This window comes from Arthrobacter sp. ISL-65 (assembly GCF_018613795.1).
In the GTDB taxonomy this organism is placed as follows: domain Bacteria; phylum Actinomycetota; class Actinomycetes; order Actinomycetales; family Micrococcaceae; genus Arthrobacter.
Genome location: NZ_JAGGPN010000015.1, coordinates 56,379 through 114,049 on the forward strand (window position 1 = coordinate 56,379; position 57,671 = coordinate 114,049).

Annotated in this window: 46 protein-coding genes and 4 tRNA genes (2 of these 50 cut by a window edge); 30 read left to right on the forward strand and 20 right to left on the reverse strand. The window is 66.2% G+C overall.

Features of this window, described 5'->3' with window-relative positions; all coding sequences use genetic code 11:
- Window positions 1-962: the 3' portion of a cysteine desulfurase family protein gene (locus J7I85_RS06250; protein WP_214848108.1), read on the forward strand. It extends 205 nt beyond the left edge of the window; 962 of the gene's 1,167 nt are visible here — the last part of the coding sequence; its start codon lies off the left edge, out of view; its stop codon occupies window positions 960-962.
- Here the strand turns inward: J7I85_RS06250 and J7I85_RS06255 are convergent.
- Complete coding sequence (locus tag J7I85_RS06255; protein ID WP_214848111.1) at window positions 955-1,833, reverse strand: fumarylacetoacetate hydrolase family protein; 879 nt, start codon at window positions 1,831-1,833, stop codon at window positions 955-957. The genes J7I85_RS06250 and J7I85_RS06255 overlap by 8 nt on opposite strands.
- Before the next feature lie 46 nt (window positions 1,834-1,879).
- Window positions 1,880-2,542 (reverse strand): DUF1684 domain-containing protein, encoded by a 663-nt coding sequence (locus J7I85_RS06260; RefSeq protein ID WP_214848114.1) that lies wholly within the window; start codon window positions 2,540-2,542, stop codon window positions 1,880-1,882.
- 84 nt (window positions 2,543-2,626) lie between these two features.
- Here J7I85_RS06260 and J7I85_RS06265 point away from each other — a divergent pair, with 84 nt between their 5' ends.
- Together J7I85_RS06265 and J7I85_RS06270 are read left to right on the forward strand one after the other, a co-directional pair.
- Window positions 2,627-3,415, forward strand: a complete 789-nt coding sequence (locus J7I85_RS06265) for a hypothetical protein (protein ID WP_214848117.1) — start codon at window positions 2,627-2,629, stop codon at window positions 3,413-3,415.
- A 73-nt stretch (window positions 3,416-3,488) separates the two neighbouring features.
- A complete protein-coding gene (locus tag J7I85_RS06270; protein ID WP_214848120.1) occupies window positions 3,489-4,295 on the forward strand; it encodes a transglutaminase family protein in 807 nt (268 codons plus the stop codon).
- Window positions 4,296-4,374: 79 nt separating this feature from the next.
- Here J7I85_RS06270 and J7I85_RS06275 read toward each other — a convergent pair whose 3' ends face one another.
- The 9 genes from J7I85_RS06275 to bcp all read right to left on the reverse strand — a co-directional run bounded on the left by J7I85_RS06275 (window position 4,375) and on the right by bcp (window position 15,576).
- Window positions 4,375-4,842 carry a MarR family winged helix-turn-helix transcriptional regulator gene (locus J7I85_RS06275; protein ID WP_214848123.1) on the reverse strand — a complete coding sequence of 156 codons (468 nt, stop codon included), beginning with the start codon at window positions 4,840-4,842 and terminating at the stop codon, window positions 4,375-4,377.
- A complete protein-coding gene (locus tag J7I85_RS06280; protein ID WP_214848125.1) occupies window positions 4,839-6,005 on the reverse strand; it encodes an LLM class flavin-dependent oxidoreductase in 1,167 nt (388 codons plus the stop codon). The genes J7I85_RS06275 and J7I85_RS06280 overlap by 4 nt, the downstream gene beginning before the upstream one ends.
- Before the next feature lie 167 nt (window positions 6,006-6,172).
- Window positions 6,173-7,126, reverse strand: a complete 954-nt coding sequence (locus J7I85_RS06285; protein ID WP_214848129.1) for an endonuclease domain-containing protein — start codon at window positions 7,124-7,126, stop codon at window positions 6,173-6,175.
- A 157-nt stretch (window positions 7,127-7,283) separates the two neighbouring features.
- Window positions 7,284-10,493 carry an efflux RND transporter permease subunit gene (locus tag J7I85_RS06290; RefSeq protein WP_214848132.1) on the reverse strand — a complete coding sequence of 1,070 codons (3,210 nt, stop codon included), beginning with the start codon at window positions 10,491-10,493 and terminating at the stop codon, window positions 7,284-7,286.
- A 67-nt stretch (window positions 10,494-10,560) separates the two neighbouring features.
- The gene (locus tag J7I85_RS06295) at window positions 10,561-12,066 is read right to left on the reverse strand and encodes a malate:quinone oxidoreductase (RefSeq protein WP_214848492.1); all 1,506 of its coding nucleotides are present in this window, start codon (window positions 12,064-12,066) and stop codon (window positions 10,561-10,563) included.
- Between the two features lie 77 nt (window positions 12,067-12,143).
- Window positions 12,144-13,817 carry an ABC transporter substrate-binding protein gene (locus J7I85_RS06300; protein ID WP_214848135.1) on the reverse strand — a complete coding sequence of 558 codons (1,674 nt, stop codon included), beginning with the start codon at window positions 13,815-13,817 and terminating at the stop codon, window positions 12,144-12,146.
- 150 nt (window positions 13,818-13,967) lie between these two features.
- Complete coding sequence (locus J7I85_RS06305; RefSeq protein WP_214848138.1) at window positions 13,968-14,639, reverse strand: fasciclin domain-containing protein; 672 nt, start codon at window positions 14,637-14,639, stop codon at window positions 13,968-13,970.
- A gap of 233 nt (window positions 14,640-14,872) precedes the next feature.
- Window positions 14,873-14,954 (reverse strand) — tRNA-Leu (locus J7I85_RS06310).
- Window positions 14,955-15,099: 145 nt separating this feature from the next.
- Window positions 15,100-15,576, reverse strand: a complete 477-nt coding sequence (gene bcp, locus J7I85_RS06315; protein WP_214848141.1) for a thioredoxin-dependent thiol peroxidase — start codon at window positions 15,574-15,576, stop codon at window positions 15,100-15,102.
- A 95-nt stretch (window positions 15,577-15,671) separates the two neighbouring features.
- On the opposite strand from bcp, the gene J7I85_RS06320 reads away from it, so the two are divergent.
- Window positions 15,672-16,148 (forward strand): MarR family winged helix-turn-helix transcriptional regulator, encoded by a 477-nt coding sequence (locus J7I85_RS06320; RefSeq protein WP_214848495.1) that lies wholly within the window; start codon window positions 15,672-15,674, stop codon window positions 16,146-16,148.
- A 27-nt stretch (window positions 16,149-16,175) separates the two neighbouring features.
- Here J7I85_RS06320 and J7I85_RS06325 read toward each other — a convergent pair whose 3' ends face one another.
- Window positions 16,176-17,174, reverse strand: a complete 999-nt coding sequence (locus tag J7I85_RS06325) for a LacI family DNA-binding transcriptional regulator (RefSeq protein WP_214848144.1) — start codon at window positions 17,172-17,174, stop codon at window positions 16,176-16,178.
- Between the two features lie 109 nt (window positions 17,175-17,283).
- Between J7I85_RS06325 and J7I85_RS06330 the strand changes: the two genes are divergently transcribed.
- From J7I85_RS06330 to J7I85_RS06355, 6 genes are all read left to right on the forward strand, one after another.
- Complete coding sequence (locus tag J7I85_RS06330) at window positions 17,284-18,420, forward strand: Gfo/Idh/MocA family oxidoreductase (RefSeq protein WP_214848147.1); 1,137 nt, start codon at window positions 17,284-17,286, stop codon at window positions 18,418-18,420.
- Window positions 18,417-19,211 (forward strand): TIM barrel protein, encoded by a 795-nt coding sequence (locus J7I85_RS06335; protein ID WP_214848150.1) that lies wholly within the window; start codon window positions 18,417-18,419, stop codon window positions 19,209-19,211. Before J7I85_RS06330 ends, J7I85_RS06335 begins: the two co-directional genes overlap by 4 nt.
- A 139-nt stretch (window positions 19,212-19,350) precedes the next feature.
- Entirely contained in the window at window positions 19,351-20,346 is a 996-nt protein-coding gene (locus J7I85_RS06340; protein WP_214848152.1) for a substrate-binding domain-containing protein, read from the forward strand.
- A 56-nt stretch (window positions 20,347-20,402) separates the two neighbouring features.
- Entirely contained in the window at window positions 20,403-21,458 is a 1,056-nt protein-coding gene (locus J7I85_RS06345) for an ABC transporter permease (protein WP_214848155.1), read from the forward strand.
- A 5-nt stretch (window positions 21,459-21,463) separates the two neighbouring features.
- A complete protein-coding gene (locus tag J7I85_RS06350; protein ID WP_214848158.1) occupies window positions 21,464-22,390 on the forward strand; it encodes an ATP-binding cassette domain-containing protein in 927 nt (308 codons plus the stop codon).
- A 7-nt stretch (window positions 22,391-22,397) separates the two neighbouring features.
- Entirely contained in the window at window positions 22,398-23,447 is a 1,050-nt protein-coding gene (locus tag J7I85_RS06355; RefSeq protein ID WP_308159404.1) for a Gfo/Idh/MocA family oxidoreductase, read from the forward strand.
- Between the two features lie 79 nt (window positions 23,448-23,526).
- Here the strand turns inward: J7I85_RS06355 and J7I85_RS06360 are convergent, their stop codons facing one another.
- Together J7I85_RS06360 and J7I85_RS06365 are read right to left on the reverse strand one after the other, a co-directional pair.
- Window positions 23,527-24,540, reverse strand: coding sequence for a Gfo/Idh/MocA family oxidoreductase (locus tag J7I85_RS06360; RefSeq protein WP_214848162.1), 1,014 nt, complete (start codon window positions 24,538-24,540; stop codon window positions 23,527-23,529).
- A 2-nt stretch (window positions 24,541-24,542) separates the two neighbouring features.
- On the reverse strand, window positions 24,543-25,727 hold the full coding sequence (locus J7I85_RS06365) for a Gfo/Idh/MocA family protein (RefSeq protein WP_214848165.1): 1,185 nt from the start codon (window positions 25,725-25,727) through the stop codon (window positions 24,543-24,545).
- A 132-nt stretch (window positions 25,728-25,859) separates the two neighbouring features.
- On the opposite strand from J7I85_RS06365, the gene J7I85_RS06370 reads away from it, so the two are divergent.
- Window positions 25,860-26,900, forward strand: a complete 1,041-nt coding sequence (locus J7I85_RS06370) for a LacI family DNA-binding transcriptional regulator (protein ID WP_308159405.1) — start codon at window positions 25,860-25,862, stop codon at window positions 26,898-26,900.
- Between the two features lie 158 nt (window positions 26,901-27,058).
- Here J7I85_RS06370 and J7I85_RS06375 read toward each other — a convergent pair.
- The 3 genes from J7I85_RS06375 to J7I85_RS06385 all read right to left on the reverse strand — a co-directional run bounded on the left by J7I85_RS06375 (window position 27,059) and on the right by J7I85_RS06385 (window position 29,532).
- Window positions 27,059-27,134, reverse strand: a tRNA-Lys gene (locus J7I85_RS06375).
- A 117-nt stretch (window positions 27,135-27,251) separates the two neighbouring features.
- Window positions 27,252-28,493 carry a sorbosone dehydrogenase family protein gene (locus J7I85_RS06380; RefSeq protein WP_214848171.1) on the reverse strand — a complete coding sequence of 414 codons (1,242 nt, stop codon included), beginning with the start codon at window positions 28,491-28,493 and terminating at the stop codon, window positions 27,252-27,254.
- Window positions 28,494-28,533: 40 nt separating this feature from the next.
- Window positions 28,534-29,532, reverse strand: a complete 999-nt coding sequence (locus J7I85_RS06385; RefSeq protein ID WP_251023996.1) for a hypothetical protein — start codon at window positions 29,530-29,532, stop codon at window positions 28,534-28,536.
- Window positions 29,533-29,757: 225 nt separating this feature from the next.
- Here J7I85_RS06385 and ilvD point away from each other — a divergent pair, with 225 nt between their 5' ends.
- The 18 genes from ilvD (at window position 29,758) to J7I85_RS06475 (ending at window position 52,980) form a co-directional block, all read left to right on the forward strand.
- Complete coding sequence (gene ilvD, locus J7I85_RS06390; protein WP_214848176.1) at window positions 29,758-31,479, forward strand: dihydroxy-acid dehydratase; 1,722 nt, start codon at window positions 29,758-29,760, stop codon at window positions 31,477-31,479.
- Between the two features lie 404 nt (window positions 31,480-31,883).
- The gene (locus J7I85_RS06395; RefSeq protein WP_214848179.1) at window positions 31,884-33,785 is read left to right on the forward strand and encodes an acetolactate synthase large subunit; all 1,902 of its coding nucleotides are present in this window, start codon (window positions 31,884-31,886) and stop codon (window positions 33,783-33,785) included.
- Window positions 33,786-33,787: 2 nt separating this feature from the next.
- Entirely contained in the window at window positions 33,788-34,300 is a 513-nt protein-coding gene (gene ilvN, locus J7I85_RS06400) for an acetolactate synthase small subunit (protein WP_050054685.1), read from the forward strand.
- A gap of 74 nt (window positions 34,301-34,374) precedes the next feature.
- A complete protein-coding gene (ilvC, locus tag J7I85_RS06405) occupies window positions 34,375-35,400 on the forward strand; it encodes a ketol-acid reductoisomerase (protein ID WP_214848190.1) in 1,026 nt (341 codons plus the stop codon).
- 117 nt (window positions 35,401-35,517) lie between these two features.
- Window positions 35,518-37,107, forward strand: coding sequence for a phosphoglycerate dehydrogenase (gene serA, locus J7I85_RS06410; RefSeq protein ID WP_214848193.1), 1,590 nt, complete (start codon window positions 35,518-35,520; stop codon window positions 37,105-37,107).
- Between the two features lie 231 nt (window positions 37,108-37,338).
- The gene (locus J7I85_RS06415; RefSeq protein ID WP_214848195.1) at window positions 37,339-40,134 is read left to right on the forward strand and encodes an ABC transporter permease; all 2,796 of its coding nucleotides are present in this window, start codon (window positions 37,339-37,341) and stop codon (window positions 40,132-40,134) included.
- Window positions 40,131-40,886: an ABC transporter ATP-binding protein gene (locus J7I85_RS06420; protein ID WP_214848198.1), complete on the forward strand. Its 756-nt coding sequence runs from the start codon at window positions 40,131-40,133 to the stop codon at window positions 40,884-40,886. The genes J7I85_RS06415 and J7I85_RS06420 overlap by 4 nt, the downstream gene beginning before the upstream one ends.
- Window positions 40,887-40,922: 36 nt before the next feature.
- Entirely contained in the window at window positions 40,923-42,482 is a 1,560-nt protein-coding gene (metG, locus tag J7I85_RS06425; protein ID WP_214848201.1) for a methionine--tRNA ligase, read from the forward strand.
- Between the two features lie 200 nt (window positions 42,483-42,682).
- A complete protein-coding gene (locus J7I85_RS06430; RefSeq protein ID WP_214848204.1) occupies window positions 42,683-43,735 on the forward strand; it encodes a 3-isopropylmalate dehydrogenase in 1,053 nt (350 codons plus the stop codon).
- A gap of 100 nt (window positions 43,736-43,835) precedes the next feature.
- The gene (locus tag J7I85_RS06435; protein ID WP_214848207.1) at window positions 43,836-44,948 is read left to right on the forward strand and encodes a branched-chain amino acid aminotransferase; all 1,113 of its coding nucleotides are present in this window, start codon (window positions 43,836-43,838) and stop codon (window positions 44,946-44,948) included.
- Between the two features lie 142 nt (window positions 44,949-45,090).
- Window positions 45,091-45,888 (forward strand): MBL fold metallo-hydrolase, encoded by a 798-nt coding sequence (locus tag J7I85_RS06440; protein ID WP_308159407.1) that lies wholly within the window; start codon window positions 45,091-45,093, stop codon window positions 45,886-45,888.
- An 18-nt stretch (window positions 45,889-45,906) separates the two neighbouring features.
- Complete coding sequence (locus tag J7I85_RS06445) at window positions 45,907-46,683, forward strand: fumarylacetoacetate hydrolase family protein (RefSeq protein ID WP_214848213.1); 777 nt, start codon at window positions 45,907-45,909, stop codon at window positions 46,681-46,683.
- A 59-nt stretch (window positions 46,684-46,742) separates the two neighbouring features.
- Window positions 46,743-48,254, forward strand: coding sequence for a glutamate--tRNA ligase (gene gltX / locus J7I85_RS06450; protein ID WP_214848216.1), 1,512 nt, complete (start codon window positions 46,743-46,745; stop codon window positions 48,252-48,254).
- A complete protein-coding gene (locus tag J7I85_RS06455; protein WP_214848219.1) occupies window positions 48,254-49,006 on the forward strand; it encodes an HAD family hydrolase in 753 nt (250 codons plus the stop codon). Before gltX ends, J7I85_RS06455 begins: the two co-directional genes overlap by 1 nt.
- A 161-nt stretch (window positions 49,007-49,167) precedes the next feature.
- Window positions 49,168-49,239: transfer RNA gene (locus tag J7I85_RS06460), tRNA-Gln, on the forward strand.
- A gap of 131 nt (window positions 49,240-49,370) precedes the next feature.
- Window positions 49,371-49,443 (forward strand) — tRNA-Glu (locus J7I85_RS06465).
- Between the two features lie 169 nt (window positions 49,444-49,612).
- Window positions 49,613-51,370, forward strand: coding sequence for a dynamin family protein (locus J7I85_RS06470; RefSeq protein WP_214848222.1), 1,758 nt, complete (start codon window positions 49,613-49,615; stop codon window positions 51,368-51,370).
- A complete protein-coding gene (locus tag J7I85_RS06475; protein ID WP_214848224.1) occupies window positions 51,367-52,980 on the forward strand; it encodes a GTPase in 1,614 nt (537 codons plus the stop codon). Before J7I85_RS06470 ends, J7I85_RS06475 begins: the two co-directional genes overlap by 4 nt.
- A 36-nt stretch (window positions 52,981-53,016) precedes the next feature.
- Here the strand turns inward: J7I85_RS06475 and J7I85_RS06480 are convergent, their stop codons facing one another.
- The 3 genes from J7I85_RS06480 to J7I85_RS06490 all read right to left on the reverse strand — a co-directional run bounded on the left by J7I85_RS06480 (window position 53,017) and on the right by J7I85_RS06490 (window position 56,155).
- Window positions 53,017-53,571 carry a DUF1697 domain-containing protein gene (locus J7I85_RS06480; RefSeq protein WP_214848227.1) on the reverse strand — a complete coding sequence of 185 codons (555 nt, stop codon included), beginning with the start codon at window positions 53,569-53,571 and terminating at the stop codon, window positions 53,017-53,019.
- Window positions 53,572-53,600: 29 nt separating this feature from the next.
- Entirely contained in the window at window positions 53,601-55,247 is a 1,647-nt protein-coding gene (locus J7I85_RS06485) for an HNH endonuclease (RefSeq protein ID WP_214848230.1), read from the reverse strand.
- Window positions 55,248-55,435: 188 nt separating this feature from the next.
- On the reverse strand, window positions 55,436-56,155 hold the full coding sequence (locus tag J7I85_RS06490) for an IclR family transcriptional regulator (RefSeq protein ID WP_043420062.1): 720 nt from the start codon (window positions 56,153-56,155) through the stop codon (window positions 55,436-55,438).
- Between the two features lie 111 nt (window positions 56,156-56,266).
- On the opposite strand from J7I85_RS06490, the gene leuC reads away from it, so the two are divergent.
- Window positions 56,267-57,671, forward strand: the 5' portion of a protein-coding gene (leuC, locus tag J7I85_RS06495) for a 3-isopropylmalate dehydratase large subunit (RefSeq protein ID WP_214848233.1). Its footprint extends 50 nt past the window's final position; the window shows 1,405 of its 1,455 coding nt (coding positions 1-1,405); its start codon is at window positions 56,267-56,269; its stop codon lies off the right edge, out of view.

The following is a 57,671-nucleotide window of genomic DNA, read 5'->3' on the forward strand; positions in this document are numbered from 1 at the left end:
GCACGGAGGCGGACAACCTCGCCGTCAAGGGGATTGCCCTGGCGCGGCAGGCCGCGGACCCGGCGCTGAACCGGGTGGTGATCAGCGCCGTCGAGCATCCTGCCGTGGAGGAGTCCGCACGGTACCTTGAACGCTTCCACGGATTCACCGTGGACGCGGTGCCTGTCGACCGGAACGGAACCGTGACCCCGGAGGCACTCGCCGCTGTGCTGCGGGATGAAACCGCGCTGGTCAGCATCATGTACGCCAACAACGAGGTGGGGACCGTCCAGCCGGTGGCCGAACTGGCGGCCCTGGCGAAGGGCCGGGGAATCCCCTTCCATACCGACGCCGTGCAGGCCGCCGGCTGGCTGCCGCTGGATGTGAGGGCGCTCGGCGTGGACGCCCTGAGCATCTCCGGGCACAAGCTCGGGGCGCCCAAGGGCAACGGGGTCCTGTTCGTCCGGGGCCGGACCCGGATCGAGCCCCTGGTGCATGGCGGCGGGCAGGAACGCGGCCGGCGCTCCGGCACGGAAAATGTTGCGGGCGCCGTGGCCCTGGCCACCGCCCTCACCCTGGCGCACGCCGACCAGCCCGCGCTCGCGGCCTGCGTCTCAGGCTTGCGCGATCATTTTATTGCCGCAGTGCTGGGCAGTGTTCCGGGTGCGCTGCTGACCGGCCATCCGTCCGAACGGCTGCCCTCCGTGGCGTCGTTCTGCTTCCCGGGCACCAGCGGCGAGTCCGTGCTCCTGGAACTCGAGCGCCAGGGCGTGGTCTGCTCCAGCGGCTCGGCGTGTGCGGCCGGATCGGACGCACCGTCACCGGTGCTGGTGGCACTTGGTATCGAAGCGGAGGTGGCGCAGACCGCCGTCAGGTTCAGCTTTGATTCGTCGGTGACCGCCGCCGACCTGGAGGCAGCAGCCGCGGCGGTGACAGCCGCCGTCGGAAGCGTCCGGAACCTGGGCGGCGTATCGGTCAGCTAGCGGCCGTGACGGGGTTGGAGAGCTCCCCGATCCCGCCCACCCGGCAAGTGACGGTGTCGCCCGGCTGGATGCCGGCGCTAGCGGCCGGGAACCCGGTGAGCACCAGGTCGCCGGGGTGCAGGGTCATGAACGACGTCAGGTAAACGAGGATCTCGTCCACCTTCCACCCCAGGTCCGCGGTGCTTGCGGTAGGCAGTTCGGTACCGTTGTGAACGACGCCGACAGGCAGGTCCGCATGGTCCAGCCCGGTGACGATCCAGGGACCAGCGGGCGTGAACGTGTCCTGGCTTTTGGCGCTCAGCCACAGTTCATCGGACTTTTGCAGCTTGCGTGCGGTGACGTCGTTGCCGATGGTGTAGCCCAGAACCGCCGTCCGCGCGTCGTCGAGGGTCAGGTTTTTCGCTGTCCGGCCGACGACGACGGCCAGTTCCGCCTCCGGCTCCACCAGTCCGATTCCGGCCGGCAGTTCAATCGCCTCGCCCGGGCCGATCACGCTGGTGGCTGCCTTGTGGAAGGCCTGTGCGGGAAGCTCCCGGCCGGCCTGCCCCGTGTTGTGGGCCATCCCGAGGACGTTGGCAGGCACGCTCGGCGCCAGGAACGTGAAGCTGTCCTCGAGGACCTCAGCCCCGGGCTCCCATCCCTTGCGGCGGCCGCTGCCGGCGTTGGCCCGCGAGCCGGGGAAGGGGGACTCCACCACTTTCCATGTCCGTCCCGCAGTGCCCGCGAAGTCCGCGGCGTCGTTGGCCACGAAGAACTGTTCGGGAAGCTGTGCTTTGTCCGAGTCTGGGGACGAGTCTGAGGACGGGGACGACGACGGGGCAGGGGCGAGGGGGCGGACGCGGGCGATCCGCCGCGGGCGAGCTGGGGTCATTCAGCCATCGTATGTGCGGGGCGGAGCGGCCCCGAACTGCGTGACGTCAGTACAGCTCGCCGACGGGGATCTCTACGGCCAGCCGGTTGGCGGGGCCGGCGAGCGGGCAGGCCCAGGCCTCGTTGTAGGCGCACGAGGGGTTGTAGGCAAAGTTGAAGTCCAGCACGTACTGGGCGTCGGATCCGGAGCCGTGGACGCCATGGAACGCGCCCTTGATGGTGTCCAGAAGGTAGCGGCCGGCACCGTAGCTTCCGCCGGGCTTCCCGGCGGTGGCGTCGCGGAACGGAACGAAGATCCCGCCACCGTAGCCCATCAGCTTCCACACGGCCAGCTGTCCCATCTCTGGAAGGTCGAATGTTCCCAGCCGGACAAACCTGACCAGCCCGTCCGTCCCTGTTTCGACGGTCATTTCCCGCCCGGCGCCCTCCTTGGTCAGAGGCACGTAGAAACGGTAGATGGGATCGTAGTCGGCGGTTTTGAGCCCGTAGAAGGACGCCTTGGCCTCGGCCGTCAGCGCCGAGGCAGCATGTGTGCCGAACATGCGGTCCCGCTCCTGGCGCCAGTAGGCGTGGGCTTCCTCGGGGCTGTCCGCGGCGATCTTGCGCACGGTGTCGTAGAGGGCGAAGGTCCGCAGCCGCCAATCGGCAATGTCGAGGGCGGACATGTTCGCCAGGGTCTGCTCCGCTTCGTCCAGCTTATGTTCGTCCATGACCTCAGCCTAGTTGCTAATTCATCGTCGAAACGCTGCCCGGCAACCCCCGGACGGGCCCGGCGTCCCGGCTAGGCTGGAGCCATGACAGGGATCACGGCCTCTGGACGTATCGGGATCGCCGCCGTCGTGCTGTTGACGGCGGGACTGATGGCCAGCTGCAGCAGCGACGGCAAAGGCGCGCCCGCCTGGACGGCGGAGCCGGGTACCAGCCCGGCGACCGGTGCGGCCTCGGGGTCCGCGAGTCCCTCCGCAAGCGCTTCGGCCGGTGCCTCTGCGACAGCCGGGACCACGGCAGCGGCGTGGAAGGTCTTCACAGACCCTGCCAAGACCGTGAGCTTCGAGCTTCCGCAGGACTGGATTGCCCAATCGGTTGAACCTGACAAGGGAACTCTTCCCGGCGCTGTGAAGATCGAGGTCAAGGACGCGGAAGGCAGCTATCTGGCCACCCTGCAGACGGGCCTGCCGGATGCAGCGGCAACCAAGTGTGCCGCCTCCGCCCGCAAATCCTACGTCGTGGTCAGCAGTGTCCCCGTCGAGTTGCCGCACAGCGGCGGGCAGGGGACCATCGACCCGCACGTGGTGTTCAGGGTGATCCAGGGCTACCGCTACTTCGGCTCCTACGGCATCACCAACCTGGTGGGCGGCGCCGATTCCAAGGCCTGCCAGCTGCAGAACGTGGTGCAGGGCCTGGCCGGCAAGGGGAACTACTCGTTCGGCGACGTGCGCTCGCTGAAGGCGTTTGCACCGGACGAAAAGGTGGCCCCGGCCAAGGCCTTCGACACGCTTGACCAGGCCGCCGGCTACGTCAACGAGGGCTCCGAATTCGCCAATGTCCAGCGGATGCTAATGTCTCTGAAGATCAAAAACTAGTCCCGCTGCGCCTCCGGCACATCCCCCGTCCGCAGCCGCGACTGGCTGACGCCGCCTCACACCCCGGAGACCCATGGAACGAACTGTTGCTGCCCGCCTAGTATTCAAAACCGTGGCCGACACCAGGGTGGCGATGGCCATCTCCGTGGCGAGGAACGCCGGCTACACGTCCTTTGAGGAGAACCTCAGCGTGACGGCGGGCGGGGAACAGGTTCCGCTGACTGAGCTCTCGGACCACCATGGCGGCAGGTTCCACTACATGGAGTTCGCCGACCCCACGGAAGTCACCGTGGATTACTCGGCGACCGTCGGGGGCCGTGCCGAACCTGAGGAGGCCGCGCTGATGGATCTGATCCGCTACGTCCGGCCCAGCCGCTACGCGGAGTCCGACCGGCTGCTCCCCACGTCGTATGCGGAGTTCGGCGGGCTCCAGGGCGAGGAGCTCCTGCACGCCGTCCGCAACTGGGTGTTTAACGAACTGCGCTACGTCAGCGGCTCCTCCCGGGGAACCGACGGTGCCGTGGAGACCCTCCTGAACCGGCGGGGCGTCTGCCGGGACTATGCGCACCTGGCCATCTCGCTGCTGCGCGCCAAGAACGTGCCAGCCCGTTTGGCGGCCGTGTATGCGCCGGGCCTTTCCCCGATGGACTTCCATGCCGTGGCCGAGGCCCACGTCAACGGGGCCTGGCACGTGATCGACCCCACCGGGCTCGCTCCCAGGGAGGCCATGCTGCGCATCACCGCGGGACGCGACTCCTCGGACACGGCCTTCCTGTCCACCGTAGGCGGAAGCCTCTCCCTCCGGGAGATCCGCGTCTTGGCCACGGTGAACGGCGAGCTGCCGGCGGAGGATCCGGACAAAGTCGTCATCATCAGCTGACCCGGGGCGGGGAGGCGGCCGACGGCGGGCCTGGCGTCCCGCCGTCGGCCGTCTGCTAGCGGGGCCACTGGCCGTCCCGCTAACGGGACGGCAGCGACGCGCGCAGCTTCTCCGTGAGGCGGAGCAGCTCCCGTTGCTCCGCCGCCGTCAGGGCCGGGGCAACGAGCTCGGCGATGTCCCGCACGTGCTCCCGGCCAATTTCCTTCTGCAGCGCCGCGCCCTCCTCCGTCAGCTTCAGCAGCACGCCCCGGCCGTCGTTCGGGGCCGGCTGGCGCTCCACCAAGCCGCGTTTCTCCAGCCGGTCCACCAGCCTGCTCAGGCTGGACTGGCTCAGGAGCACGTTGTCGTTAAGTTCGTTCAGGCGCAGCCAGCCCGACGGGCACCGCGACAGTGTGAACAGCACGTCGTACTCGTTCACCGCCAGGTCCCGGAAAGCGGGGCCCGACTGCAGCCGGCGCATCACGGCCACCTGCGCGCGGAACAGCGACTCCCAGGTTTCGGAGGCCAGTCGGACGGCGGACGTCCCCGAAGCTGCCCGGGGTGTCATCGTGACTCCGTTGGGGAGGCCGCGGCGGCAGCCGTGTCCTGGCCGATCCCTGTGCCCGGGGCAGCGCCCTCGCCTGCAGCGCCCTCAGCTGCGATCCGTGCGGCAACGCGTCCGGCGTGCGTGGGCGGAGCCGGGATGTGGGCGGGCGTGCGCTCGGCGTACTCCTTGCGCAGGACCGGCAGGACTTCCTCGCCGAAAAGGTCGAGCTGCTCCAGGACGGTCTTCAGCGGCAGGCCTGCGTGGTCGATCAGGAACAGCTGGCGCTGGTAGTCACCGAAGAACTCGCGGAAGGTGAGGGTCTTCTCGATGACTTCCTGCGGGCTGCCGACGGTCAGCGGGGTCTGGGACGTGAAGTCCTCCAGCGACGGGCCGTGGCCGTAGACGGGGGCGTTGTCGAAGTACGGCCGGAATTCCTTGACGGCGTCCTGCGAGTTCTTCCGCATGAAGAACTGCCCGCCCAGCCCCACGATGGCCTGGTCAGCCTTGCCGTGGCCGTAGTGCTCGTAGCGCTCGCGGTAGAGGCTGATCAGCTGCTGGTAGTGCTCCTTGGGCCAGAAAATGTTGTTGGCGAAGAAACCGTCGCCGTAGTAGGCCGCCACTTCCGCGATCTGCGGGCTGCGGATGGAGCCGTGCCACACAAAGGGGGACACGCCGTCGAGCGGGCGCGGGGTGGAGGTGAAGTTCTGCAGCGGCGTGCGGAACTTTCCGGACCAGTTGACGGTGTCCTCGTCCCACAGCTTGCGCAGCAGGCTGTAGTTCTCGATGGCGAGCTCGATCCCGTCCTGGATGTTCTTGCCGAACCAGGGGTAGACCGGGGCCGTGTTGCCGCGGCCCAGCACCAGGTCCACGCGGCCGCCGGCGAGGTGCTGCAGCATGGCGAAGTCCTCGGCGATCTTGACCGGATCGTTCGTAGTGATCAGCGTGGTGGCTGTGGACAGCGTGATGCGCTCGGTCTGGGCAGCGATGTACCCGAGCGTGGTGGTGGGGGAGGAGGAGAAGAACGGCCGGTTGTGGTGCTCACCGATGGCGTAGACGTCCATGCCGATTTCTTCGACCTTCTTGGCGATCGCCACTGATGCCTTGATGCGCTCGTGCTCGGTGGGGGTCCGGCCCGTGGTGGGGTCTTGGGTGATGTCGCTGACGCTGAATACGCCGATCTGCATGATGAGCCTTCCGTTCGCCGAAGTTGTTCGGGCCTGTGCTACCAGTGTACCCGATTTACATGCGTTTGCATGTACTACCCTCAACGTCCTCGGCGCTAGGTTATTCCCGCCCCTCCCAACTGAGTAGCACTTCAGGGCGTTCCCAGCGCTGGGAACGCCTTTTGCTGCTACTCAGATGGGGACCAGCCACGCGCCAGAAGCACCAAGCGAACCTTGCGGACGGCAGCCCGCGCGTCGTTCTCCATGTGGTTCTTGCCGATCCGCAGCAGGATCCAGTCCGCGGCGGCAAAATCCTCGTCGCGGCGGATGTCCCTCAGCACCTGTGCCGAATCCGAATGGCCCTCTCCGTCGTATTCCACGGCCACACGGAACTCGGGATAGGAAAGATCGGGTTGGCGCACGGCGCCGCCGCCCAACGCCACCGGCACGTTGACGTCGGCTTCGGGAAGGCCGCGGCGGGCGAGGGCAAGCCGGAGCCGTGTTTCGGGGGCAGAATCCGCGCCGACACGCGCCTGTTCAAGAGCCAGGCGGGCCTTCCGGATTCCGGGCGTTCCCTTGTGCCGGTCCAGCATGTCGGCGAGTTCGTCCCGCGTGGCATGGGCCGCGGACCTCCCCTCGAACTCGGGGCGGGGATGCCGCAGGAGATGGTCAGCCACCACCGTCAGCTCATCGACACTCATCCGCCGGGCGATGTCCAGCCAGGTCCGGGTCCTGCTGGTGACGAACACCCCATTAAGGCCCACGATCTCGTCAGGAAAGAACTGCCCGCGGTGCCCCACCACACCCCGCCGCCGGGCGATGGCAACCGCATCCGGGCGGGAAAGGTGGATGCCCGGGAGGTCAGCGCCAGGCAGGAAGCCGGGAAACTCCCACAGCAGGAATGCCGTTGCGTGCGATGCTGCCGAAAGGCCGGTGACGAGTGTGTGGGGCCTGGCCAGCTGCGCAAGCTGCTGCGTGCACTCCGGGCGGGTACCGGCGTCGTAAGGTGTCCGGATGCCCCGGCTGGGGGTCCGGAGGCCGCCGATCTTCAAGCGGTCCCGGGCAACTCCGGCGTTCAGTGCTTCATCCACGGTGAAGGGAACGTCCGACAGATGGTCCGGCAATGGGCTCGGATACTTCATGGCCCCATCGTTCCAAAAACCGGAGCCCGGAATTGGGTTATCCACAGGGTCACTTGCAGTCACCTATGTAGGTAGCAGCAGAGGGCGTTCCAAGCGCTGGGAACGCCCTGAGCTGCGACTTAGTTGGGTGGGGAGGAGAAGTGGTGACGGGTCAGGGTTATTCGGGGGAGCCGGGGGCGGCGCGGCGTCCGCTGAGCTTGGGAACCATGCCGGTGGTCCAGTCGGCGAACTCGGCATCGACGTCGTCATCGGCGGGGGAGAAGCCGGGGCGCTGCTTGAGCTGGCGCTTGAGCTCCTTTTTCTCCTTCCGCCCCTCTACCAGCCGGTACAGCACGGGGACGAGCACCAGCGTGAGCGCGGTGGAGGACACCAGGCCGCCGATCACCACGATGGCCAACGGCTGCGAAATGAACCCGCCGCCGCCCGTCATGCCCAGGGCCATGGGGGTCAGCGCGAAGACCGTGGCCAGCGCGGTCATCAGGATGGGGCGGAGCCGCTGCCGGGCGCCGTGGGTGATGGCGTCGGCAACACTCATCCCCGGATTGCCGCCACGCGGGTTCCGGTACTGGTTGATCAGGTCGATCAACACAATCGCGTTCGTCACCACGATGCCCACGAGCATCAGCATGCCGATCAGCGACGGCAGCCCCAGCGGCACCCGCGCGACGAGGAGCAGGGCAACCGCTCCGGTGGCGGCGAAAGGCACCGAAACGAGGAGGATCAGCGGCTGCACCAGCGACTTGAACGTCGCCACCATGATCACGTAGACGATGGCGATGGCGGCCAGCAGCGCGAGGCCGAGCTGCCGGAATGATTCTGCCTGCTGGGTGGTGGCGCCGCCGATCTCCGCGGTCACCCCGGCGGGAAGGTCCACGGCCTTGAGGCGCTGCTGCACCTCCGCGCTGACGGCGCCCAGGTTGGATCCCGACGGCGTGACGGACACCTTCGCTGTCCGCTGGCCGTTGCTGGAGGTGATGGAGATGGGAATGTCGACCTGTTCGACGGCGGCAATCTGGCTAAGCGGGATGGCCCCGGACGCGGTGGGGAGCGGGATGTTGCGGACGGCGCCGATGCTGGTGAAGCGTTTTCCTTCGCCGATCTGGACGGGGAAGTCGTCCGTGTCGATGCGCACGGTGCCTGCGGGGACGGGGCTGATGGTGGAGGCGAGGACGCCCGCAACCTGCTCTTCGGTCAGGCCGGCGGCAACGGCCTTGGCCCGGTCAACCTTCACCTGCACCACGGGCTGGCTGGCAGCCAGGTTGGTGGTCACCTCGCTGCTTCCGGGAACTCCGGCCATCGCCTTGACCATGGCGTCGCTGGCCTTCCCCAGATCTTCGGAGGTGGCCGCCTTCAGGGTGATGTCCACGGTGGAGGACGTTCCGAAGCCCCCCTGCTGGGAACCGACGGAGATCTTGCCGGCAGCACCTGCAGCCGCAAGCAGGCTGCGGACTGCGTCCTGCAGCCTGCCCTGGTTCGCTTTTTCGTCGGTGACCACCGTGAACGAGGAGTTGGACGCACCCGAGGACGTTAGCGCGGTGAAGCCCGCCTGCGCATTGCCGGAGGTCACTTGGACGTCCTTGATCCCGTCGATGCCAAGGAGCACGTCCTCGACCTTCCGGGCCGCGGCGCTGGTGTCTTCGAGGCTCGTGCCGGCGGGCAGTTCCTGCTTGACCGTCATGCTGTTCTCCCCGGAGCGTCCCAGCAGGTCGGTGGCGAGCAGCGGCGTCATTGCAGCGGTCCCGCCGAGGACCAGGACCGCGGCGATCAGGGTGAGCACGGGGTGCTTCTGGGTCTTGTTCAGGACGGGAACGTAGCCGCGCTGCAGGAGGCTGCGCTGTTCGGCCTCGTGTGCCTGCGCCTGGACTTCCCGGGCGGAGCGGGGGGCGTCTCCGTTGGCGGGACTCTTCAGGAACCAGTACGCGAGCACGGGAACGATGGTCAGGGACACCAGGAGCGAGGAGAGCAGCGCAATGGTAACCGTCAGGGCGAACGGACGGAACAGTTCGCCCGTCAGTTCGCCGACAAAGGCGATCGGGAGGAAGACGGCCACTGTCGTCAGCGTGGAGGCGGTGATGGCGCCGGCCACCTCACGGATGGAGGTGAGGATCGCGGTGAGCTTGGCTTCGCCGTAGCTCAGGTGCCGCTTGATGTTCTCGATCACCACGATCGAGTCATCCACGACCCGGCCGATGGCGATGGTCAGCGCGCCGAGCGTGAGGATGTTCAGCGAATACCCTGTGCCGGACAGGCCGATGAAGGTGATCAGCAGAGACAGCGGAATGGAGACGGCGGTGACCAGGGTGGAGCGGACGGACATGAGGAAGACGAGGATGACGGCCACCGCGAAACCGAGGCCCAGGAGGCCTTCCGTGGTGAGGTCCTTGATGGACTTCTCGATAAACGGTGCCTGGTCGAAGACGGGGGTGAACTTGGCATTCGAGCCAAGCTCCGCCTCGAGCTGTGGCAGTAAATCCTTCACCGCGTGCGAGATCGCCACGGTGTCGCCCTCGGGTTTCTTCGTCACGGAAATGGCCAGCGTTTCGAGACCATTCGTCCGGGTGATGGATGTGCGCGCGTCATCCTTGATGCTGACGTTGGCCACAGAACCGATGGTGGTGCCGGCTTTGGCCCCGCTGAGCGGCAGGGACTTCACCGCGGCCACCGAGTCGACCGGGCTGCCGATCTGCAGAGAGAGGCTTTGACCCTTCTCCTCAATCGTGCCTGCCGGAACAAGATCGCCGTTGTTGGTCAGGGCATTCCGGACCGACTGGATGCTGGCACCGCCGGCGGCCATGCTGGCCGCGTTCGGCTGGATCAGGATGTGCCGGTTGGCGCCGCCCGTCACGTCGGCGCCTCGGACGCCGTCGAGCTTCTGCAGCCTCGGTACCGACAGCCGCTGAAGGTCCGTATTCAGCTCGCTCAGCGGCTTGTCGGAGGAGACGGCGAGGAAGACGATGGGGAAGTCGCTGATGCTGCCGGCGATGGCCTGGGGCTGGACGTCGTCCGGCAGCGTGCGCTTCGCGTTGGAAATTGCCCGGTCGATCTGGTTCCGGGCCCGGTCCAGGTTGGAACCGTAGGTGAACACCAGGCTGATCTGCGAGACGCCGTTGCGGGAGTTGGACGACGTCGACTCCAGGCCTTCGACGCCGTTCAGCGCCGTCTCCAGCGGCCGGCTGACCTGCTTGTCCACCACCTCGGGGGACGCCCCAGGCATCGACGTGATCACCGTGATCCGCGGGAACTCAACCGAGGGGATGAGTTCCTGCTTCAGCGAGGACATGGTGATCACGCCGAACACCGAGGCGAAGATGGTGATCAGCGCGATGAGCGCGCGGTTCCCGAGGGATAGTTGGGCCAGCCGGAACATCGCATGATCTCCTGGGTCGACGGACTGTTTGCCTTCGATGGTGCCTGCCGCAACCCGCGCTGGACGGTCACCGCTGGACTGCGGGCGATGCTTCCAGCTGGAGGCTCTTGGCGGTGGCCTTCTCGAGCTCCGCCGCCAGCTCCGGGTTTTCGTTGAGCTTGACGCCGTAGCCCGGCATCATTTCCTTGAGCTTGGACTGCCAGCCCTTGAAGTTCTTGGGGAAGGACTTCTGCAGGAGCTCGATCATGATGGGCACGGCCGTGGAGGCTCCAGGTGAAGCGCCAAGGAGGGCGCCGACGGAACCGTCGCGGGCGGCAATGACCTCGGTGCCGAACTGCAGCACACCGCCCTTCTTCGGATCCTTCTTGATGATCTGCACACGCTGGCCGGCGGTGATGAGTTCCCAGTCGCCGTCCTGAGCCTCCGGGTAGTACTCGCGCAGCGCCTCCACCTTGTCACCGTGGCGCTTGGCCACCTCTTTGACCAGGTAGGCGGTCAGGTCCATGTTGTCCTTGGCTACGGCGAGCATCGGGATGATGTTGCTTGGCCGGATGGACAGTGGGAGATCGAGGTAGCTGCCGTTCTTCAGGAAGTTCGTCGAGAAGCCGGCGTACGGGCCGAACAGGAGGGAGCGCTTGCCGTTGACGTAGCGCGTGTCCAGGTGCGGCACGGACATGGGCGGCGCGCCGACGGAAGCCTGGCCGTAGACCTTGGCGTTGTGCTGGGACGCGAGGGACGGGTCCGTGCAGCGGAAGAACTGGCCGGAAACCGGGAACCCGCCGAAGCCCTTGCTTTCCGGGATGCCGGAAGCCTGCAGCAGGTGCAGCGCTCCGCCGCCCGCGCCGACGAAGACGAACTTGGCCCGGATGCTGCCGCGCTCACCGGAAGCGGGGTGCTTGAGCGAAAGGTCCCAGCCGCCGTCGGACGCCCTGCGGAGATCGGTGACGTTGTGGCCGTAGTTGATTTCGACGCCGTTGTTGGCAAGGTAGCCGGTCAGCTCCCGGGTGAGGGCACCGAAGTCGACGTCGGTGCCTTCAGCAGCGCGGGTGGCGGCCACGCGCTGCTTCGTGTCGCGGCCCTTGACGATCAGCGGCGCCCATTTGGCGATCTGCGCGAAGTCCTCGGAGTACTCCATGCTCCGGAACAGGGTGTGCTCCTTTAGCGCGTTGTAGCGGGTCTTGAGGAAGCTGGAGTTGTCGTCTCCGATGACGAAACTCATGTGCGGAACGGTGTTGATGAAACCCTTGGGTGAGCCGATCAGGGAGTTGTCCACCAGGTGGGACCAGAACTGGCGGGACAGCTGGTACTGCTCGTTGATGTGCAGTGCCTTGGCAGGATTGACCGACCCGTCCTTGGCTGCGGGGGAGTAATTAAGCTCACACAGCGCGGCGTGTCCGGTACCGGCGTTGTTCCACGGTCCTGAGCTCTCGAGGCCGGCCTCGTCGAGCCGCTCGAACAGGGAGACGGTCCAGTTGGGTTCGAGCTGCTTGATGAACGCACCCAGCGTGGCGCTCATAATGCCGCCACCAATAAGGACGACGTCGGCATGTTGGGTCTTGGAAATGAAGGTCACAATCAGTCTCCCGTAGGCGGCTCTGGCTGTCACAGAATATCCCTGTACCGCCCACTAACTGAAATTGCGCCCCTACGTCAAGGCCTCAGCTGGACCTTGGTGAAAACTTCATTTAATACCGGCGAGGCGGGATAGCTGATCACCCGGTCGGACAGGGCCAGTGCGGAGATCGGGAAAGCGATGGGGACGGCGGGCAAGGACTCCGCGATCTGGGCGTTGATGGTCTGGTACTGCTGCGTGCGTTCCTGGCCGTCCGGGAGTCCGCGGGCGCGGTCGATCTTGGAGAACACCTGCGGGTCCTGGTAGCCGAACTCGCCGTTCTTCTCGCCGAAGAGCGGGGTGAGGAAGTTGTCCGCGTCGGAATAGGAACCGTTCCAGCCGAGCAGGTGCAGGGCATGGTCGCCGGGGTTCTGCACCTTCTGCAGGTAGCCGTCCGTCCAGTCCACGGGGACGGGCTGGATGTTCAGGCCCACCGCCGTGAGTTGGCGGCTGATTTCCGCATAAATCTTTTCCGGCGTGGGCAGGTACGGCCGTGTGACGTTCATGGGGTAGTAGAACTTCAGGGCCTGGCCCTTGTAGCCGGCCTCTGCCAGGAGTTCCTTCGCCTTGCGGGGATCATAGCCCAGTGCGGGCGCGTTGTTGTTGAACCCGCTCAGCTTGGGCGGAACGAACTGCGAGGCCTGGGCGGTGTTGTCGATGAAGAAGCGCCTGATCAGCGTGTCCTTGTCGATGGCCAGCTCGATGGCCTGGCGGACCTTGAGGTCCTCCAGTACCGGAATTTCCTGGTTCATGCCGAGATACATCACCGAGAACGGGTCCCGCTGGATGATCTGCTTGCCGCGCTTGACCAGCTGGTCGAAGTTTCCCACCGTCACGGCGTCATAGCCGTCGATCCTGCCGTCCAGCAGGGCCTGCAGCCGGGTCTGCGGGTGGTTGTAGGTGACGAATTTGAGGGTGGCGATCTGTCCCCGGGTGCCCCAGTATTCCTTGTTGTCCGCGAGTGTGACTCCTGCGCTGTCCCAGGCGGAGAAGCGGAAGGGACCGGTGCCCACAGGATGGGTGGCGTAAGCGGAAAGTGCCTGGCTGCCGCGCCGCAGGCTGGGCTGATCGGCCTTCCCGGCGGCGAGAGCCTTGGGGGACGAGATGGCAAACGCGGGAAGCGTCAGGGCCTGCAGGAAGCCGGTGAAGCGTTCCGTGAGGCTGATCCGCACCCGCAGCGCCGACAGGGCGGTGCAGGATTTGAAGACGGACAGCTCCGGATGGTCGGCATGCTCCTTGAAGACCCCTTTGAAGGTGGTTCCCGGAGCCTGCTTCCGAAGGGCCTCGGAAAAGTTGAACCAGCGGTCGAAATTGGTGCAGACGGCGTCGGCGTTGAAAGGGGAACCGTCGTGAAACTTGATGCCTGGGCGAAGGGTGAAGGTGTAGGCCAGACCGTCCGACGATTCCGTCCACTGCGTTGCCAGCAGCGGCGTGGGCTCGCCCGTTGTCTGGTCGACGCCCACCAGCCCTTCCAGGATCTGCCGGGTGACCCGCTGCGATTCGACGTCGTTGGCCAGGGCGGGGTCCAGGCCCAGGGGCTGCGAGGCCGTGCCGAACGTGAAAGTCGCCGACGGGGCAGCGGCAGGTGTTGTGGTGCTTGCCGCAACGGACGACGGCGTGGGCTGGGCTTCGCTCGTGCAGGAAGTGAGCGACAGGCCCAGGAGAACGGCACCGGTCTTGAGGGCCGTACGGCGCGGGATACTGCTGGGCACTCGATTACCACCTCTGGACTGCTTGGGTGCGCGTGGGCGGCGTTTGCCCGCCACCCAGTGTAATTGACGGAACAACAAAGGCCGCGGTCCGCACTGTCGGGTGCGAACCGCGGCCTCTGCCCGGAAGAACTCCCGGAACAGGCCCAGCGACTACTTGGGCATCAGCACCGAGTCCACGAGGTAAACGGTGGCGTTCGCCGTCTGCACGCCACCGCAGATCACGTTGGCGCCGTCCACCTTAAGGGCATCCTTGGTCCCGGTCACGGTTACCGATCCGCCCTGCACGGTCTTGTGCGCGCCCACGATCTTGTCCGGGGTGATCTGGCCGGGGACCACGTGGTATGTGAGGATCTTGCTCAGGAGGGCGTCGTCCTTCTTGAGCGTCTCGATCGTTGCGGCGTCGACCTTTGCGAAGGCGTCATCCACCGGTGCGAATACGGTGAACTCGCTGCCGTTGAGGGTGTCCACGAGGTCAACCTTGGGGTTGAGCTTGCCGGAGACGGCGGCGGTGAGCGTCTTCAGCAGCGGGTTGTTCGAGGCGGCGACGGCCACGGGGTCCAGGGCCATGCCTGCGACGGAACCCTTGCCGCTGGGGACCTGCTTGGCGTAGCCAGCGCAGCCGGGCCCTGCCAGGTTGGCGGCCGGATCCATGGCCGCCGCCGACGTCTCCGACGGTGACGGCGCCATGCTGGACGCAGACGGCTCGGCGGCGGCCGACGAGCTGCTGGACGTGCCGGCGGAGCCGCCGCAAGCGGTGAGGCTCAGCAGGGCTGCGGCTGCAATGCCTGCGACGGTGAAGGTTGAGCGCTTGAAAGACTGCATTTCGATTCTCCTTAGTTGTGCCGACGAGCGGGATCGGAGGGGCTGTGGAGCCCTCCGGTGATCCTTTTCCGACTGTGGGGCACCGGCCGTGGGGCGGTGTCTCACTGGGTATTCGCCTCGCTGGCAGCAATGGATGGGTGAACCGGAAAAGATTTTCTGGCGGCCTGGTGGGCGGGCCCCTTAAACGAAAGAATCCCGGGCCGTAGCCCGGGATTCCCTACTCTTCAATTTTGTGCGCAAGGGGGGACTTGAACCCCCACGCCCGAAGGCACAGGAACCTAAATCCTGCGTGTCTGCCAATTTCACCACTCGCGCCCGGCTCCGCCTGGTGCGTTCCGTGCCGGTATAAGCAGCAGGAAAAGTACGACGGCGGATGCCAGCCTCAATTGTACCGTCACTGTGCGGTCCTTGCGGCAGGCGCCGGTTTCGCTGGACAGTCTTGTCCGGCGGGCCGTGGTTGTCAGGCGTCCGCGAGTTTCAGGTCCTTGCGCAGCTTGGCGACGTGCCCGGTGGCCCGGACGTTGTACTGGGCCACGGCGACGTTGCCGGCCGGGTCCACCACCACGGTGGAACGGATGAGGCCCTCATAGGTCCGGCCGTAGTTCTTCTTCTCGCCCCACGCGGCGTATGCCTCGGCAACGGCGTGGTCTTCGTCCGACAGGAGGGGAAAGGTAAGGCCCTCCGTGTCGGCAAAGCTCGCCAGCTTGCCCACCGGGTCAGGCGAGATCCCAAGCACTTCGTAGCCGGCAGCCTGAAGCGATGCCAGGCTGTCCCGGAAGTCGCAGGCCTGCTTGGTGCATCCGGGCGTGGCGGCGGCCGGGTAGAAATAAACTATGGTGTTCCGGCCGCGGAAGTCGCTGAGGCTGACGTCTGATCCCGTTGCATCCTTCAGTGTGAAGCCGGGGGCGGTGTCGCCCGGCGTAAGTTTTTCAGCCAACGTTGTCTCCTTGTTTTCGTGCAGGACATTTCAGCTTAGTGAGGCTTCGTGCCGGGTACTAATCAGGCTTAGTTATACTTGGTGGTATGCCTGATATGGATCGCTGGCCCACGGGGCGCCTCTTGTCCACGGCGGCCCGCCTTGTGGAGCACTCCTGGAACGAGAAGCTGGGCGCCATTGGCCTGACCCATGCCGGCGTCATCGCCATCGAGGTGCTCTACAATAGCGGCCCCATGACGCAGGCGCAGCTGGCCCAGCTCGTCCGGGTGCAGGCCCAGACCATGGGCAAGACGCTGAGCCGCCTCGAGTCGCACGGGCACATCGTGCGCCAGCGCAGCACTTCGGACCGGCGCAGCCACGTCGTATCGCTCACGGAGCGCGGCACCGAAGCTGTAATGGCTGCAGCAGACATGGAGCGGTCGGTCCTGGCCGCGGCATCCATCGACCCGGATCGGCTCCGCCAGGAACTCCAGGCGGTGGTCCGGGAGCTGGCCAAGCGTTTCGCGTCGCCTGAAACCACCGCCATTGTGGCCGGAGCTGACGCCGGGCTGACCGTCGAGGCAAATTCCTAGCTCGAGGCAAATTCCTGGCACCGGCGGCTACCCGCCGGCAGCGGGAGCCGCCGTGGTCCTGCGCGCAACCAGGTGCGGGGTCCGCACGACATGCCCGGGCGGCTGCGTTCCCTCAATTCGGGCCACAGCGCGGTCCACGGCCGCGGCGGCAAGCAGCGGAGCGTCTTGGCTGATCGAGGACAGTTGCACATAGCTGAGCCGCGCGAACATGCTGTCGTCGTAGCCCAGCACTGACACATCTGCCGGGACTTTTAGGCCCTGCGCCCGGAGGCTCTCGATCAGTCCCAGGGCTGACCTGTCGTTGAAGGCAATGACGGCTGTCGGCATGTCCGGGCCGAGGGAATTGCCGGCAGTCATCCCGTCTTCCTCCATCGCGCCGCCGGCTATGATGGCCGGCTCCAGGCCGCGGCGTTCCATCTCCGCCCGGAAGGCAGACCGGCGCGGTTCGGCGGAGACCGCGGTGCCGCCGTCGATATGGACGATCCGCCGGTGTCCCAGGGACACGAGGTGTTCCACCGCCATCCGGATGCCCTCGTAATCGTCACTGCTCACGGAGTCGGTGAGTTCGCCGACGTCGTTGCGGAGGAGGCTCACCACCGGCACCTGGCCGGCGTACCGGGCCAGTTCGTCGCTGCTGAGCGTCGGTGAGATCAGGATCAGCGCCTCGGACCCGAAATCCAGCAGGGCCTCGATGGTCCGGTCTTCCGGCCTGCCGCTGGTGACGCCGCCCAGTGCGAGTTCGTAGCCCTTGGCGCTGGCCTCGGCGTACGCGGCGTCCACAATTTCGGCGTGGAACGCATGCGCCGTGGAGAAGCTGAGGCCCAGGAGTTTGGTCCGGGTACTGCGCAGCAACCGGGCACGGCTGTCGGGCCGGTAGCCGAGTTCGCGTGCGGCGCCCAGCACTTTCTGCCTAGTGGCTTCGGCCGCGCCGGGGGCGCCGCGCATCACGATGGAAACCAAGGCCCGTGATACGCCGGCCGCTTGGGCTACGTCCATGAGGGTGGGGCGCCGTTGCTGTTCAGTCATGTGCCTCCTTGCTGCCAGCAGTCTATAGAACGATCTAGACAGCTAGCGAAAAACTGTGTCACCATCATTTCACTAGAACGATCTAGAAGCCTGAGAAGAGGATTGAAACATGACCTATGTCCAGCAACCGGCCCGCGACAACCATCCCGTCCGCTTCGGCCTGATTGGAGCCGGCTGGATCGGCGCCTTCCATGCCGAATCAGTGGCGCGTCGGATTCCCAACGCACGGCTGGATGCCATCGCTGACCCCGCCCTTCCCGCCGCCGAGGCCCTGGCCGCCAAGCTCGGCGTGGCCCGGATTACCGCTGATCCGTCGGACGTGATCAATGACCCCGACATTGACGCGGTCCTGGTGGCATCCCCGGCAAGGTTTCATTCCGGTCTTATCGCAGCTGCGGCCCGGGCCGGGAAGGACGTGTTCTGCGAAAAGCCGGGCGGCCGCACTGTCGAAGAACTGGATGAGGCGCTGGCCGCTGCAGACGCCGCCGGGGTCAGCCTCCAGTTTGGCTTCAACCGGCGCTTCGCCGCGGACTTCGCTGCCGCCAGGAAAATGATCGACGACGGCGCCGTGGGCACCCCGCAGCTGTTGCGGTCCCTCACTCGAGACCCGGGTACCGCGGCCGGAATCGCCTCCCCGGAGCGGATCGCACCCGGAACGATCTTCCTGGAAACATTGATCCATGACTTCGACACCCTGAACTGGCTGAACCCGGGCGCGGTGCCCGTGAAGGTGCATGCGGTGGCTGACGCCCTGGTGGCGCCGGAAGCGAAAGCCGCCGGGCTGCTGGACACGGCCGTGGTCACGGTGACCTACAGCAACGGGGCCATCGCGGTGGCCGAAGCCAACTTCAACGCCCTGTATGGCTACGACGTGCGGGGTGAAGTGTTCGGATCTGCCGGCATGGTGACCGCCGGCGGTCCGCAGGCATCAAGCGCCGTGAGCTACACCGCCGCGGGCATTGCCTCGGACACCGTGCGGCTGAACATTGACCTCTTCCACGACGCCTATACGGCCGAACTTGCCCGCTTCGTCGAGGGCGTTGCGGCCCGCCGGGCGGGACATGCGCCGGTTGAAACGTCGGCTCCGGGCGGCGTCGATGCCCGTAATGCGCTCGCAGTGGCGCTGGCGGCGATCCGGTCTCACGAGACCGGCCTCCCGGTGGACGTTTCGGCTGTGGCGCGTCTGCAAGCGGCTGAGCCCGAGCTGCAGCTCACGGGAGTGCATCACACGGGGTCGGGCGCATGAGCTTCCGGCTGGCAGCATGCGCCGAAATGATTTACGGCGAGTTACCACTCGTCGAGCGGGTGCAGCGCATTCATGAGCAGGGGTTCGAGGTGGAACTCTGGGACACGCGGAACCGCGACATTGCTGGACTGGCGGCAACAGGTGCCCGGTTTTCCTCTATGAGCGGCTACTTCGGCGGCAGTGTCATTGACCCCGACAGTGCGGACCGGGTGATCGAATCGGCAGAGAAACTCATCCCGACGGCGCTTGAGCTGGGTGTTGAGCGCATGGTCGTCCATCCGGCGGAACTGGGCGACGGCGGAGTTGCCGTGCGGCCCGTCCACCGCTCCACCGGCCAGATGTGGCTGACCGGCCTCCGCACCCTGGAGCGCTTGGGCAGGCTAGGGGAGCGGCACGGTGTGGTCTTTGCGCTGGAGAACCTCAACACGGTTCTGGACCATCCGGGCATCCCGTTGGCGCGGGCGAAGGACACTCAGGCGCTGGTGTCCGCAGCCGACCACCCGCACGTGAGGATGATGCTGGATCTGTACCACGCCCAAATCGGCGAAGGCAACCTGATTGAACTGGTCCGCGGCGCCCTCCCGTGGATCGGGGAAATCCAGGTGGCCGACGTTCCAGGGAGGTTCGAGCCCGGAACAGGGGAGATTAACTACAGCGCCGTCGCCACGGCGCTCGCCGACATCGGCTATGCCGGCGTCATTGGCTTGGAAGCAGGGGCCTCGGGCGGAGCTGGACTCGCCGCCGGGGACAACGCCCTGTCGGCGTTCCGGCGCGCCTTCACCGCCAACTAACCAGAAAGCAAAACTAATATCGTCCTAATGTTAGGACAAACATTGACAATAGTGATCCGAGTCACGATGATCAGAGATATCAATATCCCGGCCGGTGCGGCGCGGCACGGCCGGAACCCGAATCAAAGGAGATTATCCGGTGAAGAAATTTTCATGGCGGAGGGCGGCCCTGGTAGCCGCCGTTGTGCCGATGATGGCTCTCAGCGCTTGTTCGTCCAGCGGCGGCAGGCCGGAAGAGAACTCGAACGCCGGAGCCGGCGGGCAGGCTGCCTCGACGCCACGTATCAAGGTGGCCCTGATCACGCATGCCGCTCCCGGTGACACCTTTTGGGACATCGTCCGCAAGGGCGCTGAGGAAGCCGCGGCCAAGGACAATGTGGAGCTGCTGTACACCTCGGACCCGGAAGGCGGCCGTCAGGCGCAGCTGATCCAACAGGCCGTAGACCAGAAGGTGGACGGCATCGCAGTGACCCTGGCCAAGCCCGATGCGTTGAAGGACGCGCTGAAGAAGGCGACCGAGGCCGGCATCCCTGTGGTCAGCCTCAATGCCGGCGAGTCCGTGTCGGCCCAGCTGGGTGCGTTCACGCACTTCGGCTCAAATGAAAAACTCGCCGGCGAAGCCGCGGGAGACAAGCTCAACTCCCTCGGACTCAAGCACGCCATCTGCGTCATCCAGGAACAGGGCCACGTCGGCCTCGAAGCCCGCTGCGCAGGCGTGAAAGCGAAGGTTCCGGCCACCGAGATCCTGTACGTGCAGGGCACCGACATGACCCAGGTGTCCTCCACAGTGACAGCCAAACTGCAGGCCACTTCTGACGCCGACGTCGTTATCGGGCTGGGTGCGCCCTACACGCTGACCATCCTCAAGGCGGTGGCCACCGCCGGCAGCAAGGCAAAAGTGGCCTCCTTTGACATGAATGCCGACCTCGCCCAGAAGATTGCCGACGGCGCCGTTGAATTCACAGTTGACCAGCAGCCGTGGCTCCAGGGCTACGGCTCGGTGGACGCACTGTGGCAGGTCAAGCGCGGCGGCTTCAAGCTTGGCGGCGGCCAGCCCGTCCTGACCGGCCCCACCATCGTGGACAAGGCCGGGGCGGCCAACGCCCTCACTTTCGCCCAGCAGGGTATCCGCTAGCATTCCGCCACCCGTGCCCGGCGGGACCGCCGGGCCCGGCAGCAAGGAGTATTTCAATGACAATGACCCAGACCATTACAAAGCCTGCGGTGACTGACGAGCGGGTCGGCAAGCGGAACCCGCTGCAGAAACTGCTCGGCCGCCCTGAGGTAGGCGCCCTCGTCGGGGCGATCGTTTTGTTCGTGTTTTTCGCTTCGGTTTCCCAGACTTTTACGCAGCCGAACGCCTTCGCCACCGTCCTTTATGGCAGTTCCACCATCGGCATCATGGCCGTGGGCGTGTCGCTGCTGATGATCGGCGGCGAGTTCGATCTCTCCACAGGCGTCGCAGTCATCAGTTCCGCCCTCACGGCCTCGATGTTCAGCTGGTACTTCAGCATGAACGTCTGGGTCGGCGTAGTCCTGGCCCTCGTGGTCTCGCTCGGCATCGGGTACATCAACGGCTGGATTTTGATGAAGACCAAGCTGCCGAGCTTCATCGTCACCCTCGCAACGTTCCTGATGCTGACCGGCCTCAACCTTGGCCTGACCCGCATGATCGGCGGCGGCGTGTCCTCCCCGTCCATTTCCAGCATGGACGGTTACCAGGCGGCCCGGGCCATCTTTGCCTCCTCGGTGAACATCGCCGGGGTGGACGTCAACAACACGGTCTTCATCTGGATCGCCCTGGTTGCCGTGGCGTCCTGGGTACTGCTGCGCACCAAGGTGGGCAACTGGATCTTCGCCGTCGGCGGCGATGCTAACGCCGCCCGCGCCGTGGGTGTTCCCGTCAAAGCCACCAAGATCGGCCTTTTCATGGCCGTCGGCTTCTGCGGCTGGATCCTGGGCATGCACAACCTGTTCGCCTTTGACGCCGTGCAGTCCGGCGAAGGCGTGGGCAACGAATTCCTCTACATCATCGCCGCCGTGATCGGGGGGTGCCTGCTGACGGGAGGCTACGGATCCGCTGTGGGCGGCGCGATCGGCGCCTTCATCTTCGGCATGGCGAACAAGGGCATCGTGTACGCACAGTGGAACCCGGATTGGTTCAAGTTCTTCCTGGGCCTGATGCTGCTCCTGGCCACCATCGTGAACCTGATCGTCAAGCGCCGCGCAGACTCAAGTAAGGGCTGAACACCATGGACGCCAAACAAATCGACCAGCAGGAACTCCTCAGGGACGAGAAGGACCCGCTGACCCACACCCCGGTGCACCTGCTCTCGCTGGAGAGCGTGGGCAAGCACTACGGCAACATCGTCGCCCTCACGGACGTCACGATGGCCGTGGACAACGGCAGGGTGACCTGCGTGCTCGGGGACAACGGCGCGGGCAAGTCCACGCTGATCAAGATCATCGCCGGCCTGCACCAGCACGACGAAGGCGTCCTCCACATCATGGGCGAGGAGCGGAGATTCGATTCGCCCCGTGACGCCCTGGATGCCGGCATCGCCACCGTCTACCAGGATCTCGCAGTCGTTCCCCTGATGCCCATCTGGCGCAACTTCTTCCTCGGCTCCGAGCTGACCACGGGCTTCGGTCCCTTCAAGCGCATGGACGTCCAGGCCATGAAGGACATCACCAAGAAGGAACTGGCGGATATGGGCATCGACCTGCGCGATGTTGAGCAGCCCATCGGCCAGCTTTCCGGCGGTGAGCGCCAGTGCGTAGCGATCGCCCGTGCCGTCTACTTCGGCGCCAAGGTGCTCATCCTGGACGAGCCCACCGCAGCGCTGGGTGTGAAGCAGTCCGGTGTGGTGCTCCGGTATATCCTGCAGGCCCGCGACAGGGGGCTGGGCGTCATCTTCATCACCCACAACCCGCACCACGCCTTCCCTGTGGGCGACCGGTTCCTGCTGCTCAAGCGCGGCAAATCAATCGGCTACTACGACAAGAAAGACATCACCATCGACGAACTCACCGCCCAGATGGCCGGCGGCGCCGAACTGGCAGAACTCGCCCACGAACTCGAACAGCTCGGCGGCCACACCGACGTCGTCAAGGAAGTCCAGGCCGAGGTCGCCGGCGTGGCTGACTCCAAGGCCGACACCGGCCGCGCATCGGCGTAGGGCAGCCGTGACAAGGAGCGGCAAGCAAGAAGTAACTCTTGGACTTGTGGGCGTCGGCCGGATCGGCACCATGCACGCCCGGAACATCACTGGCCTGAACGGGCTGATGGGGCCGCAGGGCACCTCGGTTCACCTCAAGCTAACCGACGTTGCCGCAGAGCACGCCCGGTCCCTGGCCGGCGGAATTGGTGCCGAGTTCCTGCCCTCCGTCGAAGCCTTGCTTGACTCCGGCATCGACGGTCTGGTCATTGCCACCGGAACAGCCACGCATCCAGGCCTGATCAGGGCCGGCGTGGACGCCGGAATCCCGGTGTTCTGCGAAAAGCCGGTGGCTGTGAACGTTGAGGAATCACTGCCAGTGCTCGACCACATCCGGACCACGGGAGGCACTGTGCAGATCGGCCACCAGCGCCGGTTCGATCCGGGGTACCTGGAGGCCAAGCGCGCCTTCGACGCCGGGGAGCTGGGATGGCTCCACACGGTCAGGGCGGTCACATGCGACATGACGCCGCCGCCTGTGGAGTTCCTCGCGACGTCCGGCGGGCTCTTTCGCGATTGCTCCGTCCACGACTTCGACATACTCCGGTGGCTCACCGGCAAGGAAATCGTGGAGGTTTTCGCCAAGGGTTCCAACAACGGTGACCCCGCAATCGGTTCCGTCGGCGACGTCGATACCGCGCTGGCCGTGGTGACGTTCGACGACGGCAGCGTCGGCACGGTCTCGGCCACCCGCTACAACGGGGCGGGCCATGATGTCCGGCTGGAACTCCAGGGATCCGCCGGGTCGGTCATGGTGGGGATGGATGAGCAGATGGCGATGTCTTCTGCCGAGCCCGGGGTCGGTTTCCCGGCCGGGCCGCCGCACATGACGTTCGCCGAGCGGTTCCACACGGCATACCGTGCCGAGATGGCAGCCTTCGTGGAAGTGGTGCTGGGGCAGCGGCAGAACCCGTGCACACCGGAGGACGCGGTCGCAGCGTCCATGGTGGCCGACGCTGCCCAGGCATCGCTGCAGTCCGGGGAGCCCGTGCGGGTGGCGCTCCAGGCGGCGGGCTGACACAGCCCGAACGTACAGTTGTGGCCCCTCAGGCGAACCGAAACCCCTGCGCCCCACGGGGCGCAGGGGTTTCGGCTCGTCAGTACTGGATCGTCTCGGTCCTGCCCGTGCCCAGCGACAGCGTTGCTGCTTCAGCTATGGCCTGTGCCTTCAGGCCATCATCAAGTGACGGCGCGAAGGCTACGCCGCCGTCGGTTGCTGATCCGTTCTCCAGTGCGGCCACAAAGTGGGCCAGGGCGGCGGCGTAGGTCGGCTGGACCCGTTCGAACCAGCCCGGATGCATTCCGTCGTCCACCACCTTCCCTGAGTAGTAGCGCGACACCGCACCGGCGCGGTGGCGGCCGGCCTCGGCCATGCCCTCTGATCCCATGATTTCGATCCGCTCGTCATAGCCGTAACCGGTGCGGCGCGCGCAGTCGATCTGGACCAGGGCGCCGCCGGGAAGCCGCAGGGATACCACTGACGTGTCCACATCGCCGTACTCGGCCAGCCGGGGTTCGGCGAGGGCTGATCCGGTGGCGAACACCTCCACGGGGTCCGCTCCTGTCAGCCAGCGGACCAGATCGAAGAAGTGGACGGTCTGGTCGCGCATCTGGCCGCCCGACGTGGCGATGTAAGAGAGCGGCGGCATGGCCGGTCCGCGGCTGGTGAGCTGGATAAGTTCCACCTCTCCGATTTCCCCGGCATCGACAATCCGTTTGAGCTCGGCGTAGTCACGGTCAAAGCGGCGGTTGAAGTCCACCATGACCGGCACGGCGTGCCGGGCGGCGAAGGCAGCAGTTTCCCGGGCCTGCCCGAGGTCCAGATCGATCGGTTTTTCGCACAGCACTGCCAAACCGGCCTTGGCGGCGCGGCGCAGGTGCCCAGCGTGGGTGTCGGTGGAGGAAGCGATGAATACCGCGTCGATGACAGCGGAATTGAACACCTCCGCCAAGTCTGCGGCAGCGCGGGCGCCGTGGTTGACAGCAAGGGTTTTTGCGCGGTCCTGGTCAACATCGAAGACCAGCCGGAAGTCTACGTCCGGGTGGGCTGCGAGGTTCGCGGCGTGGACGGAGCCAATGAAGCCTGCCCCGAGGAGTGCGAAGCGTTGCATGGTTAGACTCCCACCTTCTCCGCGGCCCCTGCCGGCGTGACCCAGGCGGCATCCTGGGCATCTGATGCGGCGACCGCCTCGACGAATCTGACGCCAACGAGGCCGTCGTGCCCCGTGGGAAAGGACAGCTCGCGGGTCTCCGGCAGGGTGCCGTCCCGCCGGGCGCGCAGTTCCGCGGCCAGATCGCGGTAGAAGTTGGCGAAGGCTTCGAGGAATCCTTCAGGATGGCCCAGCCCTATCCTGGTGAGGCGGGAGGCGTCCTCTGACAGCGTGCTGAGACCTTCCGTCAGCACCGTGGTGGTCCCGTCGAGGTCCTGGAGGGTCAAATGATGGGGGTCCTCATGCTGCCATTCGAGGTTTCCCTGAGTGCCGAAAACCCGGATGCGCAGCCCGTGGTTGTGGCCGGCGGCTGCCATGCTGGCCCACAGCCGGCCCGGAACCTCGCCGGTGAGCTGCAGTTCGACCGTCGCGTGGTCAAAGACCCGCCTGCCCGGGACCAGGGTTTTCAGCCGTCCGGACACCCTCTCGGCCTCGAGCCCGGTGATGTAGCGAAGAAGGTGGAAGCCGTGCGTGCCGAGGTCGCCAACGACGCTGGGGAAGCCGGCGATATCCGGGTCCGTCCGCCAGATGGCCTGCTTGTGCCCGCCCTGTTCCAGGGGAGACGCCGCCCAGCCCGAGGCATGCTCCACGTCCGCGAACGTGATGGTTCCCAGCTGCCCGTCCCGCACCATCCGGGCCGCGTGGCGCACCATGGCGTAAGCGGAGTAGCAGTGCGGAACCGCCAGGACGGCGCCATTGTTGGCTGCAACCCGTACCAGTTCCGCGGCGCTCGCCGAATCACGGGTCAGCGGCTTCTCACACACCACGGAAATGCCGGCCTCGAGAAAAGTGCGGGCGATCTCGAAGTGACTGTCGTTCGGCGTGGCAACAACCACCACATCGACGCAGTCTTCCCGGCCGGCTTCCTTTTCCGCCATCTCGCGGTAGCTGGCGTAGTGCCTGTCCTCCGGGATGCCAAGCCGAGAGGCCAGGGTAGCTGAGCGGCCGTGATCGCGGCCAAAGACGCCGGCCTGAAGGTCGAATTCGCCGTCAAGGCGCATCGCACGACGATGGGTCTTGCCGATGTCTGCGCCTGCGCCGCCGCCAACCATTCCGGCCACCAGCCGCCGTGCGTGCGGTTCACTCATGAGCACCCTCTTTGATTCTTTGGAATTTTCTTGGATCGGTCCATAATCTAGGGTGAGGGGCCTGTTCGTCAACCCCTTAGGCTGGTAGAACCGGACTGGCAGCGCCGGGCTGCCATGACTTGGAGGAACACCGTGAGCCCATCGTCTACCCATAGGGGCCTGCCCGCGGCCAAACCCACGATCCGCGATGTGGCAGACCGGGCAGGGGTGTCCAAGTCGCTCGTTTCGCTGGTCCTACAGGGCTCCGGGAACGTCAGTGAAGCCCGACGGCGGGCGGTGCTTGCGGCGATGGACGAGCTGGAATACCGGCCCAACAAGCTTGCCCGCGGGCTCTCGATGCCTCGCACAGGTACCGTTGGTGTGCTCCTCAACGATCTCCGTAACCCCTGGTTCATTGAGCTCCTCGAAGGCCTCTCCGCGTCCCTGCACGCCGCCGGTGTTTCCCCCGTCCTTGCCGATTCCTACACGGACCACAGGATCGGCCGCCCGTCCGTCGAGGCGCTGCTGGAGCAGCGGATTGACGGCCTGGTGGTGGTGGGAACCACCACTGAGTCCGCCGCTATCAGAACCGCCTCCGCCGTCGTTCCCGTGGTGCTGGCAGGAACCCTGGACCCCGAGTTGCCGGGTGTGGACGTGGTGGTCAACGACGACGCCGCCGGCGCGCGGAAGGCCACCGAGCATCTCATTGCGCTCGGCCACCGGCGCATCGCACATCTCCAGGGGCCGGATGAGATCGGGCGCCTGCGGCGGGCGGGCTACGAGCAGGCGATGCGGGCGGCCGGTTTGGAACCGCACACAGTGGCGGGCGGCATGAGTGAAGAAAGCGGCTACAGTGCCGCCCGGACCCTGCTGGCCGCCAGCGCCCCGCCAACAGCGATTTTCGCCTTCAACGACATTGCCTGCATCGGCGTGCTGTCCGCGGCCGCTGACGCGGGTGTGACGGTTCCCGGCGACATTTCCCTAGTGGGCTACGACAACACCTATCTGGCACGCATCCGCCACATCTCGCTGACCTCGGTGGACAACGGCAACCTTGCGGTTGGGGTCCAGGCGGGCAGGTACATCCTGGAGCGGCTGGGAAATCCTGATTTACCGGGCCGCAAGCACCTGGTCAGCAGCGAGCTGCAGGTCAGGGGTTCCTCCGGCGGTGCCCCGGACGCCGGGGGAGCCTGAGCGGAAATCCTCCCGCGAGGGGGCTCCGGCCCGGGCAACGGCTTCTTCGTCGCGACAACGGTTGCTTCAAAGCAAGCAACGGTTGCTTCGGCGCAAGCAATAGTCCGGGAACGACAAAACCCCGCCTTCAGGTTTGTGGCCTGAAGGCGGGGCTTCCGTGGTGCACCCCCCGGGACTTGAACCCGGAACCCATTGATTAAGAGTCAATTGCTCTGCCAATTGAGCTAGAGGTGCATCTGTTGTTTCGTTCATCCGTGGGCTTTTGTTTCCCTCGTTGACCTCCGCAACGACATGAAACTCTACACGAAGTTTTGGCCAGTGTGAAATCGAGGTGCGCGGGAGGTGCCGCCACTAGCGTGGAAGCGCCAAAATCAGCGCGAAATCAGGGTTTTGGTTGTTGCTGAGGGCCCATAAATCCCCGTTCGGGGCCAGCGAAACGTTCCGGATCCGCCCAAACTGCTGTGTGAAGTAGCCCACAGGAGCGCCGGCATTTTCGCCGTCGAGCGGGACTGCCCAGATGCGCTGGCCCCTCAGCGCGCCAAGGTAGGCCGTGCTGCCAACGATTTCGAGTCCGCTGGGCGAGGAGTCTGCTGTCGACGGCCAGACAACCTTGGCGTCGATGACGCCATCGCGGTGGGGTGCTCCCGTGACTTCGGGCCACCCGTAGTTTCCGCCGGGCTGGATCAGGTTGAGTTCGTCATTAACGTCGGGTCCGAATTCGCTGGCCCAGAGCCGGCCCTGGCTGTCCCATGCCAGGCCCTGCACGTTTCTGTGGCCAAGGCTGTAGACGGGATTGTTCGGGAAGGGATTGCCGGGCGCGGGGGCGCCGTCCTTGGTGAGCCGCAGGATCTTGCCGCCCAGGGCGTTCCGGTCCTGCGGCTGCTCCCGGCGCTGCGAGTCTCCCGTGCCGACGTAGAGGAACCCGTCCGGGCCGAAGCGGATCCTGCCGCCGTTGTGGGTGGAGGCCTTGGACATGCCGGAGAAGATCACCTCCAGCTCACCCAAGCGGAGGCCGCCACCGCTGGCTGACCCGCTGCCTTCCAGGCGCATGCGGGCAATCCGGTTGTCACCGGCCGCGGTGAAGTAAGCGTAGAGATAGCGGTCCGAGGCAAAGCCGGGCGACAGTGCCAGGCCCAGCAACCCGCCCTCGCCGCCGGGAACGACGCCTGGGACGGCCCCGATGGTGCCCACCCTGCCGTCCCGTACCGATTTGAGCAGGGTGGAATCGCGTTCGGAGATGACGGCCGTCCCGTCCGGCAGGAACACCGTCGACCAGGGAATCTGCAGTCCCTCGATCCTGCTCCGCACTTCCGGCGCCCGCAGCGGTGTGGGGGCAACGCTGGAAGCAAGCGGCGCACTCGTACCCGAGGCGGTCGGCCCCGGTGAGCCGGTGCCCGGGGTGGGTGTCGCAGTTGCCCCGCTGGCCGTGGAGCCGGTGCTGCCCGGGGCCGGTTGACCGCCGTCGCCGGTGCAGCCGGACAGGAACAACGCTAGGGACAGGGACAACGCTAGGGCGGAAAACGCCCGGGCGGTCACGGCCAGGGGCAGGGCGGCGGCAGCCGTTGCGGGCTTTCCGGGGTGGTTGCGTGTCATGCGCTTACTCCGTCCGCAATCTGCCCCCGCCGCGTGGGCGTTAGCGCCGGGACCGCCGAGGCGCCCGGAACCCGGCAGCCTCGGCGTGTGCCGGGGAAAGGAACCAGACTTCCGCCCGGGCGTCCTCATAGCCGGCACTGTCGTCGTCGTAATAGGTCATGGCGCTGACGTCGCCCTTAACGGCGTATCCGTCCGGGGCGCTGCCGTCTGCGGCCGGCAGGGCCGAACCCTCGCCATATGGCTGTTCCCCTGCGACTGCTGCACTCACATCGGCCACCCGTTCACGGTGGATGGGCTGTTCGCCGAAACCCCGTTCGGCGCCGAAGCCCTGTTCCAGATGATGCGGCTGGGGTTCGCGGTGATGAGGCTGGGCGTCGTGGCTGGCTCCGGCTTCCGTGGCGGCGGAGGACTGGATCCGCTGCCGGGTCTCGGCCTCAGCGTCCATCGATTCGGCCGCCGCGGATTCCGCGCCCGGCAGGGTGGGAGCATGCGCGTCCGTGTACTCCGCATGATGCGTCGGGCCGGCAGGCTCTTGCGCTGCGGGCCGGGTAGAACTGTCTGCTGCGGCGCTGCCGGCATCCGACCACTGGGCATCCCATTCGGCTTTGTCCCCGTCGTCGTCCCAGTCGTCAACATCTCCTCCGGCGGACCGCGCCGAGGAGGGGCGGGCGGTGGCGGCTTCCCAGGATTCGACGTCCGGTTCCACATCTTCGGGGTCCGGGCGCGTGGACGCAGGGGCGGGCCGGCCTACCAGCGGCGCGGCTTCCGCGACCGCCGGCCCGGCGTCCGGCTCGGCCAGGCGGCCTGTTTCCGGTACGGTCCGGGTGGTGGCGGACGGAGGTCCCGCCGCCGCTGCGGCAGAAACGGCCGACGGCGTCTCCTCCGTTCCGGTTGACGCTGCGGGAGAGGCTCCGGCCCGGGGCGTTACCTGTTCGGTCCGGGTCGCGTCGGCTGCCGTTCCCCGCGAGTTCCGGTTTAGCAGCCACCAGACAATGGCAATGATCAAAACAATGACAATGACCCAGATAATCCACTCCATAGCAAAGCCTTTCATCCGTCACACGAGGTTGCCGTTGCTTGACGGTACGTCGCTGTCAATAGGGCTGTCTAGGCTTGTCGACGCCAGTGGGGGAGAGGGCACACCGGCCCTCGGTCCCAGAATGTGAGACGCGAGTCCACTATTTGATCGAAATTTTCTGGAAATTGTGCCGAACCGGCCACTTCCGGTCGTTGGCGGCCTTTCAGGAGTCATAGACTTTGACCCATGAGTGAGGACACCCAGATCGCAACCGATAACAAGCCTGACATCAAGCCCCGGAGCCGGGTTGTCACCGACGGCATTCACGCAGCTCCGGCACGCGGAATGTTCCGGGCCGTGGGCATGGGCGACGACGACTTCGCCAAGCCCCAGATCGGCGTAGCGAGCTCCTGGAACGAAATCACTCCCTGCAACCTGTCCCTGAACCGGCTGGCCCAGGGTGCCAAGGAAGGCGTGCACGCCGGTGGCGGCTTCCCGATGCAGTTCGGCACCATCTCCGTGTCCGACGGTATCTCCATGGGCCACGAGGGCATGCACTTCTCCCTGGTCTCCCGCGAAGTCATCGCCGACTCGGTGGAAACCGTCATGCAGGCAGAGCGCATCGACGGCTCCGTGCTGCTGGCCGGCTGCGACAAGTCGCTCCCGGGCATGCTCATGGCCGCTGCGCGCCTGGACCTCGCCAGCGTATTCCTCTACGCCGGCTCCATCATGCCGGGCTGGGTCAAGCTTGAGGACGGCTCCGAAAAGGAAGTCACCCTCATCGACGCTTTCGAAGCCGTGGGCGCCTGCGCCGCCGGCAAGATGAGCATGGAAGACCTCACCCGCATCGAAAAGGCCATCTGCCCCGGCGAAGGCGCCTGTGGCGGCATGTACACCGCGAACACGATGGCCTGTATCGGCGAGGCCTTGGGCATGTCCCTGCCAGGCTCCGCGGCTCCGCCCTCGGCAGACCGCCGTCGTGACGAATTCGCCCGCAAGTCCGGCGAAGCGGTGGTCAACCTGCTGCGCCTGGGCATCACTGCCCGCGACATCATGACCAAGAAGGCCTTCGAAAATGCCATCGCCGTCACCATGGCCTTCGGCGGATCCACCAACGCCGTCCTGCACCTGCTGGCGATCGCCCGCGAGGCAGAGGTCGAACTGACCCTGGACGACTTCAACCGCATTGGCGACAAGATCCCGCACCTGGGCGACCTGAAGCCGTTCGGCCGTTACGTCATGACCGACGTCGACAAGATCGGCGGCGTTCCGGTCATCATGAAGGCACTGCTCGACGCCGGCCTCCTCCACGGTGACTGCCTCACCGTGACCGGCAAGACCGTGGCCGAGAACCTCGACGCCATCAACCCTCCGGACGTCGACGGCAAGATTCTGCGCGCTCTGGACAACCCGATCCACAAGACCGGCGGCATCACCATCCTGCACGGTTCCATGGCACCCGAGGGTGCCGTAGTGAAGAGCGCAGGCTTCGACGCCGATGTCTTCGAAGGAACCGCCCGCGTGTTCGAGCGCGAGCAGGGTGCCCTGGATGCGCTGGATAAGGGACAGATCAAGGCCGGCGACGTCGTAGTCATCCGCTACGAAGGTCCCAAGGGCGGACCGGGCATGCGCGAGATGCTCGCCATCACGGGCGCCATCAAGGGTGCGGGCCTGGGCAAGGACGTCCTGCTCCTCACCGACGGGCGCTTCTCCGGCGGCACCACCGGACTCTGCATCGGCCACGTTGCGCCGGAAGCGGTCGACGGCGGCCCCATCGCCTTCGTCAAGGACGGCGACCGGATCCGCGTCGACATTGCCGCCCGCAGCTTCGACCTGCTGGTGGACGAGGCGGATCTCGAATCGCGCAAGGAAGGCTGGGCACCGCTGCCGGCCAGGTACACCAAGGGTGTGCTGGCCAAGTACGCCAAGCTGGTGCACAGCGCCTCCACCGGCGCATACTGCGGATAACCCTATTAAGCTTGGGCAACCAGGCTTAATAAGGGAGGCCCCGAGCGCACGGCGCTCGGGGCCGGAGCCTCCCGCTTGCCGCCCTTAGCGGGCGGGGTACAGTTTGGTCCTAGCGTTGTTGAGGATCAACTAGTGGACAAGGATGTCCACATGGTGAGATGGCGTGCCGCTTCGTTGACACGCTACCCACCAGAGGGAAAACTGAACGCATGATCTTCGTTACCGTCGGCACCGTCGTCGTACTTACCAAGCGCGTGGCTCCATAGCCCGACTGGTAACGAACTGTCACGCGCAACCCCTCGAAAAGCCACCAGGCTGAGGGGTTTTTTTATTTTCCGGGCGGGACGGAACGTTCAGTTTTCCCGAGCACCACACCAATTCAAGATCCACTAAGGAAGAGTTCGATGAGCAAAGGATCGCCCATCAGCCCCTCGCTGATGGCTTCAAAGTCCGCTGGAGCCGCCAAGGCTCCGGATCGCGTCGACAAGCCGGCTGAGGCCGGGGTCGACATTGCTGCAGCCGCCTCTCCTGTCCTTGGGCCGAACAACGTCGTACCCCCGACGGTGATGACCGGCTCAGAAGCAATTGTCCGTTCGCTCGAAGAACTCGGCGTCGACGACATTTTCGGTTTGCCCGGTGGCGCGATCCTGCCCACCTACGACCCCTTGATGGCCTCCAAAATGAACCACGTTCTGGTCCGTCACGAACAGGGAGCTGGCCACGCCGCGCAAGGCTACGCCATGGTCACCGGGCGGGTGGGCGTCTGCATCGCCACCTCGGGCCCGGGTGCCACCAACCTCGTCACCGCCATCATGGATGCGCACATGGATTCCGTTCCGCTCGTGGCCATCACCGGCCAGGTCTCCAGCGGGGTGATCGGCACCGATGCCTTCCAAGAAGCCGACATCGTGGGCATCACCATGCCCATCACCAAGCACTCGTTCCTGGTGACGGATCCCAACGACATTCCCCACGTCATGGCCGAGGCCTTCCATCTCGCCTCGACCGGACGTCCGGGCCCGGTCCTGGTTGACATCGCCAAGGACGCCCAGCAGGGGCAGATGACGTTCTCCTGGCCGCCCAAGATCGACCTGCCGGGCTACCGTCCGGTGGTTCGTGGCCACAACAAGCAGGTCCGCGAGGCGGCAAAGCTGATCGCCGCCGCCAGCAAGCCGGTGCTGTACGTGGGCGGCGGTGTGGTCAAGGCCCACGCCGCGGCTGAGCTCCGCGAGCTGGCCGAACTGACCGGTGCACCAGTGGTCACCACGCTTATGGCCCGTGGTGTCTTCCCGGATTCACACCCGCAGCATGTGGGAATGCCCGGCATGCACGGCACGGTTTCCGCCGTGACCGCACTGCAGCAGGCGGACCTCCTGGTGACCCTGGGTGCGCGCTTTGACGACCGCGTCACCGGCGTCCTGAAGACCTTCGCGCCCAACGCCAAGGTCATCCACGCCGACATCGACCCCGCGGAAATCTCCAAAAACCGCACGGCCGACGTTCCCATCGTGGGCTCGGTGAAGGAAATCATTCCGGAACTGACGGAAGCCGTCCGGACCCAGTTCGGCACCACCGGAACACCGGACCTGGCCAACTGGTGGGCCTTCCTGAACAACCTGAAGGACACCTACCCGCTGGGCTGGACCGAACCCGAGGACGGCCTGACTGCACCGCAGCGGGTCATCGAGCGCATCGGCGCCCTGACCGGCCCCGAGGCCATCTACGTTGCCGGTGTGGGACAGCACCAGATGTGGGCTGCGCAGTTCATCAAATACGAGCGTCCGCATGCCTGGCTGAACTCCGGCGGTGCCGGCACCATGGGCTACGCCGTTCCGGCCGCCATGGGCGCCAAGGTGGGCGAACCGGACCGTGTGGTCTGGGCCATCGACGGCGACGGCTGCTTCCAGATGACCAACCAGGAACTGGCCACCTGCGCCATCAACAACATCCCCATCAAGGTTGCTGTCATCAACAACTCCTCGCTGGGCATGGTGCGGCAGTGGCAGACCCTCTTCTACGAGGGCCGCTACTCCAACACAGACCTGAACACCGGCCACGAGACCATCCGGATCCCTGACTTCGTCAAACTCGGCGAGGCCTACGGCTGCGCGTCCTTCCGGTGCGAGCGGGACGAGGACATCGACGCAACAATCCAGAAGGCACTGGAAATCAATGACCGCCCCGTGGTCATCGACTTCGTGGTCAGCCCCGACTCCATGGTGTGGCCGATGGTGCCCGCCGGGGTCAGCAACGACCAGATCCAGGTTGCCCGCAACATGACCCCGGAATGGGAAGAGGAGGACTGATCATGAGCCGCCACACACTGTCCGTTCTGGTCGAAGACAAGCCCGGTGTGCTGACCCGCGTGGCCAGCCTTTTCGCCCGCCGCGCCTTCAACATCAATTCCCTGGCCGTAGGCCCGACCGAGGTTCCGGGTATCTCCCGGATGACCGTCGTCGTCGACGCCGACGGTGACCTGATCGAACAGGTCACCAAGCAGTTGAACAAGCTGATCAACGTGATCAAGATTGTTGAACTGACTTCCGAATCTTCCGTACAGCGCGACCACATCCTGGTCAAGGTACGTGCGGATGCCGCAACTCGTCTGCAGGTGACCCAGGCTGCAGACCTGTTCCGTGCCTCAGTGGTCGACGTCTCCACAGACTCGGTGGTCATTGAAGCAACTGGCCATCCCGAAAAGCTCACGGCACTGCTTTCAGTGCTGGAGCCCTTCGGTATCCGCGAAATTGTGCAGTCCGGCACCCTGGCCGTTGGACGGGGATCCCGCTCCATGAGTGACAGGGCTTTGCGCAGCGCTTAGCGTCGCAACGCCCGTGCAGTACCGCAACACCACTGACTATTTACCAAAGAATCCACTCAAGAGGAGTTACGCAAGTGACTGAAATGTTTTACGACGACGACGCAGACCTGTCGATCATCCAGGGCCGGAAGGTAGCCATTGTCGGCTACGGCTCCCAGGGCCACGCCCACGCGCAGAACCTGCGCGATTCCGGCGTCGAGGTTGTCATCGCGCTCAAGGAAGGCTCCAAGTCCATCGCCAAGGCCGAGGACGCAGGCTTCACGGTCAAGAGCGTTGCCGACGCCGCCGAATGGGCCGACGTCATCATGATCCTGGCGCCGGACCAGCACCAGCGCTCGATCTACACCGACTCCATCAAGGACAAGCTGACCCCCGGCAAGGCTCTGGCCTTTGCCCACGGCTTCAACATCCGTTTCGGCTACATCGAGGCCCCGGAAGGCGTTGACGTCATCCTGGTCGCCCCGAAGGCTCCCGGCCACACCGTGCGCCGCGAGTTCGAAGCCGGCCGCGGCATCCCGGACATCATCGCCGTCGAGCAGGACGCCACCGGCTCCGCCTGGGAGCTGGCCAAGTCCTACGCCAAGGCCATCGGCGGCACCCGCGCAGGCGTCATCAAGACCACCTTCACCGAAGAGACCGAAACGGACCTCTTCGGCGAGCAGTCCGTCCTGTGTGGCGGTGTGTCCCAGCTGGTCCAGTACGGCTTCGAAACCCTGACCGAGGCCGGCTACCAGCCGCAGATCGCCTACTTCGAGGTCCTGCACGAGCTCAAGCTCATCGTTGACCTCATGTGGGAAGGCGGCATCGCCAAGCAGCGCTGGAGCGTTTCCGACACCGCTGAGTACGGCGACTACGTTTCCGGCCCGCGCGTCATCACCCCCGAGGTGAAGGAAAACATGAAGGCTGTCCTCGCCGACATCCAGAACGGCGCCTTCGCCAAGCGCTTCATTGACGACCAGGACAATGGCGGCGCGGAATTCAAGGAGCTGCGTGCCAAGGCCGAACAGCACCCGATCGAGGGCGTAGGCCGCGAACTGCGCTCCCTGTTCTCCTGGCAGCAGCAGGACGAGGACTACGTGGAAGGCTCTGCAGCCCGCTAAGGCTGAGCCCTTCACAGCACGACAGTGAGGCCGGGTTCACACTTAACAATGTGAGCCCGGCCTTGCCGTACGCCTAGACTTTAGGTACCCCCAGGACTTCAACGCAGAGGATCAGCTGTGTCAAAACCCGTAGTACTGCTCGCCGAAGAACTTTCGCCCGCCACCATCGAGGCCCTTGGCCCGGACTTTGAAATCCGCCAGACCGACGGCGCCGATCGTTCCCAGCTGCTCTCTGCCATCGAGGACGTTGACGCCATCCTGGTCCGCTCCGCCACGAAGGTGGACGCCGAGGCCATTGCCGCCGCGAAGAACCTGAAGGTCATCGCGCGTGCCGGCGTCGGGCTGGACAACGTCGACATCAAGGCTGCCACCCAGGCCGGTGTCATGGTGGTCAACGCCCCGACGTCGAACATCGTTTCCGCCGCGGAACTGACCGTTGGCCACATCCTGAGCCTGGCCCGCCACATCCCGCAGGCCAGCGCCGCCCTGAAGGACGGCGAGTGGAAGCGCTCCAAGTACACCGGCATCGAACTGTTCGAAAAGAAGATCGGCATCATCGGCCTGGGCCGCATCGGCGCCCTGGTCGCCGCCCGCCTCCAGGGCTTCGACACCGAGATCCTCGCGTTCGACCCCTACATCACCTCTGCCCGCGCCGCCCAGCTCGGCGTGAAGCTCGTCACCCTGGACGAGCTGCTCGCGCAGTCTGACTTCATCACCATCCACATGCCCAAGACGCCGGAAACGGTCGGCATGCTCGGAGCTGACGCCTTCAAGAAGATGAAGAGCACGGCCTACGTGGTGAACGTGGCCCGCGGCGGCCTCGTGGACGAGGAAGCCCTCTACACCGCGCTGCAGGACCGCCAGATTGCCGGCGCCGCCGTGGACGTCTTCGTCCAGGAGCCCAGCACCGACCTGCCGTTCTTCAAGCTGGACAATGTTGTGGTCACCCCGCACCTGGGCGCGTCAACGGACGAGGCACAGGAAAAGGCCGGCGTTTCCGTCGCGAAGTCGGTCCGCCTCGCCCTCGCGGGGGAACTGGTTCCGGACGCCGTGAACGTTGCCGGCGGCCTGATCGCCCCCGACGTCCGCCCCGGCATCCCGCTGATCGAGAAGCTGGGCCGCATCTTCACGGCGCTGACCCACGCCTCCGTGACCCAGATCGACGTCGAGGTGGCCGGCGAAATCGCCGCGCTTGACGTCAAGGTCCTGGAGCTTGCCGCCCTCAAGGGGATCTTCGCCGACGTCGTCACCGAGCAGGTGTCCTACGTCAACGCCCCCGTGATCGCAGAGCAGCGCGGCATCAACGTCCGCCTTATCACCACCCCCGAGGCCGAGGACTACCGCAACGTGCTGACGCTGCGCGGCGCCCTGAGCGACGGCGCGCAGATCTCCGTGGCCGGCACCCTGACCGGTCCCAAGCAGGTGCAGAAGCTCGTCGGCGTGAACGGCTACGACGTCGAGATCCCCATCAGCGAGCACCTCGTGGTGGTCTCCTACGCGGACCGTCCTGGCGTCATCGGCACCATCGGCCACATCCTGGGCATGAACAACATCAACATCGGCGGCATGCAGGTGGCACGGAGCGCGGAGGGCGGCCAGGTCCTGGCGCTGCTCACCATCGACAGCTCCGTCCCGCAGCAGGTGCTGGACGCCATCAAGGCCGGCATCGGTGCCGAGATGGTGCGCGAAGTGGACCTCGAGGACTAGTCCGACGAACACCGGCCGGCACCGGCCAGGTCCCCAACGCGGGGTGAACTCCTTGTCCCCTGGAGTTCGCCCCGGCCAAGTATGATTGGCCGGTCTGCGTACAATAGCTAGGTTCGAATTTAAGGATCCAGCCGGCAGGCCGGCCAATACTTTTTGCACGCCCGCAAGGGACACCCCCACATTCTGCGGTCATCGTGGCGTGCGCACGCAATCCAGGTTTCAGGGAGCCCAATGAACGCCGTCCAGAGGTTCATCAGAAGCAAAGTGCTGCTGCTAACCGCTGCAATTCTGATCTTCGCCATGTGCCTGTCCGTCCTCGTCCAGACCCAGTCGCAGGCAGCGCTGAACCGGACCGTGGACCAGAACTCGCGCGGGCTCTACGACATCCTGGTGCAGGCCAAGGCGGGCTCCGACGGTTCGCTTATGCAGCCCGAGATTGCCACGGGTCAGGGCGGCGTCAGCTTTGACCAGCTGCAGAAGATCCGGGATCTGTCCGGCACCTCTGTTGCTGCGCCCATCAGCCTGGTCTCGCGCGTGACGCAGAACCTCGAGACGCCGCGCCTGGAGGCCATGGACTACCTGGGCTTTAACGCCGGACTCGTTGGCACCGCGACCGCCGGGCAGCCCGGCGGCACCGATCCCAGCAAATGGCCGGAAGCGCAGTCCGTACTCAGCGACACCCCCAAGAAGTACCGCCTGACGGCCAGCGCCACGAGCTCCGACGGGTCCGCGCAGCACACCCTTTTCAAGTCCACTGCCGAGGGCAGCCTCGGCAAGGGCAAGCTCGTAGAGCAGCAGGTCGATGGAGGCAACAGCATCCAGATTGCCGGTCCCGATGGCGAGACCGGGATCAAGTTCCCGGCTCCGGCCGGCGGGTCCGAACACAACCTGTTCAACCTCACTGTTGCCCTGCCCATGGCTCCGGAGGTCACGGAGTCCGTGGTCGCCGTCGACCCCGTTTCCGAGCGTGCCCTGCTGGGCACCTCCGGTGACTTCCTGGCACCGCTGGAGAAGGCACCACCGGCCGACGCCCGCAGCGCCGAGGCGGTTGGCCAGCACCTGGAGAGCCTCTTCACCACGGGCATTGGCATGAAGGAACTCGAGGAGGGCCCTGACTTCCTTGGCGTGAAGCTCAAGTACTGGGCTCCCATCATGACCCAGTACCAGCAGGCCAAGCGCAACGGCCAGCTCACCGAGGATTCCCAGGCCATCCCGCTGATCGTCCGCTCCGGCACTTCGGTTGACCTGAAGTACTCCGTGAAAATCGAGGAGATCGACGACTCCGGAAACGTGGTCAAGGAAGTCGGCACCGCTGAGCGCTCCCTGGACAAGGACTACCTGCCCTTCGTCTCCAAGTCGCCCTTCGCGCTGTCCTGGCCCGGGTCCACGGATTACTCCGAGCTGCTCGGCAACTCGGCGAACTTCAGCCGCGGCCTCTACAGCCCCGCCACCTGGAGCACAAACTTCGCGTCCGCCCCCAAGTACACGGACGGTTCCACCGCAGGCAACGGTGCCGAGGACAAGACCGCCACCCCCGGCGAGTGGGTCACCGTGAACCGCCTGCCGGAGAAGAGCGCCAACGGCGAGGCCGTAGACCAGACCCAGCGCAATCCCGTTGACGAGCGCTCCTACCGGGAGAACCTGGAAACGGGCAAGAAGCTGGCTACCCCGCTCGCCATGGTCTATGGCACCTTCGATCCCGCCGCCGTCCAGGACGCGGCCGGGGACGTCAACCGGCTTCCGCTCGGCGGCTACGATCCCACGCCCATGACGCTGAGCAAGGATGCGCAGGGCAAGGACGTTGCGGACACCGCGCTCAAGCCCTCCCTGAGCGCCACCGGACTCGTCAGCCAGTCGGCCGGCGCCATCACCGACTACTACGGCCTGGCTGCTGCCCGCGGCTATGAGAAGAATGCCTCCGTTATCGACGCCGTCCGCGTGCGGGCCAGCGCCGCCGGCAGCTGGAAGCAGGTCCAGCCTGAGGTGGACAAGCTTGCCACCGAGATCCGGGACATGGGTCTTGAAGCCACGGTGGTGGCCGGTTCTGCCCGCGAGGATGCCAACATCTTCGTTCCCGGCTACTCCAAGGACGACGCCGGCAAGGAGTCCGCCCTTGGGACTGTCCAGCAGTCGTGGGTCAGGCAGAACGCGGCCGACGCCGTTGCCGGCTCGCTCACGGCGACGAACCTGACGCTGCTGTTCCTCACGCTCTGCGGTGCCGCGCTGCTGACCGGTGCCTCTACTGTCAGCTACGTGCGGCTGCGCCGCAGTGAGGCCGGCACGCTGCGCGCCATGGGCTGGACCCAGCGCCGCATCCGGTCCTGGGTGCTGGAGGAGTTTGCCGTCGGCGCCGGGCTGCTGGCCGTGGCCGGAATAGTGCTTAGCCTCCTGAGCTGGAATATCGCCACCGCCATCGTCTCGGCGTCCGTGCTGGCCCTGTACCTCGGCGCGGCCTTCTTCGCCGCCCAGCAGCTGCGCCACCGCGAGGAAGTGAACCAGGAACCGCAGCACGATGAAAAGCTCATTGCCGTCGACTCGCCGCTGACCTTCGCGAACCGGCAGCTGGGCACGCACCGCTTCAACGCCATCTCGCTGGCCGTTGCCGTTGGCGTGTTCGGCTCGGCAGTCGGCGGCCTGATCGCCCTGCTGATCGACATTCCGCGTGCCGCCGGCGCCAGTGCGCTCAGCGGCCTGGCCGCCGCCAGCGTGGCCCTGCCGAGCATCATCCTTGGGCTGTCCGGCGTGGCGGTGGGACTCCTGCTCACACTGGTGACCGGGCGCTTCGAGCTGAAGGCCAAGCGACGGTACCTCGGCACGCTGCAGGCGATGGGCTGGAACCCCGACATGCTGGGCCAGGTCCGCTTCTTCGAAAACGCCCTGGTGGGCGCGGTTGCCCTCCCGCTGGGTATCCTCGGCGCCCTGGGCATCGGCCTTGTTCTTGCCCCCTACGCCGCGCTGTGGGCAGCCGTGGCCGGGTTCGTGGCTGTTCTCTGCTGGATTCCGATTGCAACGAAAGTGGTCAAATGACTAACGACCTGAACCTTCGCCGCGTGCGCGGGAACAATGAGGCTGTAACCCCGGTTCAGACCCGGGCCAACACCATCGTCAAGGAAGCCGACCACGCCACCCCGCTGGAGCTGAGCAACATCACCATCCGCTACGGCGGAGGCAAGAACGGTTCCGACGCCGTCAGCGTCGTGGAGGGTTTTGACCTCACCCTGAACGCGGGGGAGATGCACTGCGTGGCGGGCCGAAGCGGCTCGGGCAAGACCAGCATCCTGACCGTCGGAGCGGGCCTGACCCTGCCGACGTCGGGCCGGGTGCTGTGGGAGGGCGATTCGCTCGAATCCATGAGCGACGACGAGATCGCCGACCGCCGTCGTGCCCTGATCGGCTATGTTGACCAGGGCGGTGCCCTGATCGACGGCATGAGCGCGCTTGAAAACGTTCTCCTTCCGGCGGTTCCGGACGGCGAGGTGGAGCAGCGGCGTGAGATGGCCAAAGACCTGCTGGACCTCGTGGGCCTCGGCCGCCGCATGCGGCACCGTCCCGAGCAGCTCTCCGGCGGTGAGCGCCAGCGCGTCGCTATCGCCCGCGCCCTGATCCTGGGCACCCGCGTCCTGGTGGTGGACGAGCCCACGGCGAGCCTGGACCGGGCCTCCGCCAACCGCATCATCAGCATCCTCAAGGACACAACGTCTGACGGCATTGCAGTCCTCGTGGCGTCACATGATCACGAACTGGTCCGGCTGAGCGATACGCTGACCGAACTGATCTAAGATTCATCCCTCCGCACTAAAGGTAACGTTCCGCCCGTGACTTCCTCAGACAAGAGCCCCTTCTACATCACTACGGCCATCACCTACCCGAACGGCGTGCCGCACATCGGCCACGCCTACGAGTACATCGCCACTGATGCAATGGCCCGGTTCAAGCGGCTCGATGGCTACGACGTGAAGTTCCTGACCGGCACGGACGAGCACGGGCTGAAGATTGCGCAGACGGCGGAGAAGGAAGGCGTCTCGCCCAAGGAACTGGTGGACCGGAACGCGGAAATCTACAAAGCCGCGCACGCCGCCCTCGGCATCAGCTACGACCGGTTCATCCGCACCACGGACGCAGACCACTACACCGCCTCGCAGGCCATCTGGAAGAAGATGGAAGCCAACGGGGACATCTACCTGTCCAAGTATGAGGGCTGGTACTCCGTGCGGGACGAGGCCTACTACGGTGAAGACGACACCGTAGTGAAGGAGGACGGCGCCCGGTACACCAAGGAGACCGACACCCCGGTGACCTGGACCGCCGAGGAAAGCTACTTCTTCCGGCTGTCCGCCTACCAGGACAAGCTGCTGGCTCTGTACGAGGCACAGCCGGAGTTCGGCGCGCCGCAGTCCCGGTTCAACGAGGTCATCAGCTTCGTTAAGCGCGGCCTCGAGGACCTGTCCATCAGCCGCACCACCTTCGACTGGGGGGTGCCCGTCCCCGGCGATGAAAAGCACGTCATGTACGTGTGGGTGGACGCCCTGACCAACTACCTCACCGGCGCAGGCTACCCGGACGTGGAATCCGAGTCGTTCAAGCGGTACTGGCCGGCCGATGTCCACATCATCGGCAAGGACATCTCGCGCTTCCATGCCATCTACTGGCCGGCCTTCCTCATGAGCGCCGGTCTTGAGCTGCCCAAGCGGGTCATGATCCACGGGTTCCTGCACAACAACGGCGTCAAGATGTCCAAGTCCCTGGGCAACGTCGTTGCCCCGGCGGACTTCGTGGCCCAGTACGGCCTGGACCAGGTCCGGTTCTTCTTCCTCCGCGAGGTCCCGTTCGGCGCGGACGGCAGCTACAACCACGAGGCCATCGTTGGCCGGATGAACTCGGACCTGGCGAACAACTTCGGAAACCTGGCGCAGCGCTCACTGTCCATGGTGGCCAAGAACTGCGAGGGCCGGGTACCCGTGCCGGGCGCGTTCACGGACGCGGACGCTGCCATCCTCGGCCAGGCCAACGCGCTGCTGGAGCAGGCACGTGCGGCCTTCGAAAAGCAGGAGTTCAGCCGTGCCCTCGAGGCGATCTGGACGGTACTGGGGGACACCAACGCGTACTTCGCCGAGCAGGCACCCTGGGTGCTGCGGAAGACCGACGTCGAACGCATGCAGACGGTGCTGTACGTGACCCTCGAGGTGCTGCGCATCGTCTCGATCCTTGCCCAGCCGGTCATGCCCACCGCCTCCGCCTCGCTGCTCGGGTGCCTCGGCCAGCCGGAAGGAGCGGCCCGGGAGTTCTCGGCCATCTCGACCCCGATCGTCGCGGGCACCGACCTGCCCGCCCCCGCGCCGGTGTTCCCGAAGTACGAGGAACCCGCGGACGCCTAGGACGCTTCCTCACGTCCTGCAGGTTTTCTCCAAACGCTTCCTCACTTTCTTTCGGAAAGTGAGGAAGCGTTTGTGTTTGGGCGGCGAAAGTTGAGGGAGCGTCTGGAATTGGGCCGCGAGAGCTGAGGGAGCGTCGCGTCCGGCGACCGAATAGTGAGACGGCTTGACCAGAATGTGGATGGTTTGGCTACCCTGAAAATATGAGCGCATCTACCATCAATCTCGCTGTCATCCCGGGCGACGGCATTGGCCCGGAGGTCATCGCCGAAGCCCTGAAGGTTCTCGAAAAGGTCGTGGCCGCCGAGGGCGTCACCCTTGACCAGACCCACTACAAGCTCGGTGCCCAGCACTGGCTTGAGACCGGTGAGACCCTTCCGGAGGCTGTCCTCGAGGACCTGAAGTCGCGCGACGCCATCCTCTTCGGTGCCATCGGTGCAGCGCCGGGGGACACCCGCATCCCGTCCGGGCTGATCGAACGCGAACTGCTCCTCAAGCTGCGCTTCAGCCTTGACCACTATGTCAACCTGCGCCCCTCACGGCTCTACGGGACCGTGGGCAGCCCGCTGGCTGAACCGGGCAACATCGATTTCATTGTTGTCCGTGAAGGGACCGAGGGCCCCTACGTGGGCAACGGCGGCACCCTGCGCGGCGGCACGCCCCACGAGGTGGCCACCGAGGTTTCCCTGAACACTGCCTACGGCGTCGAGCGCGTGGTCCGGGACGCGTTCCGGCGTGCCAACGAGCGCCCGCGCAAGAAGCTGACGCTGGTCCACAAGCACAACGTGCTGGTCTTTGCCGGCCACCTCTGGAAGCGCACTGTCGAGGCCGTGGCCAAGGAATTCCCCGAGGTCACCCACGACTACCTGCACATCGATGCGGCGACCATCTTCATGGTCACTGATCCCGCCCGCTTCGACGTCATCGTCACCGACAACCTCTTCGGCGACATCATCACCGACCTTGCTGCGGCCGTTACCGGCGGAATCGGCCTGGCCGCCTCGGGCAACATCAACATGGACCGCACGGCGCCGTCCATGTTCGAACCGGTCCACGGTTCCGCACCCGACATTGCCGGCCAGCAGAAGGCGGACCCCACCGCGGCAATCCTGTCCGCAGCCCTCCTCCTGGACCACCTGGGCTACCCCGATGCGGCTCGGAGGATCGAGTCCGCGGTGGTGGCCGACGTCGAAAGCCGCAACGGCGAAGTGCGCAGCACCAGCGCCATCGGCGACGCCATCGCGGCGGCCGTTTAGCCTCCGCCAGCAGGCGTAAGCTTGACCTGAATTACCAATCGCTGCCGTGGTCCGATGCTGAACCACATTCAGATGCCAGGCAGCCGACCGTGGAGGAACCATGACTCAGACTGCCCATGGCGTCGAATTCACCCAGCAGCTCTCGGCAACCCCGAAGTCTGCTGAGGAGCGTGCAGCCATCCTGGCGAACCCAGGCTTTGGCGACCACTTCACCGACCACACTGCGATTGTTGACTACACGGTCGACGCCAGCGGCCAGGGCGGATGGCATGATGCGCGGATCGAGGCCTACGGGCCGATCATGCTGGACCCGTCGGCCGCTGTGCTGCACTACGGGCAGGAAATCTTCGAGGGACTGAAGGCGTACCGCCACGCGGACGGCTCCATCTGGAGCTTCCGGCCTGAGGCCAACGCCGCCCGGATGAACAAGTCCGCCCGCCGTCTGGCGCTTCCGGAGATTCCGGCCGAATACTTCCTCGGCGCCATCCGCGAACTCGTGGCGGCGGACAAGGAATGGGTTCCTGCCGGCGACGGCGAGGCCCTGTACCTGCGCCCGTTCATGATCGCCACCGAGGCATTCCTGGGTGTGCGGGCAGCGCGTGAGGTGTCATTCCGCGTCATTGCCTCGCCGGCCGGAAACTACTTCGGCGGCGAGCTGAAGCCGATTTCGATCTGGATTTCCCGCGAATACGCCAGGGCAGGCCGTGGCGGCACGGGCGCTGCGAAGTGCGGCGGCAACTACGCCGCCTCGCTCATCGCGCAGCAGGAGGCCGAGGCGAACGGCTGCAAGCAGGTGCTGTTCCTGGACCAGTTCAACGACAATGCCGTTGAGGAACTGGGCGGAATGAACGTCTTCTTCGTCATGAAGGACGGCTCCCTGGTGACGCCCGCGCTGAGCGGCACCATCCTCGAGGGCGTGACCCGCTCGTCGATCATGCAGGTCGCCAAGGACATGGGCCGCGAGGTGACCGAGCGGAAGATCACCCTGGATGAATGGCGCGACGGCGTCGCCACCGGCGGCATCTCCGAGGTCTTCGCCTGTGGCACCGCCGCGGTCATCACGCCCATCGGCGTTCTCAAGGACGCCACGGAGTACATCGGCTCCGAGGACGCAAAGGCAGGCGAGACCACCATGGCTATCCGCAAGCAGCTGCTCGGCATCCAGACCGGCGCCGTCGCGGACACCCACGGCTGGCTGACCCGGCTCGCCTGAGCCGCTTTGGCTAAATAATTTCAAAGCGTACGACGGCGGGTGGCCGGCTGGGCTGTTTCGGCAGCTCACCGGCCGCCCGCCGTCGTTCTGCTGTCCGTCTGCTCCCGTTGGTCGCTTGTTCCGGGGTGACAGAATGAAACACGTGAACCAGGACATCACCAGCGCCTTTGCCGGCAGCAGCCCACTGACGCGTTTCCGCCTCGCGCCCAATCCGGGGCCGATGAGCCTGGAGGGGACCAACTCCTACATCGTCGGGGAGTCTGGCCATGCGGCCATGGTGGTGGTTGATCCGGGTCCGCTTGATGAGGCTCACCTTCAGGCGCTGGCGGCGGCCGGACCCGTGGAGCTCATCCTGATCACGCACCGGCACGCGGACCACACCGCCGGTTCGGCCCGTCTCGCGGAAATCACCGGCGCGCCCGTCCGGGCCGCCGCTTCCGAGCATTGCCACGGGGGAGCCGTGCTGCAGTCCGGGGAAACGATCGCTGCCGGCGGGACAGAGATCCGGGTGGTTTCCACGCCGGGGCACACCTCCGACTCCGTCTGCTTCCATCTGCCCCTTGACGGACCCGCCGGCTCCGTACTGACCGGCGATACCATCCTGGGCCGGGGGACCACCGTGCTGGACCATCCGGACGGCACGCTGGCCGACTACCTCACTTCCCTCGACCGGCTGGAGCGGCTGGGGCCGGCCACCGTTCTGCCTGCCCACGGCCCCGTCCTGCCCGCGCTCGACGCGGTGGTCCGCGCCTACCGTGACCACCGGCTGGACAGGCTCGCCCAGATCCGGACGGCCCTCGCCGGCCTGGGGCCGGACGCAGCCGTAGGTGACGTGACCAGCGTTGTTTATGCCGACGTCGACCCTTCCGTCCGGCGCGCGGCGGAAAATTCGGTGGCGGCACAGCTGGAATACCTGCGCCTCCTGAGGCAGAGGGGCTGAGACTGTAGGCTTGGAGCCATGCGTATTGCCCGGTTTGTAGTCGATTCTGATCCCCTTTACGGCGTTGTTGAAGGCCAGCCCGGCAGTGAGGAAATCACTGTCATCAACGGCGATCCGTTCTTCAACGGTGTGGAACGCACCGCCGTACGGCACAAGCTGGAGGATGTCCGCCTGCTGGCGCCCATCATTCCGCGCAGCAAGGTGATTGGCGTCGGGCGGAACTTTGTAGAGCACGCCCACGAGCTCGGCAATGAGGTGCCCCAGCAGCCGCTGCTGTTCCTGAAGCCCAACACGTCCGTGGTGGGTCCGAACGATCCTGTTGTTCTGCCGGAGTTCTCCGAGGAGGTCTCCTTCGAGGCGGAGCTGTGCGTCGTCATCGGCCGCATCTGCAAGGACGTGCCTGAGGAGCGCGCCGACGATGTGATCTTCGGATACACCTGCGGCAACGACCTCACCGCCCGCGACGTCCAAAAGACAGACCTGCAGTGGGCGCGGGCCAAGGGCTTCGATACTTCCGCGCCGCTTGGACCATGGATCGAAACCGAACTTGATCCCGAGGACCTGTCCATCAAGGGCCGGCTCAACGGCGAACTTCGCCAGGACGGCAGCACCACCCAGATGATCCGCGGCGTCCGCGAGCTGGTCTCCATCGTCTCCAGCGCGTTCACTCTGCTGCCCGGGGATGTCATCATGACCGGCACCCCCGCAGGCGTGGGCCTCGTCCAGGCCGGCGACCGGTACGAAGTGGAGATCGAGGGCATCGGCCGTCTGTCGAACCCCATCGTCCGCCGCTAGCCGCGGACGGGGCAGCCGGGCAGGGGCAGGGGCGCCCGGTTGGTAAAGTTGGTATCACTATGACTACCCCCTCCGCCGCTCCTGCTGCCATTCCTGCCGTCACCGCCGAAACGCCCGTCCGCGTCCGCTTCTGCCCCTCACCCACGGGTACCCCGCACGTCGGGCTGATCCGCACGGCGCTGTTCAACTGGGCCTACGCCCGCCACACCGGCGGCAAGATGATCTTCCGCATCGAGGACACGGACTCGGCACGCGACAGCGAGGAAAGCTACCTCCAGCTGCTGGATGCCCTGAAGTGGCTCGGCATCGACTGGGACGAGGGCGTCGAGGTGGGCGGGCCCCACACGCCGTACCGCCAGTCGCAGCGGAGCGAGCTGTACCAGGACGTCGTCGCCAAGCTCCGGGCAGGCGGCCACATCTACGAGTCCTACTCGACGCCGGATGAGATCGAAGCGCGCCACCGCGCCGCCGGGCGGGACCCGAAGCTGGGCTACGACGGCTTTGACCGCGACCTCAGCGACGAACAGGTCGCGGCGTTCAAGGCCGAGGGCCGGGAAGCCGTGCTGCGCCTGCGGATGCCGGACGAGGACATCACGTTCACCGACCTGGTCCGTGGCGAGATCACGTTCAAGGCCGGCTCTGTCCCGGACTTCGCCGTGGTGCGTGCCAACGGTGCACCGCTTTACACGCTGGTCAACCCTGTGGACGACGCGCTCATGGGGATCACGCACGTTCTCCGCGGCGAGGACCTGCTCAGCTCCACGCCGCGGCAGATCGCACTGTACCGGGCGCTGTATGCGGTGGGCGTTGCAGAATACATGCCGGAGTTCGGTCACCTGCCCTACGTTATGGGCCAGGGCAACAAGAAGCTCTCCAAGCGCGACCCGGAATCAAGCCTCTTCCTGCACCGGGAGCGCGGCTTCATCCCCGAGGGGCTGCTGAACTACCTTTCCCTGCTCGGCTGGTCCCTGAGCGCCGACGAGGATATCTTCACGGTGGAACAGCTGGTGAAGAACTTCGACATCCACGATGTCCTGGCCAACCCGGCCCGGTTCGACCTCAAGAAGGCCGAAGCGATCAACGGAACACACGTCCGGCTGCTGGACCCTGCGGTCTTCCGCGAGCGGCTGGTCCCGTACCTCCGGCACGCCGGCCTGGTGGGGGAGATCCTTACCGACCGCCAGGAGGAGATCCTGACGGAGTCCGCGCCGCTGGTCCAGGAGCGGATCACCCTCCTCGGCGAAGCCCCGGAGATGCTGGCGTTCCTGTTCAAGGCCGATGACGCGATCGACGTCGCCGCCGACGCCCGCAAGGGCCTGCCGGAGAACGTCACCGAGGTTCTTGATGCGGCGCTGGCTGCCCTCGAGCCCATCGGCGACTGGACCGCTGAAAACATCCAGTCCGCGCTGAAGCAGGCGCTGGTGGAAGATTTGGGGATCAAGCCCCGGCTCGCGTTCGGTCCCGTGCGCACCGCGATCTCCGGCCGCCGGATCTCGCCGCCGCTGTTCGAGTCCATGGTCATCCTGGGCAAGGAATCGTCCCTGGCGCGCCTGCGCGCTTTCCGCGGCTGATGTCACACCCAGCAGTGGAAACCGCCGTCCTGTCCCGCAGCCTCGGCGCGGTCAGCGGTGTCCTGTTCGACATTGACGACACCCTTGTGGACCTTGCCTACGCCATGACCACGGCGCTGCGGGACGCCAGCGAACACCTCCTGCCCGGCCTGGACCAGGCCGGGTGGGAGAAAGTGGGGCGGATCTTCACACACGAGACGACCCACTACTACGACCGTTACCTTGCCGGTGAGCTGACCTTCAACGAGCAGAGACTGCTCCGGGGCCGCGCTGCCCTGGGCCACTTCGGCGTCGAAATGGGCGAGGGGGAGGAGTCGCACAACTGGCTCAGCACCTACTCGCGGCTGCAGCCCAGCTACGTCAAGGCCTATGAAGATGTCCTGCCGTTCCTCGACGCCTTGGACCAGGCCGGTATTCCTTATGGTGCCGTGAGTAACAACGTGCACGACTACCAGCGGGTGAAGCTGGACAGCGCCGGCCTGGAACGCATCCGGTTCCTCGTGGGCACCGATACGGTCGGTGTCCCCAAGCCGGACCCCGCCATCTACCTCGAGGGCGTCCGGCTGATCGGCAGCACTCCCGCCACCACGCTCTACATCGGGGACAACCGGCTCCTGGACGCCGAGGGCTCGACGGCGGCAGGACTGCTGGGCATCTGGCTGAACCGCAGCGGGGAGCAGGCTCCGGGTTTCCAGGGGCAGGAGATTGCCTCGCTGCTGGAACTGCTGGCTCTGCCAGCCGGGTCCAGCTAGCGGCCGGGCCCGTTGCCTGCGCCCGTCACGGCGTTCTGAAAGTGTGGCGCAGGTAACGGCCTGCCGATTTGTGCGGGGCAAAACTCTCGGGTAGAGTAATTACTCGTGCTGAGGGGCACGGAGCGAAAGATAAAGACTTTCGACCGGCCCGAAAGTGCCCATGGGATATGGTGTAATTGGCAACACTACGGTTTCTGGTACCGTCATTCTAGGTTCGAGTCCTGGTATCCCAGCTCTGAATCTCTACGGATTTTCCGCAGAAGTTCAGGCCGTTGCGAATCGAAAATCATCGATTTGGAACAAACCAAAATGTGTGAAACACTAATTTGGCTCGATTGGCGGATACGCTGATCGTGAAGTACACGGCCCCATCGTATAGCGGCCTAGTACGCTGCCCTCTCACGGCGGTAACGCGGGTTCGAATCCCGCTGGGGTCACAAGTAACCGGCTCCGGGCAACAGCCCGGGGCCGGTTTTGCTTTTCCGGAAAATCCCGTATGCGCCCTGAGTGTTTAGCGGCCGCCAATGCGCGGGTCCGAAACCAGGCCTGAACTGGCATGATGAGGCTGTGACCTCCGACCGGATCCCGCCAACCCAAGGCCAGGACATGGAAACGCAGCCCGCCGGCGTGCGCCTCCTTGAGGACGTCCGCCGCGGTCTGGCAGCTGTCTCGTTGCCGCTGGCCCTGCCGACGGCCGAACAGGCGCGGCTGGAGATCCGGAACTCCGTGGCCCAGCTCGATGACTACGTCCTGCCCCGCTACCGCAGCCTTGACGCTCCGCTGTTGGCCGTCGTCGGCGGTTCGACAGGCGCCGGCAAGTCGACACTCGTGAACGCGCTCGTAGGCCATCCGGTCACACGTGCCGGCGCCATCCGGCCCACCACCCGCCAGCCCATCCTGCTGCACCATCCCTCGGAAGCTGACTGGTTCGAGGACCAGCGGGTACTGCCCGGACTCAGCCGGATCCGCGGAACCGTCGTCCCAGCCGCCGCTACGCCTGCTGCTACTGTTGCGCCCGCCGGTGTGGCCGGACCGTCAACGGACACCGCGCCCGTCACATCATTGGTCCTCGTGGGCGAGCCCGCCGTGCCTGCGGGCATTGCACTGCTTGATGCTCCGGACGTGGACTCCATCTCCGACGAGAACCGCAGGCTCGCCGGGCAGCTGCTGGCGGCCGCCGACCTGTGGATCTTCGTGACCACCGCAAACCGCTACGCTGACGCCGTTCCGTGGAAGCTGCTGCTGAACGCGGCGTCGAGGGACATCATGGTGGCGGTGGTCCTCGACCGCGTGCCGCCGGCGGCGGAAGCCGAAGTGAGCGAGGACCTGCGCAGCATGCTGGCCAGGGAAGGCCTTGGTGCCGCCCGCCTGTTTGTCATCCCGGAGGTCGCCCTCGGCAGCTCCGGCATGCTGCCGGCGGAAACCGTGGAACCCCTGAAAGCCTGGCTCCGCGGCCTTGCCGACGACACCGCTGCCCGCGCTGACATCGCAAGGCGGACGCTGCACGGCGCAATACGGGACCTTGGCCAACGCGTGGGCCGCATTGCCGACGCCGCCAAGGAGCAGGGCCGCGCGGTAACCCTGCTGGGCGACGACGTACGGGCCGCCTACCAGGACGCGGGCACCCGGATCATCGACGCCACCAAGGACGGGGCGCTCCTGCGCGGCGAGGTCCTGGCCCGCTGGCAGGATTTTGTGGGAACGGGTGAGTTCTTCCGCAGCCTGGAGCAGAACGTCGGGCGGCTCCGCGACCGGCTTGGGGCGTTTTTCCGCGGCGAGCCTGCGCCCGCAGTGGAAGTGGAAACCGCCATTGAGACGGGGCTCCATGCCGTCATAGTGGATGAAGCTGCCAAGGCGGCGGAGGACGCAGACCAGCGCTGGCGCTCGGATCCGGCGGGCCGGCAGCTCCTGGGCACTGACGACCTCTCGGGTACGAGCCCCGGCTTTGCGGACCTCGTGGCGGCGGAAATACGCGACTGGCAGGCCGGCCTCATGGAACTGATCAGGACCGAGGGACAGGACAAGCGGACCCAGGCGCGCTGGCTCTCCTTCGGCATCAACGGCCTGGGCGCCGCCCTGATGATCGTGGTTTTTTCCATGACTGCTGGCCTAACCGGCCTTGAGATCGGCGTCGCCGGAGGGACCGCCGTCGTGGGCCAGAAACTGCTCGAAGCCGTCTTCGGCGAGGACGCCGTACGCCGGCTCGCACGTACCGCACGTGACGATTTGAGCAGCAGGTGCCGAAGCCTGCTGGCGGTGGAGCAGGAGCGCTTCCTGGACCGGCTGGCCCCGGAAGCCGGGCAGGCCGCCGTCGGGCTTGCCGAACATGCGCGGGCGCTTACACGGCTGGCGGACGCCACGTGAACCGTCGGGGGAGGGCGAAGGAAGAGACGCGGCTGCAGGGCCGCCTCGAGGCTTTGGGCAAGGCCCGGGAACTGGCCGAAGGCGTGCTTCCCGATACTGCCCTCGAGGACGTCCTCGGGGTGCTGGAACGTGCCAGGTCGCGGCGGGCGCTCTCCGCCGACCATACGGTGGTGGGCTTCTTCGGGGCGACCGGAAGCGGAAAATCCACCCTGTTCAACGCCGTGAACGGCGCTGAAATCGCGACGGCGGCGGCGCGACGGCCCACCACATCCGAACCTTTGGCGAGTGTGTGGGGCGCCGACGGCAGTGAGCCGCTGCTGGACTGGCTGGATGTTCGTGCCCGCCACCATGCAGATGCTGTGGACGGGTTCGCGGACGAGGACACCGGGCTTATTCTGCTGGACTTGCCCGACTTCGACTCGACGCGCATCGCCAACCGGGAGATCGTGCAGCGGCTGGTGGGGATGGTGGACGTCCTGGTCTGGGTACTGGACCCGCAAAAGTACGCCGACGCCGCCGTCCACAACGGCTTCCTGGTGCCGCTGGCATCACACGGCGCCGTCACGCTGGTGGTGCTCAACCAGGTGGACAGGCTTCCGGCAGGGGATGTCGCGCCGGTGCTGGAGTCGCTGCGGGGACTCCTGGCGCGCGACGGGCTGGGCAAGGTCCAGGTCCTGGCGGCCTCCGCGCTGACCGGAGCTGGAGTAGAGGGCGTCAGAGCCGCCGTCCGCCGCGTGGTTTCGCAGCGGGAAGCGCTGTCACTGCGGCTTTCCGCGGACGTGACCAAGGCGGCGGCGCAGCTGGAGGAAGCGGCGGGCCGCGGGGATGCCGCCGGCGTGAGGGGCGGGACGGTGGCCCGGCTTGCCGATGAACTGGCGACGGCGGCCAACGTACCCCTCGTGGCCGATGCAGTGTCCGCGTCCTACCGAATCGAGTCCACCCGGCGCACGGGATGGCCGGTGACGCGGTGGCTTGTGCGTTTCAGGCCTGATCCACTCCGCCGGCTCAACCTGCGCCGCAACGCCAGCGCCGAGGTGAACCGGACGTCCCTGCCGCCCGTCGGGGCTCCGGAGCGCGCGCGGACCGATGCTGCGGTCCGCCAGTTTGCCGACGCCGCCAGTGACGGTGCCCCGGGCCCCTGGCGCGCCTCCATCCGCGCGGCGGCCCGGGCGGGAAGGGACCGGCTGCCTGATGCCCTTGACCAGGCCATCGCCGGGGCTGACCTCGGTGCGGGACGGAGGTCCTGGTGGTGGGGTGCATTCAACGTGATCCAGTGGCTCGCGCTGCTCGCGGCCGTGGCGGGGTTGGGCTGGCTAGGTGTCCTGGCCGGGCTCGGCTACCTTCAGCTGCCCGTTCCGGAGGTGCCCCGGGTGGAAGGCTGGCCGGTCCCCACCCTGCTGATTGCCGGCGGAGCTGCGCTGGGGATCCTGCTCGCCGTCACTGCCAAATTCATCTCCGCCGGCGTGGCCCGGCGCCGCGGCGCGAGGGCCAGGAAGCGGCTCAACGCCGCCGTGGAAGGGGTAGCTGGCCGGCTTGTTGTGGAACCGGTGGAGGCCGAGGTCCGGCGCCTTGAGGCGTTCAACGCGGCGCTCCGGGCTGCCGCCGGCTAGCACCTGATCCGATGCACCTGCCAAGCCCGCGGCCGGTCAGCCGGCTGCCGTCTCCAGTGCTGCGGCGGCGTCCCGGACCTTGATCATGGTGCGGAGGTTTCGGGTGGTGGTGGAGGCTTTGTACTTCGGCTTGGCGGAAAGTTTGCTGAATGGACTTTCGAGCGTGCCGCCGGCAGGCGCCAGCCAGGCCATGGCCTCGGGGCCCAGACGGTCCTGCTCCACGCCGCCGTCCAGGGCTTCCGCCGCGGAGAACAGCTCATCCAGTGCGGCCGTGTCCGAGGCCAGCGTGAGGTATGTGTGCGTGCTTTTGTCATCGGCCGGATAGCGGCAAGCCGCAACGAGTTCCGACACGCGGTCCGAGGTCAGCACCACCACCCAGGCGTCGTAGCCGAAGGCCTTCCGCAGGGTTGTCTCGAATTCCTTTTTGACGGCGGCAGGCTCGAGTTCGCTGGCCAGCACCACATTGCCGCTGGCCAGCAGCGTCTTCACACCGGTGAACGGTCCCGCCTTCAGGGCGTCCTTGAGGTCCGCCATCTTGATGGTGATGCCGCCCACGTTGATGCCGCGGAGGAAAACTGCGTAGCTGGCCATGCGCCCAGACTACTGCCCGGCCGCGCGCTTTAAGGCGAGGGGCCCGGCCGATCCGCTTCACTGGTTCCGGGCCATCCAGATCCGGGTAGGGGCGGCGCCGTGGAGCGGTAGGTGTGGCCGGTGGGCGTGGTGAGTTCGATGGTGTGCCGTGGACCCGGTCTGGGTCGGGCTTTCCAGCCGGGGAGTTCTTTGGTGTGGTTGCAGGCTTCGCACAGTCCGGCGCCGTTGGCGAGGCTGGTGGTTCCGCCGTCGTGCCAGGGGATGATGTGGTCGTGGTGGCGGATTGGGGCGTCGCAGTAGGGGGTGCGGCAGGTGTCGTCGCGGATGTGGATGAAGCGGCGCAGCGGTGCCGGGAAGAGCCGTCTTCGCGTGTCCATCGCGACGAGGTCCCCGGTCCCGGGGGCGGTGTAGAGGCGCCGGATCCAGGTCTTCAGCTCCTTCACGGCGGTTGAATCGACTTCGCCGGGCTGGCCGCGATCCGGCCGGCCCGGATGCTGGAACTGGGCGGAATGTTGTCCCTGCGTGATGAGATCGCGTGCCCAGTCTGCGGGGACGATGCCGTAGCCGGGTATCCGGGCGGGTTCGGTGTCGCCTTGGAGGAGGGTGCGGTCGGTCATGACGAGGTTGAGCTCGATGCCGGTGATGCCGCCGGGGGTGCCGGTGGTCCACTCGACCAGGGTGTCGGCCTTGATCTGGTCGCGGGAGCGCGGGTCCCCGGCGGCACGGAGGGAATCGGCCTGCCGGGTCAGCGCCGCGGACACGGCGACGCCCTGCTGGACGGGCAGCAGTGCCGTCAGATACGTCATGCAGTCCGGCGCCGGGCGCAGGCTCACCCTCCGTTCCGACGCGGCATGGCTGGCCCGCTGGGCGACGGAGCGGGGATCCCGCCGGATGGCGGCCGCCCGGACCGCTGCCACCACGGTGCGGGTCCCGGCGCCAACGAACGTTCCGGTGTCGGCGGCGAGCTCCGCATCGACGGCGTACCGGTCCTCGACGGTCAAACAGGCGGTTTCTTTCGCCAGGTACATGACGCGCTCTTCGTTGAGGTGTCCGGTGTCCAGCGCGGTCAAAGTGTGGGGCATCTCCATGAGCGCCTTGGCTGTTCCGAGCAGCCGGCCGCCCCGGGTTGGGGACTCGCCCCGGGCCAGCGCGATCTGCTCAGCCGCGCCCGTGCCCCTGTCTTTCCCGCGGTCCTTGCCCAGGTTCTCCGCGGCCAGTGGCTCCCGGTCGGTGGATTCCTGCCGGAGCCGGGCCTCGAAGGTCACGGAAAGCCGCGCCTGTTGCCAGGCGGCCCAGCTCTTGAAGTTCTCGTAGCCACGTATCTGGTCGATCAGCCCGGCAGCGTCGGCGCTAAGGTCGGCCGTCAGAAGCGCCATTGCCGTAGCGACCCGGTCCTTCGCCGAACCCCGCCACGCCGCACCAGCGCTGGAGGCAGCGCCCTCGGCGAACAGTACGTCGGCAAACATGGCCTCGGGAAAGGGGTCCACTGGAAACGTTGCCGGATACGCGGCGTCGGGGTCATCGTCGTAGGGCGCGGCGTCGGCAATCCCGTTGTCGGGGAACGCATCGAAGGGGAAACCGGCACCGTGAGAATCGGCGTCGCGAAACGCAGCAGCGTACGGGGCGGCGCCATGCGGCGCCACTGCTGTCGGTGCTGAATTTCCAATGCCTTCCATGGACACAGTCTGCCAAGGGGGACCGACATTTAAGGGCTGATCCGACACCAGATATGGGCGGGATCTTGAAGTTTTTTGGATCCGCATGGGAACGAAAACTAGGTAGCAGCTGGCGGCGTTCCCAGCCCTGGGAACCCCCTGATCTGCTACTGAGTTGGGCGCACTGCCAGTTTGGGAAACAGGTGTAGCTAGTCGTTGTTCTTGCGGAGGGCTTCCGTCAGCACGCGGGCTGCGTTGCAGACAACCTCCGCGTGCAGCCGGCCCGGCTGGCGGGTGAGGCGCTCGATGGGGCCGGAGATGGAAACGGCGGCGATCACCCTCCCGGAGGGTCCACGCACAGGTGCAGAGACTGAGGCGACGCCCGGCTCCCGTTCGCCGAGGCTCTGGCCCCAGCCCCGCCGTCGTACTCCCGCCAGGACGGTGGGCGTGAAGCGCGCCGACTGCAGGCCTTCCAGCAGCCGGTCGTGGTCCTCCCAGGCGAGCAGGACCTGTGCCGCAGAACCAGCCTTCATGGACAGCTGCGTACCCACGGGAATGGTGTCGCGAAGGCCGATCGGACGTTCTGCGGAGGCAACGCAGACCCGCCAGTCGCCCTGGCGGCGGAAAATCTGGGCGCTTTCGCCGGTGGCGTCGCGGAGCTGCATGAGAACCGGCCCCGCGGAGGCGATCAGCCTGTCCTCGCCGGCGGCGGAGGCAAGCTCGACGAGCCGGCTGCCGAGGACAAAGCGGCCCTGGATGTCGCGGCTCACCAGCCGGTGGTGGACCAGCGCCAGCGCGAGCCGGTGCACGGTAGGCCGCGCCAGTCCCGTGGCGGCGACGAGCTGCGCAAGAGTGGTGGGCCCGGCCTCAAGTGCGTCGAGCACCTGCGCTGCTTTATCAATGACACCGACTCCACTAGAATTGTCCATGTACTGATATTGCCGTCTCATTATCTGAGATGCAAATCATTTGACTGGCTTATTACAGGGGTCTGCTGTTTCAGTGGATCCGACAGCAAACAGCATCGAAGGGAGATGGTCATGGCCAAAACATTGGCCGAGAAAGTCTGGGATGCGCACGTGGTGCGCAAAGGCGACGGCGAAGGCGCCAACGCCCAGCCGGACCTTCTGTACATCGACCTCCACCTCGTCCATGAGGTGACCTCCCCGCAGGCCTTTGAGGGTCTCCGCCTGGCCGGCCGCAAGCTGCGCCGCCCGGACCTCACCATCGCCACCGAGGACCACAACACGCCGACGCTGGACATTGACAAGCCGATCGCCGACCTCACCAGCCGGACCCAGATCCAGACCCTGCGCAACAACTGCGAGGAGTTCGGCGTCCGCCTGCATTCCCTCGGTGACGCCGAGCAGGGCATCGTGCACGTCGTGGGGCCGCAGCTTGGACTGACCCAGCCCGGAATGACCGTGGTGTGCGGCGACTCGCACACCTCCACCCACGGCGCGTTCGGTGCGCTGGCCATGGGCATCGGCACGTCCGAGGTGGAGCACGTCATGGCCACCCAGACGCTGTCCCTCAAGCCCTTCAAGACCATGGCCATCAACGTCGAGGGCACGCTGCGCCCCGGCGTGACCGCCAAGGACATTATCCTTGCCGTCATCGCCAAGATCGGCACCGGCGGCGGCCAGGGCTACGTCCTGGAGTACCGCGGCTCGGCCATCCGCGCCCTGTCCATGGACGCCCGGATGACCATCTGCAACATGTCCATTGAAGCAGGCGCCCGCGCCGGCATGGTGGCTCCGGATGAGACCACCTACGCTTTCATGTCCGGCCGCCCGCACGCGCCGCAGGGCGCCGAATGGGACGCTGCCGTCGAGTACTGGAACACGCTGCGCACCGATGACGACGCCGTCTTCGACGCCCAGGTCGACCTGGACGCCAACACCCTCGAGCCGTTCGTCACCTGGGGCACCAACCCCGGCCAGGGCGTCTCGCTGTCGGCAAAGGTTCCGTCCCCGGAGGACTTCGGCGACGAGAACGCCAAGGCCGCCGCGGAGCGCGCCCTCCAGTACATGGGCCTGGCAGCCGGAACGCCCATGAAGGACATCCGCGTGGACACCGTCTTCCTGGGCTCCTGCACCAACTCCCGCATCGAGGACCTGCGGGCGGCGGCGGACATCGTCCGCGGCCGCGAGAAGGACCCGAAGGTCCGGATGCTGGTGGTCCCCGGCTCGGCACGGGTACGCCTCGAGGCCGAGGCCGAGGGCCTGGACAAGGTCTTCAAGGACTTCGGTGCCGAATGGCGTTTCGCCGGCTGCTCCATGTGCCTGGGCATGAACCCGGACCAGCTGGAGCCGGGGGAGCGGTGCGCCTCCACCTCCAACCGCAACTTTGAAGGCCGGCAGGGCAAGGGCGGCCGCACGCACCTTGTTTCTCCGGTGGTCGCAGCCGCCACGGCCGTCCGCGGAACGCTGAGTTCGCCGTCGG

What these genes read in the sequence shown, in the direction of transcription:
- J7I85_RS06255 (WP_214848111.1), bottom strand. Translation starts at nt 1,833, where the DNA reads ATGACCCCAGCTCGCCCGCGGCGGATCGCCCGCGTCCGCCCCCTCGCC.
- J7I85_RS06260 (WP_214848114.1), bottom strand. Translation starts at nt 2,542, where the DNA reads ATGGACGAACATAAGCTGGACGAAGCGGAGCAGACCCTGGCGAACATG.
- J7I85_RS06265 (WP_214848117.1), top strand. Translation starts at nt 2,627, where the DNA reads ATGACAGGGATCACGGCCTCTGGACGTATCGGGATCGCCGCCGTCGTG.
- J7I85_RS06270 (WP_214848120.1), top strand. Translation starts at nt 3,489, where the DNA reads ATGGAACGAACTGTTGCTGCCCGCCTAGTATTCAAAACCGTGGCCGAC.
- J7I85_RS06275 (WP_214848123.1), bottom strand. Translation starts at nt 4,842, where the DNA reads ATGACACCCCGGGCAGCTTCGGGGACGTCCGCCGTCCGACTGGCCTCC.
- J7I85_RS06280 (WP_214848125.1), bottom strand. Translation starts at nt 6,005, where the DNA reads ATGCAGATCGGCGTATTCAGCGTCAGCGACATCACCCAAGACCCCACC.
- J7I85_RS06285 (WP_214848129.1), bottom strand. Translation starts at nt 7,126, where the DNA reads ATGAAGTATCCGAGCCCATTGCCGGACCATCTGTCGGACGTTCCCTTC.
- J7I85_RS06290 (WP_214848132.1), bottom strand. Translation starts at nt 10,493, where the DNA reads ATGTTCCGGCTGGCCCAACTATCCCTCGGGAACCGCGCGCTCATCGCG.
- J7I85_RS06305 (WP_214848138.1), bottom strand. Translation starts at nt 14,639, where the DNA reads ATGCAGTCTTTCAAGCGCTCAACCTTCACCGTCGCAGGCATTGCAGCC.
- J7I85_RS06320 (WP_214848495.1), top strand. Translation starts at nt 15,672, where the DNA reads ATGGATCGCTGGCCCACGGGGCGCCTCTTGTCCACGGCGGCCCGCCTT.
- J7I85_RS06325 (WP_214848144.1), bottom strand. Translation starts at nt 17,174, where the DNA reads ATGACTGAACAGCAACGGCGCCCCACCCTCATGGACGTAGCCCAAGCG.
- J7I85_RS06330 (WP_214848147.1), top strand. Translation starts at nt 17,284, where the DNA reads ATGACCTATGTCCAGCAACCGGCCCGCGACAACCATCCCGTCCGCTTC.
- J7I85_RS06335 (WP_214848150.1), top strand. Translation starts at nt 18,417, where the DNA reads ATGAGCTTCCGGCTGGCAGCATGCGCCGAAATGATTTACGGCGAGTTA.
- J7I85_RS06345 (WP_214848155.1), top strand. Translation starts at nt 20,403, where the DNA reads ATGACAATGACCCAGACCATTACAAAGCCTGCGGTGACTGACGAGCGG.
- J7I85_RS06350 (WP_214848158.1), top strand. Translation starts at nt 21,464, where the DNA reads ATGGACGCCAAACAAATCGACCAGCAGGAACTCCTCAGGGACGAGAAG.
- J7I85_RS06360 (WP_214848162.1), bottom strand. Translation starts at nt 24,540, where the DNA reads ATGCAACGCTTCGCACTCCTCGGGGCAGGCTTCATTGGCTCCGTCCAC.
- J7I85_RS06365 (WP_214848165.1), bottom strand. Translation starts at nt 25,727, where the DNA reads ATGAGTGAACCGCACGCACGGCGGCTGGTGGCCGGAATGGTTGGCGGC.
- J7I85_RS06380 (WP_214848171.1), bottom strand. Translation starts at nt 28,493, where the DNA reads ATGACACGCAACCACCCCGGAAAGCCCGCAACGGCTGCCGCCGCCCTG.
- J7I85_RS06385 (WP_251023996.1), bottom strand. Translation starts at nt 29,532, where the DNA reads ATGGAGTGGATTATCTGGGTCATTGTCATTGTTTTGATCATTGCCATT.
- ilvD (WP_214848176.1), top strand. Translation starts at nt 29,758, where the DNA reads ATGAGTGAGGACACCCAGATCGCAACCGATAACAAGCCTGACATCAAG.
- J7I85_RS06395 (WP_214848179.1), top strand. Translation starts at nt 31,884, where the DNA reads ATGAGCAAAGGATCGCCCATCAGCCCCTCGCTGATGGCTTCAAAGTCC.
- ilvN (WP_050054685.1), top strand. Translation starts at nt 33,788, where the DNA reads ATGAGCCGCCACACACTGTCCGTTCTGGTCGAAGACAAGCCCGGTGTG.
- J7I85_RS06415 (WP_214848195.1), top strand. Translation starts at nt 37,339, where the DNA reads ATGAACGCCGTCCAGAGGTTCATCAGAAGCAAAGTGCTGCTGCTAACC.
- J7I85_RS06420 (WP_214848198.1), top strand. Translation starts at nt 40,131, where the DNA reads ATGACTAACGACCTGAACCTTCGCCGCGTGCGCGGGAACAATGAGGCT.
- J7I85_RS06430 (WP_214848204.1), top strand. Translation starts at nt 42,683, where the DNA reads ATGAGCGCATCTACCATCAATCTCGCTGTCATCCCGGGCGACGGCATT.
- J7I85_RS06435 (WP_214848207.1), top strand. Translation starts at nt 43,836, where the DNA reads ATGACTCAGACTGCCCATGGCGTCGAATTCACCCAGCAGCTCTCGGCA.
- J7I85_RS06445 (WP_214848213.1), top strand. Translation starts at nt 45,907, where the DNA reads ATGCGTATTGCCCGGTTTGTAGTCGATTCTGATCCCCTTTACGGCGTT.
- gltX (WP_214848216.1), top strand. Translation starts at nt 46,743, where the DNA reads ATGACTACCCCCTCCGCCGCTCCTGCTGCCATTCCTGCCGTCACCGCC.
- J7I85_RS06455 (WP_214848219.1), top strand. Translation starts at nt 48,254, where the DNA reads ATGTCACACCCAGCAGTGGAAACCGCCGTCCTGTCCCGCAGCCTCGGC.
- J7I85_RS06470 (WP_214848222.1), top strand. Translation starts at nt 49,613, where the DNA reads ATGGAAACGCAGCCCGCCGGCGTGCGCCTCCTTGAGGACGTCCGCCGC.
- J7I85_RS06480 (WP_214848227.1), bottom strand. Translation starts at nt 53,571, where the DNA reads ATGGCCAGCTACGCAGTTTTCCTCCGCGGCATCAACGTGGGCGGCATC.
- J7I85_RS06485 (WP_214848230.1), bottom strand. Translation starts at nt 55,247, where the DNA reads ATGGAAGGCATTGGAAATTCAGCACCGACAGCAGTGGCGCCGCATGGC.
- J7I85_RS06490 (WP_043420062.1), bottom strand. Translation starts at nt 56,155, where the DNA reads ATGGACAATTCTAGTGGAGTCGGTGTCATTGATAAAGCAGCGCAGGTG.